Annotated in this window: 43 protein-coding genes (1 of these 43 running past the window's edge); 28 read left to right on the top strand and 15 right to left on the bottom strand. The window is 70.3% G+C overall.

All coding sequences use genetic code 11. The annotated features are described in order from the left end of the window. The first annotated feature begins 84 nt into the window (after window positions 1-84). Window positions 85-2,877, top strand: a complete 2,793-nt coding sequence (locus I5731_RS12435; RefSeq protein ID WP_197311693.1) for a bifunctional diguanylate cyclase/phosphodiesterase — start codon at window positions 85-87, stop codon at window positions 2,875-2,877. A gap of 9 nt (window positions 2,878-2,886) precedes the next feature. Here I5731_RS12435 and I5731_RS12430 read toward each other — a convergent pair whose 3' ends face one another. Continuing rightward, window positions 2,887-3,738, bottom strand: coding sequence for a prohibitin family protein (locus tag I5731_RS12430; protein ID WP_328838728.1), 852 nt, complete (start codon window positions 3,736-3,738; stop codon window positions 2,887-2,889). A 276-nt stretch (window positions 3,739-4,014) separates the two neighbouring features. Here I5731_RS12430 and I5731_RS12425 point away from each other — a divergent pair, with 276 nt between their 5' ends. From I5731_RS12425 to I5731_RS12400, 6 genes are all read left to right on the top strand, one after another. Beyond that, on the top strand, window positions 4,015-4,326 hold the full coding sequence (locus I5731_RS12425; protein WP_197311691.1) for a ribbon-helix-helix domain-containing protein: 312 nt from the start codon (window positions 4,015-4,017) through the stop codon (window positions 4,324-4,326). Window positions 4,327-4,447: 121 nt separating this feature from the next. Continuing rightward, window positions 4,448-4,843 carry a VOC family protein gene (locus I5731_RS12420; protein WP_197311690.1) on the top strand — a complete coding sequence of 132 codons (396 nt, stop codon included), beginning with the start codon at window positions 4,448-4,450 and terminating at the stop codon, window positions 4,841-4,843. Window positions 4,844-4,960: 117 nt separating this feature from the next. Next, the gene (locus I5731_RS12415) at window positions 4,961-5,536 is read left to right on the top strand and encodes a twin-arginine translocation signal domain-containing protein (RefSeq protein ID WP_235981730.1); all 576 of its coding nucleotides are present in this window, start codon (window positions 4,961-4,963) and stop codon (window positions 5,534-5,536) included. An 87-nt stretch (window positions 5,537-5,623) separates the two neighbouring features. Further along, a complete protein-coding gene (locus tag I5731_RS12410) occupies window positions 5,624-7,192 on the top strand; it encodes a GMC family oxidoreductase (protein ID WP_197311689.1) in 1,569 nt (522 codons plus the stop codon). 325 nt (window positions 7,193-7,517) lie between these two features. Further along, window positions 7,518-10,274, top strand: a complete 2,757-nt coding sequence (gene mutS, locus I5731_RS12405; RefSeq protein WP_235981729.1) for a DNA mismatch repair protein MutS — start codon at window positions 7,518-7,520, stop codon at window positions 10,272-10,274. Window positions 10,275-10,369: 95 nt separating this feature from the next. Continuing rightward, window positions 10,370-11,017, top strand: coding sequence for a hypothetical protein (locus tag I5731_RS12400; RefSeq protein ID WP_197311688.1), 648 nt, complete (start codon window positions 10,370-10,372; stop codon window positions 11,015-11,017). An 18-nt stretch (window positions 11,018-11,035) separates the two neighbouring features. Here I5731_RS12400 and I5731_RS12395 read toward each other — a convergent pair whose 3' ends face one another. Then, entirely contained in the window at window positions 11,036-11,434 is a 399-nt protein-coding gene (locus I5731_RS12395; protein WP_197311687.1) for an ester cyclase, read from the bottom strand. 150 nt (window positions 11,435-11,584) lie between these two features. On the opposite strand from I5731_RS12395, the gene I5731_RS12390 reads away from it, so the two are divergent. The 7 genes from I5731_RS12390 to I5731_RS12360 all read left to right on the top strand — a co-directional run bounded on the left by I5731_RS12390 (window position 11,585) and on the right by I5731_RS12360 (window position 20,414). Next, window positions 11,585-14,383, top strand: a complete 2,799-nt coding sequence (locus tag I5731_RS12390) for a [protein-PII] uridylyltransferase (protein WP_197311686.1) — start codon at window positions 11,585-11,587, stop codon at window positions 14,381-14,383. A gap of 220 nt (window positions 14,384-14,603) precedes the next feature. Beyond that, window positions 14,604-16,169 (top strand): murein biosynthesis integral membrane protein MurJ, encoded by a 1,566-nt coding sequence (gene murJ / locus I5731_RS12385; protein ID WP_197311685.1) that lies wholly within the window; start codon window positions 14,604-14,606, stop codon window positions 16,167-16,169. 82 nt (window positions 16,170-16,251) lie between these two features. Then, window positions 16,252-17,301, top strand: a complete 1,050-nt coding sequence (gene trpS / locus I5731_RS12380) for a tryptophan--tRNA ligase (protein WP_197311684.1) — start codon at window positions 16,252-16,254, stop codon at window positions 17,299-17,301. 88 nt (window positions 17,302-17,389) lie between these two features. Next, window positions 17,390-17,884 carry a universal stress protein gene (locus tag I5731_RS12375; protein ID WP_197311683.1) on the top strand — a complete coding sequence of 165 codons (495 nt, stop codon included), beginning with the start codon at window positions 17,390-17,392 and terminating at the stop codon, window positions 17,882-17,884. A gap of 137 nt (window positions 17,885-18,021) precedes the next feature. Then, the gene (locus I5731_RS12370; RefSeq protein WP_197311682.1) at window positions 18,022-18,576 is read left to right on the top strand and encodes a NifU family protein; all 555 of its coding nucleotides are present in this window, start codon (window positions 18,022-18,024) and stop codon (window positions 18,574-18,576) included. A gap of 338 nt (window positions 18,577-18,914) precedes the next feature. Next, window positions 18,915-19,526, top strand: a complete 612-nt coding sequence (locus tag I5731_RS12365; protein ID WP_197311681.1) for a malonic semialdehyde reductase — start codon at window positions 18,915-18,917, stop codon at window positions 19,524-19,526. A 222-nt stretch (window positions 19,527-19,748) separates the two neighbouring features. After that, on the top strand, window positions 19,749-20,414 hold the full coding sequence (locus tag I5731_RS12360; RefSeq protein WP_197311680.1) for a response regulator: 666 nt from the start codon (window positions 19,749-19,751) through the stop codon (window positions 20,412-20,414). Between the two features lie 205 nt (window positions 20,415-20,619). On the opposite strand, the gene I5731_RS12355 is transcribed toward I5731_RS12360, so the two are convergent. Both I5731_RS12355 and I5731_RS12350 read right to left on the bottom strand, forming a co-directional pair. Beyond that, window positions 20,620-21,885 carry a NahK/ErcS family hybrid sensor histidine kinase/response regulator gene (locus I5731_RS12355; protein WP_197311731.1) on the bottom strand — a complete coding sequence of 422 codons (1,266 nt, stop codon included), beginning with the start codon at window positions 21,883-21,885 and terminating at the stop codon, window positions 20,620-20,622. Between the two features lie 131 nt (window positions 21,886-22,016). After that, entirely contained in the window at window positions 22,017-23,258 is a 1,242-nt protein-coding gene (locus tag I5731_RS12350) for an FIST N-terminal domain-containing protein (RefSeq protein WP_328838723.1), read from the bottom strand. A 290-nt stretch (window positions 23,259-23,548) separates the two neighbouring features. Here I5731_RS12350 and I5731_RS12345 point away from each other — a divergent pair, with 290 nt between their 5' ends. The 4 genes from I5731_RS12345 to I5731_RS12330 all read left to right on the top strand — a co-directional run bounded on the left by I5731_RS12345 (window position 23,549) and on the right by I5731_RS12330 (window position 28,231). Continuing rightward, complete coding sequence (locus I5731_RS12345; RefSeq protein ID WP_197311679.1) at window positions 23,549-24,280, top strand: SRPBCC family protein; 732 nt, start codon at window positions 23,549-23,551, stop codon at window positions 24,278-24,280. 136 nt (window positions 24,281-24,416) lie between these two features. Beyond that, window positions 24,417-24,905 (top strand): (2Fe-2S)-binding protein, encoded by a 489-nt coding sequence (locus I5731_RS12340; protein ID WP_197311678.1) that lies wholly within the window; start codon window positions 24,417-24,419, stop codon window positions 24,903-24,905. A 94-nt stretch (window positions 24,906-24,999) separates the two neighbouring features. Then, the gene (locus tag I5731_RS12335) at window positions 25,000-27,351 is read left to right on the top strand and encodes a xanthine dehydrogenase family protein molybdopterin-binding subunit (RefSeq protein ID WP_197311677.1); all 2,352 of its coding nucleotides are present in this window, start codon (window positions 25,000-25,002) and stop codon (window positions 27,349-27,351) included. An 82-nt stretch (window positions 27,352-27,433) separates the two neighbouring features. Beyond that, the gene (locus tag I5731_RS12330) at window positions 27,434-28,231 is read left to right on the top strand and encodes an FAD binding domain-containing protein (protein WP_197311676.1); all 798 of its coding nucleotides are present in this window, start codon (window positions 27,434-27,436) and stop codon (window positions 28,229-28,231) included. A 28-nt stretch (window positions 28,232-28,259) separates the two neighbouring features. Here the strand turns inward: I5731_RS12330 and I5731_RS12325 are convergent, their stop codons facing one another. From I5731_RS12325 to I5731_RS12300, 6 genes are all read right to left on the bottom strand, one after another. Further along, entirely contained in the window at window positions 28,260-29,804 is a 1,545-nt protein-coding gene (locus I5731_RS12325) for a GGDEF domain-containing protein (RefSeq protein ID WP_197311675.1), read from the bottom strand. A 135-nt stretch (window positions 29,805-29,939) separates the two neighbouring features. Next, a complete protein-coding gene (locus tag I5731_RS12320; RefSeq protein WP_197311674.1) occupies window positions 29,940-30,689 on the bottom strand; it encodes an SDR family NAD(P)-dependent oxidoreductase in 750 nt (249 codons plus the stop codon). 100 nt (window positions 30,690-30,789) lie between these two features. Further along, complete coding sequence (locus tag I5731_RS12315; protein WP_197311673.1) at window positions 30,790-31,707, bottom strand: response regulator transcription factor; 918 nt, start codon at window positions 31,705-31,707, stop codon at window positions 30,790-30,792. Then, the gene (locus I5731_RS12310) at window positions 31,700-35,083 is read right to left on the bottom strand and encodes a hybrid sensor histidine kinase/response regulator (protein ID WP_197311672.1); all 3,384 of its coding nucleotides are present in this window, start codon (window positions 35,081-35,083) and stop codon (window positions 31,700-31,702) included. Before I5731_RS12310 ends, I5731_RS12315 begins: the two co-directional genes overlap by 8 nt. A gap of 91 nt (window positions 35,084-35,174) precedes the next feature. Then, a complete protein-coding gene (locus I5731_RS12305) occupies window positions 35,175-35,882 on the bottom strand; it encodes an HAD family hydrolase (RefSeq protein ID WP_197311671.1) in 708 nt (235 codons plus the stop codon). A gap of 109 nt (window positions 35,883-35,991) precedes the next feature. Further along, window positions 35,992-38,328 (bottom strand): bifunctional diguanylate cyclase/phosphodiesterase, encoded by a 2,337-nt coding sequence (locus I5731_RS12300; protein WP_197311670.1) that lies wholly within the window; start codon window positions 38,326-38,328, stop codon window positions 35,992-35,994. A gap of 344 nt (window positions 38,329-38,672) precedes the next feature. Between I5731_RS12300 and urtA the strand changes: the two genes are divergently transcribed. The 5 genes from urtA (at window position 38,673) to urtE (ending at window position 44,679) form a co-directional block, all read left to right on the top strand. After that, window positions 38,673-39,980 (top strand): urea ABC transporter substrate-binding protein, encoded by a 1,308-nt coding sequence (gene urtA / locus I5731_RS12295; protein ID WP_197311669.1) that lies wholly within the window; start codon window positions 38,673-38,675, stop codon window positions 39,978-39,980. A 233-nt stretch (window positions 39,981-40,213) separates the two neighbouring features. Continuing rightward, window positions 40,214-41,854, top strand: coding sequence for an urea ABC transporter permease subunit UrtB (urtB, locus tag I5731_RS12290; RefSeq protein ID WP_197311668.1), 1,641 nt, complete (start codon window positions 40,214-40,216; stop codon window positions 41,852-41,854). Further along, window positions 41,851-42,999, top strand: coding sequence for an urea ABC transporter permease subunit UrtC (gene urtC / locus I5731_RS12285; protein WP_197311667.1), 1,149 nt, complete (start codon window positions 41,851-41,853; stop codon window positions 42,997-42,999). The genes urtB and urtC overlap by 4 nt, the downstream gene beginning before the upstream one ends. 5 nt (window positions 43,000-43,004) lie before the next feature. Continuing rightward, on the top strand, window positions 43,005-43,763 hold the full coding sequence (gene urtD / locus I5731_RS12280) for an urea ABC transporter ATP-binding protein UrtD (protein ID WP_197311666.1): 759 nt from the start codon (window positions 43,005-43,007) through the stop codon (window positions 43,761-43,763). Window positions 43,764-43,983: 220 nt separating this feature from the next. Further along, complete coding sequence (urtE, locus tag I5731_RS12275; RefSeq protein WP_197311665.1) at window positions 43,984-44,679, top strand: urea ABC transporter ATP-binding subunit UrtE; 696 nt, start codon at window positions 43,984-43,986, stop codon at window positions 44,677-44,679. Between the two features lie 319 nt (window positions 44,680-44,998). Here the strand turns inward: urtE and I5731_RS12270 are convergent, their stop codons facing one another. Together I5731_RS12270 and hrpB are read right to left on the bottom strand one after the other, a co-directional pair. Further along, window positions 44,999-46,684, bottom strand: coding sequence for a methyl-accepting chemotaxis protein (locus I5731_RS12270; RefSeq protein ID WP_197311664.1), 1,686 nt, complete (start codon window positions 46,682-46,684; stop codon window positions 44,999-45,001). 208 nt (window positions 46,685-46,892) lie between these two features. Then, a complete protein-coding gene (gene hrpB, locus I5731_RS12265) occupies window positions 46,893-49,373 on the bottom strand; it encodes an ATP-dependent helicase HrpB (protein ID WP_197311663.1) in 2,481 nt (826 codons plus the stop codon). Window positions 49,374-49,686: 313 nt separating this feature from the next. Here hrpB and chrA point away from each other — a divergent pair, with 313 nt between their 5' ends. The 5 genes from chrA to deoA all read left to right on the top strand — a co-directional run bounded on the left by chrA (window position 49,687) and on the right by deoA (window position 54,662). After that, window positions 49,687-51,126 carry a chromate efflux transporter gene (chrA, locus tag I5731_RS12260; protein WP_197311662.1) on the top strand — a complete coding sequence of 480 codons (1,440 nt, stop codon included), beginning with the start codon at window positions 49,687-49,689 and terminating at the stop codon, window positions 51,124-51,126. A 152-nt stretch (window positions 51,127-51,278) separates the two neighbouring features. Then, on the top strand, window positions 51,279-51,686 hold the full coding sequence (cdd, locus tag I5731_RS12255) for a cytidine deaminase (protein WP_328838716.1): 408 nt from the start codon (window positions 51,279-51,281) through the stop codon (window positions 51,684-51,686). Continuing rightward, window positions 51,683-52,504 carry a purine-nucleoside phosphorylase gene (locus I5731_RS12250; protein ID WP_197311660.1) on the top strand — a complete coding sequence of 274 codons (822 nt, stop codon included), beginning with the start codon at window positions 51,683-51,685 and terminating at the stop codon, window positions 52,502-52,504. The genes cdd and I5731_RS12250 overlap by 4 nt, the downstream gene beginning before the upstream one ends. A 13-nt stretch (window positions 52,505-52,517) precedes the next feature. Continuing rightward, the gene (deoC, locus tag I5731_RS12245) at window positions 52,518-53,288 is read left to right on the top strand and encodes a deoxyribose-phosphate aldolase (protein ID WP_407941841.1); all 771 of its coding nucleotides are present in this window, start codon (window positions 52,518-52,520) and stop codon (window positions 53,286-53,288) included. A 60-nt stretch (window positions 53,289-53,348) separates the two neighbouring features. Next, window positions 53,349-54,662: a thymidine phosphorylase gene (gene deoA / locus I5731_RS12240; protein ID WP_197311658.1), complete on the top strand. Its 1,314-nt coding sequence runs from the start codon at window positions 53,349-53,351 to the stop codon at window positions 54,660-54,662. Window positions 54,663-54,900: 238 nt separating this feature from the next. Here the strand turns inward: deoA and I5731_RS12235 are convergent, their stop codons facing one another. The 3 genes in view from I5731_RS12235 to I5731_RS12225 are tightly spaced (at most 11 nt apart) and all read right to left on the bottom strand, a layout consistent with a single transcriptional unit that may run on beyond the window. Further along, window positions 54,901-55,872 carry an ABC transporter permease gene (locus I5731_RS12235; protein ID WP_197311657.1) on the bottom strand — a complete coding sequence of 324 codons (972 nt, stop codon included), beginning with the start codon at window positions 55,870-55,872 and terminating at the stop codon, window positions 54,901-54,903. Window positions 55,873-55,883: 11 nt separating this feature from the next. After that, the gene (locus tag I5731_RS12230; RefSeq protein WP_197311656.1) at window positions 55,884-56,996 is read right to left on the bottom strand and encodes an ABC transporter permease; all 1,113 of its coding nucleotides are present in this window, start codon (window positions 56,994-56,996) and stop codon (window positions 55,884-55,886) included. After that, on the bottom strand, window positions 56,993-57,671 hold the 3' end of the coding sequence (locus I5731_RS12225; protein WP_235981727.1) for an ABC transporter ATP-binding protein. It continues 863 nt past the right edge of the window; only the last 679 of its 1,542 coding nucleotides appear in the window; its start codon lies beyond the right edge, outside the window; it ends in the stop codon at window positions 56,993-56,995. Before I5731_RS12225 ends, I5731_RS12230 begins: the two co-directional genes overlap by 4 nt.

The following is a 57,671-nucleotide window of genomic DNA, read 5'->3' as shown; positions in this document are numbered from 1 at the left end:
TGTCCGGACAACAAGGCTCTGACGTAACCAAATATCAATGCGGCCGATGTTTTTTATGCGCCATTGCCTGCGCACGGAACCGTCATGCTGCGAATTTACAATTGCATCGTTGCCGAGCATGACCTGGGTCTGCTGGTCCTGGCGACCGTCATCTGCCTCTTCACCATCTTCGCCGCCGCCGACATCGCGGCCCGCGGCACCACGATGGCACCGGCGGCGCGATTGCGCTGGGCGCTCGGCGCGGGCGTCACCGCCGGCCTCGGCATCTGGTCGACGCACTTCGTCGCGATGCTCGCCTATGACCCCGGCACCACGTTCGTCTTCGACCCCGGTCTGACGGCACTGTCGCTGGCGATCGCGATCGGGATCCCCGCCGCCGGCTTTGCCGTGGCGCTGGCGCTGCCCGGCCGCCACGCGGCGCCGGCCGGCGGCGCCATCGTCGGCGGCGGCATCGCGGTGATGCACTTCGTCGGCATGGTCGCGGTCGACCTTCCGGGCCGCATCGAGTGGGATCCGGTCTACGCCGTCGCCGCCATCGCGATCGGCGCGGTCGCCGCTTCGGCCGCCCTCGACATCATCGTCATCGGTACCGGCCGCTACCGCGCGGGTCTCGGCGCGCTCGTCCTCTCCGGCGGTATCGTCGGGCTGCACTTCACCGCGATGGGCGCGGTGACGATCCGCCCCGACCCCAGCATCGTCCCGAGCGGCCTGCAGTTGTCGCCGGTCGGCATGGCGGGGGCGATTTCGGCAGCGGTGCTGCTGGTGGTCGGCGGCTGCCTGCTGATCGCCACCATCCTGCGCAAGGCCGAGCGTCTCGCCGCCGAGAGCGAGCGCCGCTTCGGCCTGCTGGTCGAAGGCGTCACCGATTACGCGATCTACATGCTCGACCCCTGCGGCAACGTCGCGAACTGGAATGTCGGCGCGGCGCGAGTGAAGGGATACGGCGCCGAGGAGATCGTCGGCCGGAATTTCTCCGTCTTCTACACCCCCGAGGATGTCGTCCGCGGCGCCCCCCAGCGCGCCCTCGCCGTCGCCCGCGCCGAGGGCAAGTTCGAGGCGCGCGCCGAGCGGGTCCGCAAGGACGGCACGCGCTTCTGGGCCCATGTCGTGATCGACGCGGTGCGCGATCCGCGCAGCGGGGGCCACGCCGGCTTCGTCTCGATCACCCGCGACATCACCCCGGAAAAGCTCGCTGCCGACCAGATGGAGGCGATGCAGCGCAACCTCGACCGGGCGCTCGCCAACATGGGCCACGGCCTCGCGATGTTCGGGGCCGACGAGAAGCTGGTGCTCGCCAACCCGCGCTTCGCCGAGATCTTCGGCCTCGCGCCCGGGGTGGTGCAGCCCGGACTGTCGCTGCGCGACCTCGTTCACGCCGTCGCTCTCGCCCGCGTGCCGCCGGACCCGCCCGCAAAGGCCGACCACATCTACGCCGCGCACCGCAAGGCGATCGCCGGCGGGGGGCGCAGCGTCATCATCGAGGAACTCGACGACGGCCGCACCCTGTCGGTCGGCAACAACCCGATGCCGGACGGGTCCTGGGTGACCACCTTCGAGGACATCTCCGACCGGCGGCGGTCGGAGCAGAAGATCGCCCACATGGCCCGCCACGACGGGCTCACCGGCCTGCCGAACCGCGCCTCCTTCAACGAGCGACTCGACGACGAACTGGAACTGGCCAGCCGCGACGGCTGCCGGGTCGCGGTGGTCGGCATCGACCTCGACCGCTTCAAGGACATCAACGATTCCCGCGGCCACGCGGTCGGCGACGAGGTTCTGCGCATCGTCTCCGCCCGCCTCTCGGCGGTGCTCGGCGCCGGCGAGTTCGCCGCGCGCTTCGGCGGCGACGAATTCGCCGTGATGAAGACGATCGGCCAGGGCGAGGACCTCGGCGACTTCGTCGCCCGGCTCGAGCGGGCGCTGTCGCAGCCGATCGTGCTCGACGGCTTCGACATCACCCCCGGCGCCAGCCTCGGCGTCGCGCTGTTTCCGACCGACGCCGCCAGCCGCGACAGCCTCATCAACAACGCCGACCTCGCGATGTACCGGGCGAAGGCCGCCCCGGCTGAGCGCGTCTGCTTCTACGAGGCGCGGATGGACGAGGTGTCGCGCCAGCGCCGCGCGCTCGCGACCGACCTCTGGCACGCGGTGGAGAACGGCGAACTTTCGCTCGCCTACCAGGTGCAGAAGTCGGTCGTCGACGGGCGGGTCACCGGCTACGAGGTGCTGCTGCGCTGGGACCATCCGCGCCGCGGCCGGATCTCGCCGGCCGAGTTCATCCCGATTGCCGAGGAATGCGGCGCGATCGTGCCGATCGGCGCCTGGGTGCTGCGCGAGGCCTGCGCCGAGGCGGCGAGATGGGACGGCGGCGAGCGCATCGCGGTCAATCTCTCGCCCCTGCAGCTCGGCCATGTCGACCTCGTGCGCGAGGTGCACGAGACGCTGCTCGTCACCGGCCTCGCGCCCGCCCGGCTCGAGCTCGAGATCACCGAGACCGCGATCATTGCCGACAAGGAGCGCGCGCTCCACATCCTGCGGCAGATCAAGGCGCTCGGCATCACCATCGCCATCGACGACTTCGGCACCGGCTATTCGTCGCTCGACACGCTGCGCTCGTTCCCCTTCGACAAGATCAAGCTCGACCGCAGCTTCATGAACGACATCGATTCCAACCCGCAGTCGAAGGCGATCATCCGCGCGATCCTCGCCCTCGGCCGCAGCCTCGAGGTGCCGGTGCTCGCCGAGGGCGTCGAAACCGACGATCAGTTGCAGATGCTCACCGTCGAAGGCTGCGACGAGGTGCAGGGCTTCCTGCTCGGCCGGCCCGAGCCGATCCAGACCGGCCTCCTCGGCCTGCGCGCCGCCGCCGCCGGCTGACGGCCGCGCCTATTGCACGCCGATGAACGGCACGGTGCCGTTCGGCACCATCGTCGTCGGCAGCTGGCCGTTCCAGCGTTCCGCCTTGGTGAGATCGATCAGGCCCGGGTTGTCGCGGATCGCGGCGCCGCGGGCGGAGATCGCGGCCGCTTCCGCCTCGCCGCGCAGGCGGATCGCGTCGGCCTCGGCCTCGGCGGCCGCGCGCACGGCGTCGGCGTTGGCGGTCGCCTTGGTCACGGTGATCTGCGCCTGCACCTTCTCGCGCTCGGCGTTCTGGCGCAGCTTCTGCACCTCGACCTCGGCCAGCATGCGCTCCTCGATCGAGTGCTCGTAGGCCGGCGAGAACTTGATGTCCTCGACCTGCACGCCCTCGACCAGCACCGGCTGGTCCTCGATGCCGGCGATCAGCGCCTGGTAGACCTCGAGGTTGAGCCGGCCGCGGTCGGCGATCGCGGTCGCGGCGCTGAAGCGGCCGAACACGATCTTGAGCACCTGCGGCAGCTTGCGGTCGAGCAGGCGCGACATCATTGCCTCGGTCGAGCCGAACTTCGCATAGAGCGCGGCCGTTTCGCCGGGCGGCACCTGGTAGGTGACCGAGATGCGGATCTCGGCCGGCTGCTGATCCTGGCTGTAGCTCTCGACGCCGTCGTAGACGCGGCTGTCGGAGCGCGTCGAGATCTTCACGACGCTCTCCATCAGCGGGACCTTGAAGTTGAGCCCGTGCGAGGCGACGCGCACGGTCTCGCCGAAGCGCAGCACGACGCCTTCCTCACCCTGGTCGACCGTGTACCAGCTGCCCGACAGGATCAGCAGCACGGCCAAGATCAACGGAATCGCGGCGAAACGCCGGAGCTGGGACATCATAATTCTCTCCCGGAAAAATAGATCGCGAACGGCAATACGGTCCGGCCGGAAAACGGCCGCGGCGCGGTGCCCGGCGAAGGGCGGCGCCCGAAACAACGATTACGCGCTGTCCTCATTTCGGACAATGGCCGTCTCACGGCTGCGCTTCGTACAGTTCGGAGCTATTGTAAGCTGAGCCGCGGTCAGACAATGCGGCGATGAGGCCGCCCGGCCGCGCGTTGCGGCTGAAGGTGGCCCGGGAACAGGGCGCAATGCGCCCGGGGAGAGACGCCCATGTGCCATATCTTCGCCAGCCAGTGCCCGGCCAGCTACGCCTTCGAGACGCGCTCGATCCGGCTCAACGGCCAGAGCACCAGCATCCGCCTCGAGAAGATCTTCTGGGGCGTGCTCGAGACGGTGGCCGCCCGGCAGGGCATGTCGGTGCCGAAGTTCATCTCGACGCTGCACAGCGAGGTGCTGGCGATCCGCGGCGAGGCGCCGAACTTCACCTCGCACCTGCGCTGCGTCTGCCTCGTCTCGCTGGAGGGCAGTCTCTACGCGGGGGCCGCGGCCTGCGACACCGACGGCGCCGCCGAGGCGGCCTGAGCCAACCGTCGGATTTCGGTGTCCGTAGTATCCGGATAACACCCGCGGCGGCGATGCTTCGCTAGCCTTTCCCTCGGACCGACGGCCGGATCATCCGGCCGCGCTGCGGGAAAGAGGAGCGATGGCGAAGGCAATCCATTCGATGATCCGGGTGCTCGACGAGGCGCGCTCGGTCGAATTCTATCGGCGTGCCTTCGGGCTGGAGATCGCCGACCGCTTCGATTTCCCCGACTTCGTGCTGGTGTACCTGCGCAATGCGGACGCCGACTTCGAAGTCGAGCTGACGGTGAACAAGGGCCGCACCACGCCCTACGACCTCGGCGACGGCTACGGCCACATCGCCTTCGCGGTCGCCGATCTCGAGGCCGAGCACGCCCGCTTCACCGAGGAAGGCCTGATGCCGCGCAAGATCGTCGCCTTCGAGCGCGACGGTGCGCTGCTGGCGCGCTTCTTCTTCGTCGAGGATCCCGACGGCTACAAGATCGAGGTGCTGCAGGCGCACGGCCGCTACCGCTGACTTCCGCGGCCCGGCGCCGCCGGGCCGCCTCGACCGCGACGGACGCGACAACAAGACGAGCGACGCCCGAGCGTCGCCATCAGCCGGCGAAACAGCCGGCGCCACGGAGGAAACCCGATGACTGCCCATCACGACCATCACCACCACCACCCGCACCCCGGCGGCAAGGCACCCGCCGCGATCTCCCGCCGCCGCTTCCTGCAGCGCTCGTCCGAGATCGCCATCGGCACCGCGATCGCCGTCACCGCCGGCGGAACGCTGCTGAACAGCGCCGAAGCCTGGGCGACCGAGGTGAAGGCCCTGAAGCCGGAAACCCTGCGCACGCTGATCGCCGTCGCCCGCGACATCTATCCGCACGACCGCATTGCCGACCGCTTCTACGCGATCGCCGTGAAGAGCCACGACGACACCGCCGCGACCGACGAGGGCCACAAGGCGCTGATCGAAACCGGCATCGCCACCCTCGACACCGCAGCGGGCGCCGGCGGCTATCTCGGCATGCAGTGGGAAGCCGACCGCGTCGCCCTGCTGCGCACGATCGACGACACCGCCTTCTTCCAGGCGGTGCGCGGCGGTCTCGTCGTCGGTCTCTACAACCAGCCCGATGTCTGGACGATCTTCGGCTACGAGGGCGAATCCTATTCGAAGGGCGGCTACATCGACCGCGGCTTCGACGACATCGACTGGATCTGACCGGTCCCTTTCGCAGGCACCGTCGTGAGCCCGCCCGTCAGGCGGAATCCGACCAAGAATTAAATCGATTTAAAAAACGAGGAAACCATGGCTGCTCCCTATGATCTGAACGACGGATCGGTCGTCGTCATCATCGGTTCGGGCGCCGGCGGCGGAACGCTCGGCAACGAACTGGCGCAGAAGGGCATCGACGTCGTGATCCTGGAGGCGGGATCGCGGCATGAATACGAGGACTTCGTCAACGACGAGTGGGCGAGCTTCGGCCAGCTCGCCTGGACCGACATGCGCACCACGTCGGGCAGCTGGCGCGTCCACAAGGACTTCCCGAACTTGCCGGCCTGGATCGTCAAGGCGGTCGGCGGCTCGACCACGCACTGGGCCGGCGCCTCGCTGCGCTTCCAGGAGCACGAGTTCAAGGCGCGCACCACCTACGGCCACGTCGCCGGCGCCAACCTGCTCGACTGGCCGATCACCCTCGCCGAGCTCGCGCCCTGGTACGACAAGGCCGAGGCGAAGCTCGGCGTCACGCTGACCAACGGCCTGCCGGGCCTGCCCGGCAACAACAACTTCAAGATCCTGAAGGCCGGCGCCGACAAGCTCGGCTACAAGGAAGTCCACACCGGCCGCATGGCGATCAACTCCGTGCAGCGCGACGACCGCAACGCCTGCCAGCAGACCGGCTTCTGCTTCCAGGGCTGCAAGTGGGGCGCCAAGTGGTCGACGCTCTACACCGAGATCCCGAAGGGCGAGGCGACCGGGCGCATGGAAGTCCGCCCGAACAGCCACGTGCTGAAGATCGAGCACGACGCCTCCGGCAAGGCGTCCGGCGTCGTCTACGTCGACAAGGACGGCAAGCAGCAGCGCCAGAAGGCCCGCATCGTCGCCGTCGCCGGCAACTCGATCGAAAGCCCGCGCCTGCTGCTCAACTCGGCCTCGTCGATGTTCCCCGACGGCCTTGCCAACTCGTCCGGCCAGGTCGGGCGCAACTACATGCGCCACATGACCGCCTCGGTCTACGGCGTGTTCGACAAGCCGGTGCACATGTACCGCGGCACCACGATGGCCGGCATCGTCCAGGACGAGGCGCGCCACGACGACAGCCGCGGCTTCGTCGCCGGCTACGAACTCGAGACGCTGTCGCTCGGCATTCCCTTCATGGCCGCCTTCCTCAACCCGGGCGGCTGGGGCCGCGAGTTCACCACGGTGCTCGACAGCTACACCCACATGGCCGGCATGTGGATCGTCGGTGAGGACATGCCGCAGGAAACCAACCGTGTCTCGCTGTCGGGCGCGGTCGACCAGCACGGACTGCCCGTCGCCAACGTCCACTTCGACGACCACCCGAACGACATCGCCATGCGCAACCACGCCTGGGCGCAGGGCCGGGCGATCTACGAGGCGGTCGGCGCCACCCGCACCCTGCCGACGCCGCCCTATCCCTCCACCCACAACCTCGGCACCAACCGCATGAGCGCGCGGGCGCAGGACGGCGTCGTCAATCAGTGGGGGCAGACCCACGACATCGGCAACCTGTTCATCTCCGACGGCAGCCAGTTCACCACCGGCGGCGCCGAGAACCCGACCCTCACCATCGTCGCCCTCGCCATCCGCCAGGCCGACTACATCGCGAAGGAAATGTCGGCGAAGACGATCTGATCCCCGTCCTCTCCCTGCCGGCCGCCGCCCTCCCGCGGCGGCCGGACTTTTTTGGGGGACGGTTGCGAGGAGGCAGCGCCGCGCCCCTCATCCGGCCTTCGGCCACCTTCTCCCGCAAGGTGAGAAGGGATTTGACGTCTGTGCTCGGAGCGAAAACCTCACCCGGAATCTGGCCCCATTCCCTTCTCCCCTCGCGGGAGAAGGTGGCCGAAGGCCGGATGAGGGGCGCAGCCTCTCCCCCCACCCCGACATTTCCGCTCTCCCCCTGTGGACACCCGCCCGCGGCGCGTGAACCGGCCGGCCGAAATTGCTAGGGTCCGCCGCGATGAACGAGCACGCCCCGCCAGAACCGGAAGCCGAGCCCGTCACCGGCCATGTCACGCCGGTGATGGAGCAGTTCATCGAGATCAAGGCCGCCAACCCGGACAGCCTGCTGTTCTTCCGGATGGGCGACTTCTACGAGATGTTCTTCGAGGACGCCGAGGTCGCGAGCCGCGCGCTCGGCATCACGCTGACGAAGCGCGGCAAGCACTACGGCCGCGACATCCCGATGTGCGGTGTGCCGCTGCACACCGCCGACGACTACCTGCAGCGCCTGATCGCCCTCGGCCACCGCGTCGCCGTCTGCGAGCAGGTCGAGGACCCCGCCGAGGCGAGGAAGCGCGGCGCAAAGTCGGTGGTGCGGCGCGACGTCGTCCGCCTCGTCACCCCCGGCACCATCACCGAGGACAACCTCCTCGACGCCCGCCGCTCCAACTTCCTGTCGGCGCTGGCCCGGGCAAAAGGCGGCGAGGGCGGCGGCGACCGCTTCGCGCTCGCCTGGATCGACATGTCGACCGGCGCCTTCCGCCTCGCCGAGTTCGACGCGGCGGCGCTGGCAGCAAGCATTGCCCGCGTCGAGCCGCGCGAACTGCTGGTCCCTGACAGCCTGCTCGACGAAGCCGATTTCCGCCTGCGCTTCCGCGAGATCGGCGCCGCGACCGGAGCTGCGATCGTGCCGGTGCCGCGCGCCTTCTTTGACGGCGCTACTGCCGGCGACCGGCTGGCGAGCTTCTTCGGCGTCGCCAGCCTCGACGCCTTCGGCGGCTTCACCCGGCTCGAGACGACGGCGGCCGCCGCGGTCGTCGCCTATGTCGACAAGACCCAGCTCGGCCGCCGCCCGCCGCTCGATCCGCCGCAGCGCGAGGCGAGCGGCGCGGCGATGGCGATCGATGCGGCGACCCGCGCCAACCTCGAGCTGGTCCGGACGCTGGGTGGCGAGCGCCGGGGCAGCTTGCTCGCCACCATCGACCGCACCGTTACCGGCGCCGGCGCCCGCCTGCTCGCCGAGCGGCTGGCGAGCCCGCTGACCGACCCGGAGGCGATCCGCCGCCGCCTCGACGCGGTCGAGCTGTTCCTGCGCGATTCCAGCCTGCGCGAGGAGGTCGCCGGCCGTCTCGCCCGGGCGCCCGACATGGCGCGGGCCTTGTCGCGCCTCGCGCTCGGCCGCGGCGGCCCGCGCGATCTCGCCGCCGTCGGCGCGGGGCTCGCCGCCGCCGTCGGCGTGTTCGGCCGGCTCGTCGAGGTCGAGATGCCCGGCGACGAGGTGGCGGCCGCGATGGCCGCGCTCGGCACCGCGCCGCACGATCTCGGCGGCCGCCTCGCTGAGGCGCTCGCCGATGACCTGCCACTCCTGAAGCGCGACGGCGGCTTCGTGCGCGCCGGCTTCCGCGCCGACCTCGACGAGACGCGCGCCTTGCGCGACGAAAGCCGCCAGGTGATCGCCTCGCTGCAGGCGACCTACGCCGGGCTCGCCGAGGTGAAGGGCCTCAAGATCCGCCACAACAACGTCCTCGGCTACTACGTCGAGGTCGGCCCGCAGCATGCGCCGGCGATGCTGTCGGCGCCGCTCAACGCCACCTTCATCCACCGCCAGACCATGGCCGGCGCGGTGCGCTTCTCCACTGTCGAGCTCGGCGCGCTGGAGGGGAAGATCGCCAGCGCCGGCGAACGGGCGACGGCGATCGAGCTCGCCGTCTTCGACGATCTCACCGCCGCGGTGATCGCCGCCGGCGCCGGCATCAAGCGCGCCGCCGAGGCGCTCGCCGCGCTCGATGTCGCGAGCGGCCTTGCGGCGCTCGCCGATGCCCGGCGCTGGACGCGGCCGAAGGTCGACGACAGCGGCGCCTTCCGCATCACCGCCGGCCGGCACCCGGTGGTGGAAGAAATGCTGGCGGAAGACGGCCAGTCCTTCGTCGCCAACGACGCCGACCTCGGCGCGGCGCCGGGGGCCGCGGCCGCGTCGACGACGGGGGAGGGCGGGCGGATCTGGCTCGTCACCGGCCCCAACATGGCCGGCAAGTCGACCTTCCTGCGCCAGAACGCGCTGATCGCGGTGCTGGCGCAGATGGGCGCGTTCGTGCCGGCGGCGGCGGCCCACATCGGCGTCGTCGACCGCCTGTTCAGCCGCGTCGGCGCCGCCGACGACCTCGCGCGCGGCCGGTCCACCTTCATGGTCGAGATGATCGAGACCGCGGCGATCCTCAACCAGGCCGGCCCGCGCGCCCTCGTCATCCTCGACGAGATCGGCCGCGGCACCGCCACCTTCGACGGCCTGTCGATCGCCTGGGCGACGGTGGAGCACCTCCACGCCGTCAACCGCTCACGCGCCCTGTTCGCGACGCACTACCACGAGCTCACCGCCCTGTCGGAGCGGCTGGAGCGCGTCGTCAACGCCACCGTCAAGGTCAAGGAATGGAAGGGCGACGTCGTCTTCCTGCACGAGATCGTGCCCGGCGCCGCCGACCGCTCCTACGGCATCCAGGTGGCAAAGCTCGCCGGTCTGCCGGCCGCGGTGGTCGAGCGGGCGAAGGCCGTGCTGACGGAGCTCGAGAAATCCGGCGGCCACGCCCCGGCCTCGCTGATCGACGACCTGCCGCTGTTCACCGCCGCCCGCCGCCGCGCCGCGGCGCCGGCCCCCGACGCCCCACCCCCGCCGGTGCTCGCCCTGCTCGACGGCCTCCGCCCCGACGACATGAGCCCGCGCGAGGCGCTGGAGGCGCTCTACCGGCTGAAGGCCGAACGGGCGCGGGACGAGGGCTGAGGGGCTTTTCGGATCGCGGGCCGGATCGTGAATTGCCGGCGAATCGGCGGGGCGGCATCATGGCCGTTCACCATGCCGAAGCCGGGAGGGCACCCATGTCCCACAACGCCGATCACGACGCCGCCGCCGAATCCGGCCTCTCCCGCCGAACCCTGCTCGCCGGCCTCGGCGCCGCCGCCCTTGCCGCGCCGGCCGTCGCGGCGACAGCTGCGCCTGCCGCCGGCGCCATGGCGAGTGGAGGTCCCGATGTGCCTCCCGCAGCACCGGTCGCCCCAGTCGCCCCGGTTGCCGACGAGGCCGTGACGGCCGATTACTTCGAGGCGCTGCGGGCGCTGCAGCGCGCCCACAACCGCCTGCTCGACACGGTCTGCGACGAGTTGCAGCGGGCGGGCTGCGACGACCTCAGCGGCGCCGAGGGCCTGCTGCTGCTGAACATCGCCGAGGTCAACGGCGACAGGCGGTTGTTGCGGACATACGCCGGAACCTGGAACAATTGTCGGGCGATGATGAGCCGTCTCGCAAAGCGGGGCTACGTGACCTGGACAGACCGGGACCGCTCGACCAGAATCGAGCTGACCGCCAGGGGACAAGAGGCTGTCGCCACCGTGCTTGCGGGCCTGACCCGGCAGACGCGCAGCGTCCATTACCTTTCCGGCGTCTCGCACGGAGAACTCGGCGACGCGAGGCAGACGCTCGCGCGGCTCGATCGGTTCTGGACGGATACGATCCTCTATCGCCTCTGACCGCTGCGCCGCCGCCCCTCAACCCTGGAGCTGCGCCTCGATCGCCGCCTTGTCGATCACCGACCAGACGTCGATGATCAGCCCGTCCTCGAAGCGGTAGAACACGTTCTCGGTGAAGGCGATCCGGCGCCCGCCGACGGCGAGGCCGAGGAACTTGGCCGTCGGCGTGCAGTCGAACAGCAGCCGGCTCGCGACGTGCGGCGGCTCGCAAACCAGCAGGCCGATCTCGAAGCGGAGGTCGGGAATCTCTCGGAAATCCTGCTCCAGCATCGCCCGGTAGCCGGCGAGCCCGAAGCGGCGGCCGTTGTGCCGGGCGTCGTCATGCACGAAGCGGCCGAGTGCCGGCCAGTCCTGCGCGTTCAAGCAGGCGATGTAGGCGCGGTAGCGGCCCGCGAGCTCGGTTTCGGCGTTCGGCAACGGGCGGCTCCGGTCTTGATCGCAAGGGGCGGAGAGTAGGGGGACGGGCAGGGGCCGGCAAGCCCGCCGCCCGCCCGCAACGGCCCGCGCCGCTAGTGGAATCCTAGGGACTTCCGCGTTAGGGTCGCGCCCGTTCAGCGGAAGGCGGTCATGAGCAGAGCGAGCGATTTCGACGACATCATCGACGAGGCCCGGCTGCGTGACGAGATCGAACTCGCCTACCGCGAAACGTCGACGCTGGCCGACGCCCGCACCCGCGTCGTCGCGCTGCTGAAGCAGGCGAACGCCGACGGCCGCGACCGGGCGCGCGCGCTGCTGCAGTCCGACCGCAAGGGCCTGCTCTGCGCCCGCCGCCTGTCGCACCTCACCGACACGCTGATCCGCGTCGTCTACGAGTTTGCGATCGCCCGGGTCTACAAGGTCGACAACCCCTCCGCCGCCGAACACATGTCGATCTGCGCCGTCGGCGGCTATGGCCGTGGCACGCTGGCGCCGGGCTCCGACATCGATCTCCTGTTCGTGCTGCCCTACAAGCAGACGCCGTGGGGCGAGAGCGTCGTCGAATACATGCTCTACGTGCTGTGGGATCTCGGCTTCAAGGTCGGCCACGCCACCCGCCGCGTCGACGAGTGCATCCGCCTGTCGCGCGCCGACATGACGATCCGCACCTCGATCCTCGAAGCCCGCCGCATCTGCGGCCACGACGGCCTGTTCAAGGAACTCACCGCGCGCTTTGCCGCCGAGGTCGTCGCCGGCACCGGCACCGAGTTCATCCAGGCGAAGCTGCAGGAGCGCGACGAGCGCCACCGGCGCCAGGGCCAGTCGCGCTATCTGGTCGAGCCGAACGTCAAGGAGAGCAAGGGCGGCCTGCGCGACCTGCACACGCTGTTCTGGATCGCGCAATATTTCTACGAGGTCGGCAGCGGCGAGGAACTCGTCGCCCGCGGCGTGTTCTCGCGTGCCGAATACACCCGCTTCCGGAAATGCGAGGACTTCCTCTGGGCGGTGCGCTGCAACCTGCACTTCGTGACGCGCAAGCCCGAGGACCGGCTCACCTTCGACGTGCAGCGCGAGATCGCCCGGCTGCTCGGCTACCAGGCCCGCTCGGGCCTCACCGACGTCGAGCGCTTCATGAAGCACTATTTCCTCGTCGCGAAGGACGTCGGCGACCTCACCCGCATCTTCTGCTCGGCGCTGGAAGTGAACCACGCGAAATCCGCGCCGATGCTCGACCGCGTGCTCGGCCGGCTCGCCCGGAAAAAGCGGCGCCCGCTCGCCGGCTCGGCCAGCTTCTTCATCGAGAACGATCGCCTGATGGTCGCCGACGACCGCGTCTTCGAGCGCGACCCGGTCGAGCTGATCCGCATCTTCCACGTCGCCGACCGCGAGGACATCGCCTTCCACCCCGACGCGCTGAAGCTGATCACCCGCTCGCTGCGTCTCGTCGACGCCGCCTTGCGCGACAACGAGGAGGCGAATCGGCTGTTCCTCGAGATCCTCTGCTCGCCGCGGCGGCCCGAAGCGGTGCTGCGCGCGATGAACGAGGTCGGCCTGCTCGGCCGCTTCGTGCCGGAGTTCGGCAAGGTCGTCGCGATGATGCAGTTCAACATGTACCACCACTATACGGTGGACGAGCACACGCTGCGCTGCATCGGCATCCTCTCCGACATCGAGAACGGCCGCATCCAGGAGAGCCATCCTCTCGCGACCGAGATCTTCAAGTCCGGCATCCAGAACCGCACCGCGCTCTATTTCGCGCTGTTCCTGCACGACATCGCCAAGGGCCGGCCGGAGGATCATTCCGTCGCCGGTGCCAAGGTCGCGCGCAAGCTCAGCCCGCGCTTCGGCTTCACGCCGGCCGAGACCGACCTGATCGCCTGGCTGGTCGAGCAGCACCTCACCATGTCGATGACCGCGCAGTCGCGCGATCTCGCCGACCGCAAGACGATCCGCGATTTTGCCGGCGTGGTGCAGACGCTGGAGCGGCTGAAGCTGTTGCTGATTCTCACCATCGCCGACATCCGCGGCGTCGGCCCGGGGGTGTGGACCGGCTGGAAGGGCCAGCTGCTGCGCACGCTCTACTACGAGACCGAGCCCTATCTGCTCGGCGGCCATTCGCAGCTCGCCCGCGAGAAGCGCATCGAGAGCGCCCGGCGTGAACTCGACTTCGCGCTCGCCGACTGGCCGGCGGACGAGCGCGAGCGCTATCTCGCCCGCCACTATCCGCCCTACCTGCTACGCGTCGACATCGATTCGAAGCTCGACCACGCGGCATTGATCCGCAGTGCCGACCGCGAGGGCCGCCGCCTCGCGACGCGCTACGAGACGAAGCCGTTCGAGGGCGTCACCGAGATCACCGTGGTCGCCCCAGACCATCCCCGGCTCCTGTCGAACATCGCCGGCGCCTGCACGGTCGCCGGCGGCAACATCGTCGACGCGCAGATCTTCACCACCACCGACGGCATGGCGCTCGACACCATCGTCGTCTCGCGCGAGCTGCAGCACGACGAGGACGAACTGCGCCGGGCCGAGCGCATCACCCGGCTGATCGAGGCCGCCCTCGAAGGGCGCGAGAAGCTGCCCGAGACGATCGCCCGCAAGGTGGTCGGCAGCAAGCGGCCGTCGAAGGCCTTCGTGCTGGAAACCCAGGTGACGCTCGACAACTCGCTCTCCGACCGCTTCTCGGTGATCGAGGTCTCCGGCCTCGACCGCCCCGGCCTGCTCTACGACCTCACCCGCGCGATCTCGGACCTCAGCCTCAACATCACCTCGGCCCATGTCGCGACCTTCGGCGAGCGCGCGGTCGACGTGTTCTACGTCACCGACCTGCTCGGCCAGAAGATCCTCTCTTCAGGCCGCCAGGCCGCGATCCGCCGCCGCCTGACCCACGCCTTCAACGGCACCGAACCGGAGGCGAAGGCGCCCGCGCGCAAGGTGGCAGTGGGATGAGGACCGGCTTGACTATTGCCCTGGCAACGCACCACCCGGCCGCGAGTCCCCCCCTCCCTGTCCCTCCCCCTCGAGGGGGGAGGGGACGACAATCGATGGGCCGCGCCACACGACCCCCTCCCCCCTCGAGGGGGAGGGCCGGGGAGGGGGGGACTGTCCGCGGTCTCAGCGCCCGCCGCATTCCGACAAGCCGCCCCCGTCCCACCCCCCGCGTCCCCGCATGAACCTCTTCCGCAACTTCGCCACCGTCGGCATGGCGACGCTGACGAGCCGGCTGCTCGGCTTTGTGCGCGACGTCGTCATGGCGATGATGCTCGGCTCGGGGCCGACCGCCGACGCCTTCTTCGTCGCGTTCCGCCTGCCGAACCTGTTCCGGCGGCTGTTCGCCGAGGGCGCGTTCAACTCCGCCTTCGTGCCGCTGTTCGCCCGCGCGGTGGAGGAGGATGGCGACGACGGGGCGCGGCGCTTCGCCGAGGAGATCCTCGCCGGGCTGTTGCTGGTGCTCGGCCTGTTCACCGCAGTGGCGCTCATTGCCGCGCCCGGCTTCGTCTGGGTGCTGGCGCCGGGCTTTGCGAGCGACGCGGAAAAGTTCGCGCTCACCACCGAGCTGTCCCGCATCATGTTCCCCTATCTCGCCTGCATGTCGCTGACGGCGATGGTGGCGGGCATGCTGCAGACCTACGGCCGCTTCGCGCTCGCCGCCTTCGCGCCGTCGCTGCTCAACGTGCTCTTGATCGCCGGCATGGGGCTGATCTGGTGGCAGGGGTCGGAAGGCGGCCGCGAGGCGGCGGTGGTGCTGTCGTGGTCGGTGTTCATCGCCGGCATCGCCCAGCTCGGCGCGGTCTGGTTCGGGCTCAGGATGCTCGGTGTCATGCCGCGCCTCGTGCGCCCGCGCATGACGGTGAACGTCCGCCGCCTGCTGGCGCTCGGGCTGCCCGGCCTGCTCGCCGGCGGCATCACCCAGGTCAACATCGTCATCGGCACGGCGATCGCCTCGATGCAGGAGAGCGCCGTCTCCTACCTCGCCTATGCCGACCGGCTCTACCAGCTGCCCCTCGGCGTCGTCGGCGTCGCGATCGGCGTCGTGCTCCTGCCCGACATCTCGCGCCAGCTGCGCTCGGCGACGCCGGAAACCGCCTCGACCAGCATGAACCGCGCGCTGGAGTTCGCCACCGCGCTGACGCTGCCGGCGGCCGTGGCGCTGGCCGTGATCCCGACCGAGATCATCCACGTCCTGTTCGAGCGCGGCGCCTTCACGGCCGAGGACACCGCGGCGACCGCCGCGGCGCTCGCGGGCTTTGCGATCGGCCTGCCGGCCTTCGTGCTCATCAAGGTGCTGTCGCCGGGCTTCTTCGCCCGCGAGGACACCAAGACGCCGATGATCTATTCCGGCGTCTCGATCGCGGTGAACATCGTCGCCTCGCTGGCGCTGTTCCCGGTGTTCGCCCATGTCGGCATCGCGATCGCGACCTCGCTGTCGGGCTGGGTCAACGCGGGCCTGCTCGCCGGCGGCCTCTGGCGCCGCGGCTGGTTCCGGCTCGACGGCACCGCGCTGCGCCGGCTGCCGCTGCTCACCCTCGCCGCCGCCCTGATGGGGGCGGTGCTGTCTCTCGGGGCGTGGCGCCTCGCCGGCTGGATCGGCTCGCCCGACCTAGAGCTCTCGGTCGCGTCACTCGGCGCCCTCTGCCTCGGCGCCGGCCTCGTCTACGCCGTCGTGGTCCACGTCACCGGCGTCGTCGACGCCCGCCGCTTCCTCGGCCTGCTCAGACGCCGCCGGCGGGGGTGAACACCCTTCGCCCTTGAACGCCGCGTCCCTCTTGTCCATAACCCTGCGACCCGACAGACCGCCTTCCAGAGGCCGATATTCCATGGCGTTCCAGCCCCGCGTCTTCTCCGGCGTCCAGCCGACCGGCAACCTGCACCTCGGCAACTATCTCGGCGCCATCGTCCGCTTCGTCGAGATGCAGAAGACGCACGACTGCATCTATTGCGTCGTCGACCTGCACGCGATCACCGTCTGGCAGGATCCGGCGGCGCTGCGCACCCAGATCCGCGAAGTCACCGCCGCCTTCCTCGCCGCCGGCATCGATCCCGAGGCGCACATCGTCTTCAACCAGAGCCAGGTCTCGGCCCATGCCGAGCTCGCCTGGATCTTCAACTGCGTCGCCCGCCTCGGCTGGCTCAACCGCATGACGCAGTTCAAGGAGAAGGCCGGCAAGGACCGCGAGAACGCCTCGGTCGGCCTCTACGCCTATCCGAACCTGATGTCGGCCGACATCCTCGCCTACCGCGCGACGCACGTGCCCGTCGGCGAGGACCAGAAGCAGCACCTGGAACTCGCCCGCGACACCGCCGCGAAGTTCAACCACGACTTTGCCGATTCGATCGCGGCGCTCGGCCTCGGCGTCGGCGACGACGGCTTCTTCCCGCAGCCCGAGCCGCTGATCCAGGGCCCGGCGACCCGCGTGATGAGCCTGCGCGACGGGTCGAAGAAGATGTCGAAGTCGGACCCGTCCGACAATTCGCGCATCAACCTCACCGACGACGCCGACGCGATCGCCCAGAAGATCCGCCGGGCGAAGACCGACCCGGAGCCGCTGCCCTCCGAGCTCGACGGCCTGAAGGGCCGCCCGGAGGCCGACAACCTCGTCGGCATCTACGCCGCGCTGATCGGCAAGCCGAAGGCCGACGTGCTGGCGGAGTTCGGCGGCGCGCAGTTCTCGGTGTTCAAGCCGGCGCTCGCCGACCTTGCCGTCGACCGGCTGGCGCCGGTGGCGGGCAAGATGCGCGAACTCCTCGCCGACCCGGCGCATATCGACGCGGTGCTCGGCCGCGGCGCGGAGCGGGCGCGGGCGATTGCGGCGCCGATCCTCGCCGACGTCAAGGACATCGTCGGCCTGCTGCGCAGCGCCGGCTGAGGCCGGTGCCGCTTTCTCGTATGATGACCGCGCCCCTGCGGCGGTGCGCTGCTTGTCGGCGGGCCGCGCCGGTGGCAGCATGCGCGCCATGGTGAAGAGACGCACGGCCCGCGAAGAGGGCCACCGCCGCAAGTTCCTGGCCGTGATCGACGGCACGCCCGAATGCGGACGTGCCGTGGTCTACGGCGCCTCGCGCGCCGCCCGCACCGGCGGCGGCCTGGTGCTGCTCTACGTGATCCCGCCCGGCGACTTCCAGCACTGGCTCGGCGTCGAGGAGATCATGCGCGCCGAGGCGATCGAGGGGGCCGAAGCCTCGCTCGCGACCTTCGCCGAACTCGCCCGCAACCGCGTCGGGGTCGATCCCGAATGCGTGGTGCGCGAGGGCGCGGTGAAGGACGAGATCGTCGCGCTGATCGATGCCGACCCCGACATCGCCATCCTGGTGCTCGCCGCCGCGACCTCGTCGGAAGGCCCCGGGCCGCTGATTTCCTCGCTCGCCAGCAAGTCGGGCACCGGCTTCCCTATTCCCGTCACCATCATCCCGGGCCATATGAGCGACGAGGACATCATCGCCGTGGCGTGAGGCGGGCGGGCCGCCGCCCGCCGTGCCGGGGGCGATGTCGGCAGCCATGCGTCCGCCGGTCTTGCATGGCGGGCCGGAACGGCTATCTTTGTTTACAACAATTCCAAGGAGGGGCGGCCCCGGCCGCCGTCTGAGCCATGTTCATCCAGACCGAGGCGACCCCCAATCCCGCCACCCTGAAGTTCCTGCCCGGCAAGGTGGTGTGGGCCGAAGGCCCGCTCGAATTCACCACCAGCGACGACGCCGGCCGCTCGCCGCTCGCCAGCGCCATCTTCGAGGTGCCCGGCGTCACCGGCGTGTTCTTCGGCTACGACTTCGTCACCGTCACCAAGGACGATACCGACTGGTCGCGGCTGAAGCCGGCGATCCTCGGCGCGATCATGGAGCACTACACCTCCGGGGCGCCGATCATGCTGTCCGACGAAGCCGAGGTGGCCGGCGAGGAGGAGTTCGAGGCCGCCGACGCCGACACGGTGGCGACCATCAAGGAACTGCTCGAGACGCGCGTGCGTCCGGCGGTGGCCCAGGACGGCGGCGACATCACCTTCCGCTCGTTCAAGGACGGCATCGTCTATCTGCACATGCGCGGCGCCTGCGCCGGCTGCCCGTCGTCGACGGCCACCCTGCGTCACGGCATCCAGAACCTGCTCAAGCATTTCCTGCCCGACGTGCAGGAAGTCCGCGCGATCTGAGCTTCGCCGAAAACCTCGGCCACGGATCCGGCGGCAGCGCCTCGCGGCGCGCCGCCGGATTTTTGTCGTCCGGGCGGCGCGTTCGATCGGGTGGATCGGCAGGTCGCGGATTGTCCGCAGGGCCTTGGCCGGCGAAATTGTTTCCCCGCGACGCCCAAAACCCTGCCGGATTGTTTCATCCTAGGGCTATAAAAGTCACAAGTTCGTGATTGTCGACGGATGAGTTGACAATATGTCGCCGGGAACGGCTCTCGTTCCGTGCAGCGACCTGGCTTATGTGCAGTGCAGCACCCTGGCGGCGAAAGTCCGTGCCGGGGTTTCCTGAAGGAGCACTGCCCATGGACGCCCGTGTACCCGCCACCCGCCCCGCGCTCGACGCCCCGGCCCTCGACGTGCTGTTCCGCGAGGCACGCACGTTCAACGACTGGCTCGACAAGCCGGTTCCGGCCCAACTCCTGCGCGACCTCGCCAACCTCGCCGAATTCGGCCCGACCGCGGCCAACGCGCTGCCGGCCCGCTTCGTCTTCGTGACGTCGCAGGCGGCGAAGGAGAAGCTCCGCCCGCTGCTCTCGCCCGGCAACGTCGACAAGACGATGTCGGCGCCGGTCACCGTGATCGCCGCGCACGACATTGAGTTCTATGAGCAGCTGCCGAAGACCTTCCCGCATGCCGACGCGCGCAGCTGGTTCGCCGGCAATGACGCCGCGATCGAGGGCACCGCGAAGCAGAGCGGCGCGCTGCAGTTCGCCTATCTCATCCTCGCCGCCCGCGCGCTCGGCCTCGACGCCGGCCCGATGGCGGGCTTCGACGCCGCCGGCGTCGACAAGGCCTTCCTCGATGGCACCACCTGGCGCTCGCAGCTGCTGATCAACCTCGGCTATGGCGATGCCGCCAAGCTGTTCCCCCGCAGCCCGCGCCTTTCCTTCGACGAGTTCGCGCGCATCGTCTGACGCGGCGACACCGTCCTTGCCGATCAGGCCCTTCTCCCGCCGCCGGAGGAGGGCCTTTTCGTTTTTGGGCGCCCCGGCATCGCATTGTCCGCCGGCTGCTTGCCCCCCCGGGGCGCTTCCTCCCAAAGTGCGCTTGCGCGGCGGGCGCCGGGTTCCTAGCGTGAGGCTGAGGCGTGATGTCCGGTGGGGTCGATCGCCGGACCGCCCGAGGAGCCGCCCGCGATGACCCGCTTCCTGATCGTCGACGATCACCCGCTGTTTCGCGAGGCGCTGCAGAGCGTGATCCAGCGCGACTTCCCCGAGGCCGACATCGAGGAGGCGGGGTCGATCGACCGCGCGCACCAGATGCTGAGCAGCGGCCTTGCCGTCGACCTCGCGCTGCTCGACCTCTCGATGCCCGACACGCAAGGCTTCGACGGCCTGCTCCGCCTGCGCACCGCCTTTCCGCGCCTGCCGCTCGTCGTCGTCTCGGCGCTCGAGGACGGCCGCATCGTGCGCGAGGCGCTCTCCTACGGCATCGCCGGCTTCATCCCGAAATCCGTCCGCCGCGAGGAGCTCGGCCGGGCGATCGGCGAGGTGATGTCCGGCTCGGTCTACGTCCCCGAAGGCGTCGACGCCTCGCCCGAACCTGCCGGCTCCGGCCGCTCCGACCTCGTCCAGAAACTGAAAAGCCTCACCCCGCAGCAGATCCGCGTCCTGCAGATGCTGCGCCAGGGCCTGCTCAACAAGCAGATCGCCTACGAGCTCAACGTCGGCGAGACGACGGTGAAGGCGCACGTCTCCGAGATCCTGCGCAAGCTCGGCGTCTACAGCCGCACCCAGGCGGTGATCGAGGCCGGGCGGATCGATTTTTCCGATGTGCTCGGGCAGGACGGGATGCGGCACTGACGGGCTTGCCGTGGGGCTTCCCCCCCTCCCTGTCCCTCCCCCGCTTCGCAGGAGAGGGGACGCAGGAGGTGAGGGCGCCCGGAAAAACCGGCGCTACGGTTCGGCGAAACGTCTGAATTGCGAAAGGCCTCTCGCCCATCGTCCCCTCTCCTGCGAAGCGGGGGAGGGACAGGGAGGGGGGAGGCCGCACGCCGCAGCCTCACCATCACGCCAAAATATGCGCCAGCAGTGCCCGTAACTCCGCCGGCTTCACCGGCTTGTTCAAAATCTCCGCCCCGATCGCCCGCGCTGCCGCCGCCACGGCCGGGCCGTGGTCGGCAGTGACGACCACCACCGGCACGTCGCGGCCGAGCCGGGCGCGCAGGGCGGCGACGGCGCCGAGGCCGGTCTGGCCGTCGTCGAGGTGGTAGTCGGCGAGCACCACGTCCGGCGCCCCGTCGCGCTCGATCGCGGCGAGCGCGCCGGCCGCATCCGCCGCGGTGGCGACGCGGCACGACCAGCGCGTCAGCAGCGCCGAGGACGCGGCGAGCACCGCCGGGTCGTTGTCGATCACCAGCACCCGCGCATCGCTGACACCGAACGAGCGCGGCGCGCCGCGCTCGACCTTCGGCGCGAGTTCGGACGCCGGCGCCCGCGGCAGGCCGACCCGGAACACCGTGCCGCGCCCCTCGACCGACCGCATCGTCAGCGTGTGGTCGAGCGCGAGGCAGATGCGCTTGACGATCGAGAGGCCGAGCCCGAGGCCGGCCGCATCGGCGTTGCCGACGCCGCGGCCGCGGCGGAACTCCTCGAACACCACCTCCTGCTCGGCTTCGGGAATGCCGATGCCGGTGTCGGCGACGGCGATCTCCGCCCGGTCGCCGCCGCCGCGCACGCCCACCACGATCCCCCCCGACCGGGTGTAGCGCACGGCGTTGGAAATGAGGTTCTGCAGCACGCGGCGCAGCAGCACCGGGTCGGTGCGCACCACGGCGCTGGTCGGCCGGATCCGGAACGACAGGCCCTTCTGCGCCGAGATCCGCTCGAAGTCGGAGCCGAGCGAGGCGAGGATATCGCCGAGCGCCACCACCTTCACCTCGGGCAGCATCACGCCGGCGTCGAGCTTCGAGATGTCGAGCAGCGTCTTCAGCAGTTCCTCGATGGTGGAGAGCGCCCGGTCGACCTGGTCGGTGACGACCTCGCCCTCGTGGCTCGTCTGCATCTCTTTTAGCGCCGAGACGGAGAGCCGCGCGGCATTCAGCGGTTGCAGGAGGTCGTGGCTGGCGGCGGCGAGGAAGCGGGTCTTGTAGGCGTTGGCCTGCTCGGCCTGCTCTTTTGCGAGCCGCAGTTCCTCGTTCGAGTGCTCGAGGCGGCGGAGCACCGTGGTGAGCTCCTCGGTGCGCGCCCGCACCTGCAATTCCAGGTTGATCGCGGTCTGGAACAGCGAATAGGCGTTGCCGTGCACGTCGGTCTGCCGCTCGACCCGGTCCATCAGCGAGGCGTTGATCTTCTCCAGCCGGTGGATGCGGCGGATCAGCGCGGCCTCGGTGTCTTCGAGTTCAGTGACGGCGCCGAGGCCGGTCGCCGGCCGCTCGCGCGCCTCGGAAATCGGCCCGCGCTCGCTCACGACTGCCGCCGCCCGAGTGCGACCCCCGTGAAGGTCTGGTTGAGGTGCATGGTGCGGAACTGTTCGCCGTAGGTATTGAAGCCGAAGACGTGATGCCGGCGATAGAGGTCGGCGACCTGATGCAGCACCTGCCGGTTCTGCGCGTCGAGCCGGCGCAGGATGCAGTCGAAGCCGAGGATGAAGTCGGTGCCGCCGAGTTCGGCGTCGAGCCCGTCGAGGGTGCGCTCGGTCGAGGCGACGAGGTCGACGGGTTTTGCCACCGTCAGCACGACGCCGTCGTCGATGGCGCAGAAGAAGGTCAGCGAACCGTCCGGGTTGGTGTTGCGCAGCGAACGGCAGAAATGCTCGCCGCCGACGCGCACGATCATCGGATGCGAGGCAAAGCCGAGCGGCGTCAGCGTCGCCGGATCGAGGCCGACGAGGTCGGCATATTCCCAGGCCGCCACTTCGGCGTTGAGCTCGTGCACGATGCGCCGCTCCGGGTCCGAGCCCGTCACCACCAGCTTGCGCGAGGTCGGCTCGAAATTGTCGGAGCGGAACACCGTGAACGGGTGGTCGGTGCGCACCAGCATCAGGATCGCGGCGTCGCGGTGCACGCTGCCGCCGTGCAGCAGCGTCGTGCCCGAGAAGGTGAGTTCGTCGCCGGCGGAGCCGCCGACGAGCGGGATGTCGCCAAGCGCCCAGTCGACGGCGGACACCAGCGCTTCCTCGCGGTTGCACAGCCCGTCGATCAGGCTGACAGCGAAGGTCTGGCCGGGCTTTGCATCGGGGCAGCGCCGGGCGAGCTCGCCCTTCAGCCGCGCGACGGCCTCGGAACCGCGGTCGACGCCGAGCCGGCTCACCTCGGGGATCAGCCCGGAGACCACGTCGAAGCCGTCCTTCGGGAAGGCGATCGCCACCGCGCCGCGGTCGGCGATGCCGAGATCGGAGATCTCGCCGGCCGTCGAGCAGCCGGCCACCGGCACACCGGGCAGCCGCTCGCCGAGACCCGCGGCGAGCGCGGCGGCATCGTAGCCGGCGGAGAAGAACACGAGCAGGAAGCCGATCGCCTCGGTGCCGAGGTCGCGGGCGATCTTGTCGAGCGCCTCGTCGAGTTCGGCCTCGGCGATGCTGACCGTGCGGATGCCGCAGTCGAAACGGCCGGCCGATTCCGTCGCCGCCACGCGCGGGCGGTCGAAGGCGGCGCCGTCGGCGGCGGGCGGCACGGCCGGCCGGTCCGGAACATCACGCTGCCGCACGTCGCATCTCCCAACCCCCGCCGCCGGTCTGTTGCCGGAGGCTTTGTTTTGGAGTCATTCTGGACTTTAGTCCGAGGTGCCGCAAGGTACGACGACTGGCGCCGTGGCCGCAGGCCCGGCCGTCGGCACGGGCGATATCGGCACCGGCGAGACCGAAAGTACAATACCGGCCGCGACGGCCCCGCCGCTAACCTTTCGGCGCCGACGCTTGAAGATCGGCTGCCGAGGCCCCAGAACGGCAAGATCCGCGCACCAAGCGGTCCCGGCCCCGGAGAAGGAGACGCCCACCCATGGATATGACCGGAGAATACAGGATTCCGGCACCGCGCCACGCCGTGTGGGCGGCGCTGAACGATCCCGAAACCCTGAAGGCCTGCATTCCCGGCTGCGAGAGCCTCGACAAGGACGGCGACGAGCTGAAGGCGGTGGTGGTCGCGAAGATCGGACCCGTCAAGGCGAAGTTCGCCGGCAAGGTGCACTTCGAGAACGTCGACGCGCCGAACGGCTACACCATCGTCGGCGAGGGCACCGGCGGCGTCGCCGGCTTCGCCAAGGGCGGCGCGGACGTCGCCCTCGTCGACGACGGCGCCGGCACGCTGCTCACCTACACCGCCAAGGCGCAGGTCGGCGGCAAGCTCGCCCAGCTCGGCTCGCGCCTGATCGACAGCTCGGCCCGCAAGATGGCGGACGATTTCTTCGGCGCCTTCTCCGCCAAGGTCGGCGCCGCCGCCGCCGAAGCTCAGCCTGCCGTGCCGCCTCCGGCCCCGGTTGCCGCAACCGTGGTGTCGGACCTGCCGTCCGCCCCGGCTCCGGCCCCCGTGGCCGTGCCGGTGACGCCGACGAACACGGCGCAGGGTGAAGGCGTCGTCGAACATGCGTTGCACGCCGCGGCCGACGCCGAGAAGATGGCCGAGGAGGCCGTCGAGGTCGCCGCGATCCGCTCGGGCCCGTCGGGTGCGATGACCTGGGGCCTGATCGCGCTCGCGGTCGTCATCGTCGTGCTGCTCGTGCTGTCGCGCTGAGGCGGTACGCCAACGCAATCGGACGCGCCGCCGCCGCAAGGCGGCAGCGCGCCGACTGGAACCGGAAACCAAGAATACGAGAGCGCCCGGACGGCCCGCGAAGCCCCCGGCGCCAGCAATCGGAGGGAGGTCGCGTATGACTGCGGTTACCTTGAACGTGAACGGCAAGCGCTATTCTGCGGATGTCGAGGACCGGACGCTGCTGGTGCAGTTCATCCGGGAGACGGCCGGGCTGACCGGCACTCACGTCGGCTGCGACACGTCGCAGTGCGGCGCCTGCGTCGTCCTGCTCGACGACGTCGCCGTGAAGTCCTGCACCATGCTCGCCGCGCAGGCGAACGGCGGCAGCGTCACGACGATCGAGGGCCTCGCCCGCGGCGACCAGCTGCACCCGGTGCAGGCGGCGTTCCGCGAGCACCACGGCCTGCAGTGCGGCTTCTGCACCCCCGGCATGATCATGTCGGCCGTCGACATGATCCGCCGCCACCCCGAGGGACTCGACGAGGCGACCATCCGCCACGAGCTCGAGGGCAACATCTGCCGCTGCACGGGCTATCACAACATCGTCAAGGCCATTCAGTCCGCCGCCGACGAAATGAGCGCGCTGCCGGCTGCGGCCGAATAAGACGCGCCCGCCCGCGCCCCGAGGGGGGAACCGCCGGGCGAGGTCGACGGAAACGACGAAAAACTGACTCTGACGTGATCTCTGGGAGGAGAGCATGGGCATCGAAGGTATCGGCGCGCGGGTCGTGCGCAAGGAAGACAGACGCTTCATCACCGGCAAGGGGCGCTACACCGACGACATCGTCCTGAAGGACACCACCTACGCCGCCTTCGTGCGCTCGCCGCACGCCCACGCGCGGATCCTGTCGATCGACACCACGGCGGCAAAGGCCGCCCCCGGCGTCATCGACGTGCTCACCGGCGCCGATCTCGCCGGCGACCGCATCGGCGGCCTGATCTGCGGCTGGATGATCCATTCGAAGGACGGCTCGCCGATGAAGGCCGGCGCCCACCCGGCGATCGCGCACGAGATCGTGCGCCACGTCGGCGACCAGGTCGCCGTCGTCATCGCCGAGACCAAGGCGCAGGCCCGCGACGCCGCCGAACTCGTCGAGATCGACTACGAGGTGCTCACCGCCGTCGTCGATCCGGCGAAGGCGCAGGACGCCGACGCGCCGCAGATCCACCCCGAGGCCGCCGGCAACCTGATCTACGACTGGCACATCGGCGACGCCGCCGCGACCGACGCCGCCCTTGCGGCTGCGGCCCGCACGATCAAGCTCGACATCGTCAACAACCGCCTGGTGCCGAACCCGATCGAGCCGCGCGTCGCGATCGGCTCCTACGACGAGGCGGAAGAGCACTTCACGCTCTACAACACCTCGCAGAACCCGCACGTCGCCCGCCTCGTGCTGTCGGCCTTCGTCGGCATCGCGCCCGAGCACAAGCTGCGCGTCGTCGCCCCGGACGTCGGCGGCGGCTTCGGCTCGAAGATCTTCATCTACCCGGAAGAGACCGTCTGCCTCTGGGCGTCGAAGAAGATCGGCGGCCGGCCGGTGAAGTGGACGTCGGACCGCACCGAGGCCTTCCTCACCGACTGCCACGGCCGCGACCACGTCACCCGCGCCGAGATGGCCTTCGATGCCGACAACCGCATCACCGGCTTCAAGGTGCACACCATCGCCAACCTCGGCGCCTACATGTCGACGTTCTCGTCGTCGGTGCCGACCTATCTCTACGCGACGCTGCTGTCGGGCCAGTACGCGATCCCGGCGATCTATGCCGAGGTCGAGGCGGTCTACACCAACACCGTCCCCGTCGACGCCTATCGCGGCGCCGGCCGGCCGGAGGCGACCTATCTGATCGAGCGGATGATGGAGACGGCGGCGCGCGAACTCGGCGTCGACCCGGCGGACCTGCGCCGCAAGAACTTCGTCAAGTCGTTCCCGCACCAGACGCCGGTCATCATGTGCTACGACGCCGGCGACTACGAGGCGACGCTCGACAAGGCGCTCGCCGCGATCGACTACGCCGGCCTGCCGGCGCGCAAGGCGGCCTCGCTCGCCAAGGGCAAGCGGCGCGGCCTCGGCTTCTCCTGCTACATCGAAGCCTGCGGCATCGCGCCGAGCCAGGCGGTCGGCTCGCTCGGCGCCGGCGTCGGTCTGTGGGAAAGCGCGGAAGTGCGCGTCAACCCGGTCGGCACCATCGAGGTGCTCACCGGCTCGCACAGCCACGGCCAGGGCCACGAGACCACCTTCGCCCAGCTCGTCAACGACCGGCTCGGCATCGGCGTCAACAACGTGCAGATCGTGCACGGCGACACCGACAAGGTGCAGTTCGGCATGGGCACCTACGGCTCGCGCTCCGGCGCGGTCGGCATGTCGGCGATCGTCAAGGCGCTCGACAAGGTCGAGGCCAAGGCGAAGAAGATCGCCGCGCATCTGATGGAAGCCTCCGAGGCCGACATCGTGATCGAGGGCGGCGAAGTGAAGGTCGCCGGCACCGACAAGACGATGGCCTTCGCCCATGTGGCGCTCGCCGCCTACACCGGCCACAACCTGCCGGCCGGCATGGAGCCGGGCCTGAAGGAGAGCGCCTTCTACGACCCGACCAACTTCACCTTCCCGTCCGGCACCTACATCTGCGAGGTCGAGGTCGATCCCGACACCGGCGTCGTCGAGATCGAGCGCTTCGTCGCGGTCGACGACTTCGGCAACGTCATCAACCCGATGATCGTCGAGGGCCAGGTGCACGGCGGCCTCGCCCAGGGCATCGGCCAGGCGCTGCTCGAAGGCGTCACCTACGACATGGAGAGCGGCCAGCTGCTCACCGGCTCGTTCATGGACTACACCATGCCGCGCGCCGACGACCTGCCCTCGTTCGAGGTCTCGACCACCGTCACCGTCTGCCCGGGCAACCCGCTCGGCATGAAGGGCTGCGGCGAGGCCGGCGCGATCGGCTCGCCGCCGGCGGTGATCAACGCGATCACCGACGCGATCGGCGTGCGCGACATCGCCATGCCGGCGACGCCGTCCAAGGTCTGGGCCGCGCTGCACGGCGCCGCCTGATCCACCCGCGGCAGGGGAGGGCGCCCGGCGCCCTCTCTCGCTCCGCCCGCATTCCTGTCCTGTCCGACGAAGGACGATCCAGATGTACGAGACCAGCTACCACCGCCCCACCTCGCTGTCCGAAGCCGAGGCGCTGATGGGCGCCGACGTCGACGCGAAGTTCCTCGCCGGCGGCCAGACCCTGCTGCCGACCATGAAGCAGCGCCTCGCCGCCCCGTCCGCGCTGATCGACCTGCGCCACCTGCCCGAGCTCAAGGGCATCTCCGTCGAGGGTGACACCCTGGTGATCGGCGCCGCGACGCCGCACGCCGCGGTGCAGACCTCGGCCGAGGTGAAGCGCACGATCCCGGCGATCGCCAAGCTCGCCGGCCTGACCGGCGATCCGCATGTGCGCCACCTCGGCACCATCGGCGGCTCGGTCGCCAACAACGACCCCGCGGCCGACTATCCCTCGGCCGTGCTCGGCCTCGGCGCGACGATCCACACCAACCGCCGGACGATCGCCGCCGAGGACTATTTCCAGGGCATGTTCACGACGGCGCTCGAGGACGGCGAGATCATCGTCAAGATCGCCTTCCCGATCCCGCTCGCCGCGAACTACGAGAAGTTCCGTCATCCGGCCTCGCGCTATGCGATGGCGGGCGCCTTCGTCGCGAAGACCACGGGCGGCGTGCGCGTCGCGGTGACCGGCGCGGCGCAGGGCGGCGTGTTCCGCGCGACGGCCTTCGAGGACGCGCTCGGCGCCGACTTCCGGCCCGAGGCGCTCGACGGCCTGTCGGTGGACGCGGACGACATGCTGTCCGACATCCACGGCGACAGCGCCTACCGGGCGAATCTCGTCAAGGTGATGGTGAAGCGCAGCGTCGCCGGCCTGCTCTGACCGGCCCGATGCCTGGCTCCGGCGCGGCTCAGGCCGCGCCGGAGCGGGGCGGGTCGTAGCCGGTGGCGCCGCCGAAGGCGATGCGGTCGCGGCCGGCGTCCTTGGCCCGGTAGAGCGCGTGGTCGGCGAGGTCGACCACCTGCGGATATTCGTCCGGCTCCATGCGCCCCGGATAGGCAAGCGCGGTGCCGATGCTCACCGTCACCACCGGCCCGGCCGCGCCGGCGTGCGTGATCGCGAGCGCCCGGATCGCCCGGCGCAGGTTCTCCGCCCGGTTGATCAGGTCGTCCGCCGACACGGCGGTCATCACCACCGCGAACTCCTCACCGCCGATGCGGGCGGCAAGATCGGCCGGCTCGCGGGCCGCGGCACCGATCACCTTGGCGAGCGCCTTCAGGCAGGCATCGCCGGCCGGATGGCCGAACAGGTCGTTGTAGGCCTTGAAGTGGTCGACATCGATGAGGGCGAGGCCGACCGACCCGACCCCGCGCCGCCGCCACAGGTTGGCGAGATGGCCGTCGAAGCGGCGGCGGTTGGCAAGGCCCGTCAGCGGGTCGAGCACGGCCTGGTTTTCGAGGCGCTCGACCATGCTGTTGAATGACGCCGCCAGCAGCCGCATCTCGTCGGTGCCGCGCGATTCGTCGGCTCTGACCCCGAACTTGCCCTCGGCGATCTCCCCGGCGACGCCCGCGAGCGCCCGGATCGGCCGCACGAAACCGAACTCGCCGCCGGCGAAGGCGACCAGCAGCACGGCGAGCAGCGTCAGGCCGAGATCGCGGTAGGCCGCCGTCGTCGCCGCCTCGACATCGGCGAGCACCGACCGCTTCGGCACCGAGATCACCACGGAATAGGCGCTCTGTCCGACGGTGGCGCGGGCGACGATCAGGTCGGGACCGAACTTCGGCAGGTTGCTCTGGCCGGCGATCTGCGGCTTGATCGGCTCGCCGAAACGGGTCTGGCGCGCGGCGACCTTGTTGCTGCCGTCGACGAGAAACGCCTCGCCCGAGACCGAGCGGGCGAGGTCGCCCGCCATGCCGTCCAGCCACTTGATGTCGATGGCGGCGGAATAGACCCGGGCAGGGCGCGCCGGATCGAGCACCGGCAGCGCGGCGATGATGGCGGGACGGTGCGACAGCCGGCTCATCAGCACGTCGCTGATCCCGAAGCGGCCCGTCGTCATCGCCGCCTTGAAATAGGGCCGGTCGCTGACCGAGACGCCGACGCCGTCGCGCCCCGAGGCACAGATGATGATGCCGGCGCCGTCCGTCACCCGCAGGCTGTCGATCCATGGCCGTGAGCGCTGGATCGGCGCGAGCATTTCGCTGCACGGGCCGGCGGAGGCGGTGCGCAGGGCGGGAATATGCCGGATCACGTCGAGGAGCGCGTAGGCCTCGGACAAGACCTGCGCATAGCGGGCGGCGCCGCGCACGGCCGCCGCATCGATCTCGGCGCGCGCTTCCGCCAGCCGTTCCTGGCGGATTTCGCCGATCTCGACGGTGCGCAGGACGAACAGCGGCAGCAGGGCGACGAGCGCCCATGCAAACAGCCGTGTCCGGAAGCTCGTCAAGCGCACGCGCAACATCCCCCAAGCGACAGCCTGTAGGATAGCCGGCAGAGGTAAACGAACCGGCTAGTTCGCCGTGCGCGATGGGCCGGGAAGCGGGTGATTCCGGTGCGCGCGGGGCGTGCGGCCCCACGAACTGCGCCGTCAGACGTGCTGGCCGCCGTTGACCTTGATCTCGGCGCCGGTGACGTAGCTCGACTTCTCCGAGCAGAGATAGAAGATCAGGTCGGCGACTTCGGCCGGCTGGCCGAGCCGGCGCAGCGGCAGGCCGGCGACGATGTCCTCGGTGCCCGGCGACAGGATCGAGGTGTCGATCTCGCCCGGCGCGATCGCGTTGACGCGGATGCCCATTGGCCCGAAATCGGCCGCCATCTCGCGCGTCAGCGAGGCGAGCGCCGCCTTCGAGGTGGCGTAGGCCGTGCCCGCGAAGGGGTGCACGCGCTCGCCGGCGATCGAGGTGACGTTGACGATCGAGCCCTTGGCGGCCTTCAGCTCGCTGAGCAGCCCGCGCGCCAGCATGATCGGCGCGAAGAAGTTGACCTGGAACACCGTGCGCCAGACATGCATCGGCGTCGCCAGCGAGTCGAGCCGCGAGCCGCCGTCGCCCTTCGGGCTGATGCCGGCGTTGTTGACGAGGGCGTCGAGCTGCGAGCCGTCCGCCTCCAGCCGCCGCCGCATCTCGCCGACGGCGAGGCCGAGGTTGTCGGGATCGGAGAGGTCGACCTGGATGTGATCCTCCGGGCCCATCGGCCAGGGGCACTTGTCGGAGAACGGGTGCCGCGAGCAGGTGATCACCCGCCAGCCCGCCGCCGAGAACCGCTTGACCGTGGCGTGGCCGATGCCGCGGCTCGCGCCCGTCAGCACCAGGGTCCGCCGCCGTGCTTCGCTCGCCATGCTGTCCACCTTCCGTCGCGTCCGTGCGCTTGGCATAGTCGATTTCGCCGCCGCTGGAAATCGCATTGCAGCAAGCGGCCGTGCCGCGACGGCGTCCCGCTTAGCGCCGGCTCAGCACCTCGGCGGCCAGCACCGCGGCCGAGGCGCGGTTCTCGACGCCGAGCTTGGCGTAGATCTGCTCGAGATGCTTGTTCACCGTGCGCGGGCTGAGGCCGAGGATCTCGCCGATGTCGCGGTTCGACTTGCCGCGCGCGATCCACAGCAGCACTTCGGCCTCGCGTACCGTCAGCGTGAAATGCCGCCGGAGCTGCCCCTCCTGTCCGCCGCTTTCCTCCGCCGTCAGCCGGAACAGTAACTCGTCGCGCCCGCCGCGGCCGATGAAGGCGATCAGCAACTGCATGCCGTCGGGCGCCGAGAGCTGCACGGTCGCCGCGGCCGCGGGCTCCGATCCGGCGCGCAGCAGCCGGAAGAACGGATCGGGCAGCAGCAGCCGCCCGTCGTCGGACGGCAGCACCGCCGACAGCATCCGGATCGCCTGCGGCGTGCACCACACCACCTCGCCGGCCCGGTTGGAGGCGAGCAGGTAGCGCCCGGCGGTATCGAGCGCCGCCCGCGCGCTCTGCGCCGAGCGGGCGTTGGCGAGGTGGACGCGGATGCGCGCGAACAGCTCGTCGATCACGATCGGCTTCGTCACATAGTCGACGCCGCCCGCCTCCAGCCCGTGCACGATGTGCTCGGTCTCGGTCAGCCCGGTCATGAAGATCACCGGCACATGCGACAGCGCGCTCGAGCGTTTCAGCCGGCGGCAGGTCTCGAAGCCGTCCATGCCCGGCATCACGGCGTCCATCAGGATGACGTCCGGCGTGATCCGCTCGACCAGCGCCAGCGCCTGCGCCCCGTCGATCGCGACGAGCACGGTGGCGCCGGACTGCTCCAGCGCGTCGGTGAGGAAGCTCAGGGTGTCGGGCGAATCGTCGACCACGAGGACGATGTCGCGGGGGCGCGTCGGCTCAGCCATGCGGGCGCTCCTCCAGCACGTCGAGATAGCGTCGGAAGTCGAAGTTGCGCACGAGGCCGCGCAGTTCCGCGGCGAACGGCCGGTGCGCCGGATCCGCCTCGATCTCGGCGAGCTTCGCCTCGATGCCGCGGACATAGCCGATCCGGCCGAGATGCAGCAGTTCCTCGATCACCGCCGCGCCGGGGCGGGCGGCGGCGGGCACCGGCTCCGGCAGGGCCGGGGGCAGCGCCCGCGGCGGCGGCTCCTCGATCCATTCGAGGTCGAGCAGCCGCTTGATGCAGTCGAGCAGGTTCACGAGGTCGAACGGCTTTGGAATGCTGTCGTCGTGCACGTCGTCCTCGGCGGGGGGCGGCTGCCGCTCGCCGAGGTTGGCCGACATCATCACGATGGCGGCGCTGGCGTGGCCGGCCGCGCGCAGCGCGCGCGCCAGCGCCCAGCCGTCCATGCCGGGCATCTGGATGTCGAGCACGAAGAGGTCGGGCCGGGCGTTCTCGGCGAGCGCCAGGCACTCCGCGCCGTCGCGCGCGGTCAGCACCACGAAGCCGAGCGGCCCGAGGATCTCGCACATCAGGTCGCGGTGCGACTGGTCGTCGTCGACCACCATCACGGTGCAGCGCGGGCCCTTGTAGCCGTAGACGCGCTTCGCCGGCTGGCCGGCCTCCTTCGGCCGCGCCACGGCGGCGAGCATCAGCCGCACCTTGAACGTCGAGCCCTTGCCCGGCTCGCTCGTCACCGTCACCTCGCCGCCCATCAGGTCGACCAGCAGCTTGGTGATGGTGAGGCCGAGTCCGATGCCGGGGGCGGCCTGCCCGTCCGGCATCACGCCGCGCTCGAACGGCTCGAAGATCCGGGTGAGGTCTTCGGGCCGGATGCCGAGACCGGTGTCGGCGACGGTGACCGTCGCGATCTGGCTGCGATAGGCGACGGTGAGCGCGACCTTGCCCTTGGCGGTGAACTTGATCGCGTTGGTGATCAGGTTGATCAGCACCTGCCGCAGCCGCTTCTCGTCGGTCGCGACCACCTCGGGCAGGTTGGCCGGCCGCTCGAACGCGAAGTCGAGCCCCTTCGCCTGCGCCTGCAGCTTGAACATGTCGACGAGCTGGTCGAGGAAATCGCCGATCCGCACCTCGTTGCGGCTGAGCTGCAGCCGGCCGGCCTCGATGCGCGAGACGTCGAGCAGGCCGTCGATCAGCCCGGAAAGATGCTCGGCCGAGCGCCGGATCACCCTGACGCCGCCTTGCCGCCCGGCGGGGATCGCCTGATCGCGCTCGAGGATCTGCGCGTAGCCGAGCACGGCGTTGAGCGGGGTGCGCAGTTCGTGGCTGAGGCCGACGACGTAGCGGCTCTTCGCCCGGTTCGCCGCCTCCGCCGCCTCCTTCGCCTGCTGCAGCGCCGCGTCGGTACGCCGGTGCGCCTCGATCTCGCGCAGCAGCAGCGTGTTCTGCCGCGCCGATTCCTCCTGCGCGACGCGCCGGCTCTCCTGCGCCAGCACGAAGAACCAGGCCGCGATGCCCGCGACGATCAGCAGCGTGAAGAACGCACCCCAGAGCGCCGGCCCGATGATGTCGCCGTCGACGGTGCCGCCCCTCGTCGCCTGGAAGTAGATGAAGGCGAGGATCGCGCTGATCGCCGAGGTCAGCACCAGCATGACGCCCATGTAGCTCGCGAGCCGCGACTTCTGCCGCGGCACGGCCCAGTCCGGGAACACCGCGGCGATCACGCTGTCGACCTGCGCCTCGAGCCGCGCCTTCGGCTTGCAGAGGTCGTTGCAGCGGGCATCGAGCGAGCAGCACAGCGAGCAGATCGGCGCCGAATAGGCCGGGCAGAACGCCATGTCCTCCGGCTCGAAGGCGTGTTCGCAGACCCGGCACTCGATGTGCGTCGCGAGCTTCCAGTTCGCCCGGGGTTTGCGCGCGAGATAGAACCGGCCGCGCGTGCCCCAGGCGATCGCCGGTGCCGCGATCAGCGACACGACCAGCGCCACGAACGGCGCCAGCGCCTCGGCGATGTCGCCGGCGAGCCCCGCATAGGCGGCGAGCGCGGCGAGCGTCGACAGGATCATCGAGCCGACGCCGACCGGGTTGATGTCGTAGAGGTGCGCGCGCTTGAACTCGATGCCGGGCGGGCTGAGCCCGAGCGGCTTGTTGATCGCGAGATCCGCCGTCAGCGTGCCGAGCCAGGCGACCGCGACGATCGCGAACAGGCCGAGCGTCGCCTCCAGCGTCTTGTAGATGCCGAGCTCCATCAGGAGCAGCGCGATCGCGACGTTGAAGACCAGCCAGACGACGCGGCCCGGATGGCTGTGGGTGAGGCGGGAGAAGAAGTTCGACCACGCGAGCGAGCCCGCATAGGCGTTCATCACGTTGATCTTCAGCTGCGAGACGACGACGAGGATCACGGTGACGGCGAGCACCACGGTGGTCGACGGGAACACGTAGTCGAAGGCGACCTTGTACATGTAGGCCGGCTCGGCGGCGTGCTCGAGCCCGACGCCGTGTTCGAGCGCCAGCACCGCGAGGAACGAGCCGAAGATCAGCTTCGGCGCGCCGAGGATGATCCAGCCCGGCCCCGCCCAGAGCAGCGCCCGCCGCCACGCCGCCTCCGGCTTTCCCTCCCGCGCCGGCAGGAAGCGCAGGATGTCGACCTGCTCGCCGATCTGCGGCAGCAGCGCGAGGATCACCGAGGCGGCGGCGCCGAAGCGCAGGATGTCGAAGGCGGTGGAATCGACGCCCGGCTCCACCGCCTGCACCCCGCCGAAGCCGAGCCAGGCCTCGACCGAGGCCCAGTCCTGCCAGAGGATGAAGGCGACGGGCAGAAGGTTGAGGAAGATCCACAGCGGCTGCGTCGCGATCTGGAAGCGGCTGATCAGCGTGATGCCGTGGGTGACGAGCGGGATCACCATCAGCGACGAGATGATGTAGCCGAGCCAGAGCGGGATGCCGAGGCAGAGCTCCAGCGCCGACGACATGATCGAGGCTTCGATGGCGAACAGGATGAAGGTGAAGGTGGCGTAGATCAGCGACGTCACCGTCGAGCCGATGTAGCCGAAGCCGCCGCCGCGGGTGAGCAGGTCGATGTCGACGCCGTAGCGCGCGGCGTAGCGGCTGATCGGCAGGCCGGTGACGAACAGGATCGCGCTGACGACGACGATCGCCCACATCGCGTTGGTGAAGCCGTAGGAGAGGGTGATCGCGCCGCCGATGGCCTCCAGTGCGAGGAACGAGATCGCGCCGATCGCCGTCTGCGCCACCCGCGGCGCCGACCAGCGCCGGGCGCTCTTCGCGGTGAAGCGGAGGGCGTAGTCTTCCAGCGTCTGGTTCGCGACCCAGCGGTTGTATTCGCGCCGCACGGGGAGGATACGCTGACGTCCCGACATGGTGCTCCGTTTCGCGCCGCGACCGTCCCGTTCCGCCCGCGGCAAGGCTTCCGGCCGATCCTCTCTTGCAAGAATCCGGCCGCGGCCCGTCCTAACTGATCGTCTCGACGAGGTCGATCACCTCGGCGAGCGCGGCAATCTTGCGGTAGCGCGGCTCGTTTACCGGCTCGTCGTGGTGCTCCAGCGCCCAGGTGAGGTCGTGCGGCACGTGCACGCCCCAGCCGCCGGCCCGGAGCACCGGCACCACGTCGGATTTCAGCGAGTTGCCGATCATCATCGCCCGCGCCGGCCCGTCGCCGTGCCGGGTGAACACCCGCTCGTAGGTCGCCGCCGTCTTGTCGGACACGATCTCGACCGCGTCGAACAGTTCGCCGAGGCCGGAGGCGGCGAGCTTGCGCTCCTGGTCGAACAGGTCGCCCTTGGTGACGAGCACGATCCGGTAGCGCCCGGCGAGCGTCTCGAGTGTCTCGCGGGCCCCCGGCAGCGTCTCGACCGGATGCTCCAGCATCTCGCGCCCCGCGGCGAGGATCTCGGCGATCACCGCGGACGGTGCCCGCCCCTCCGTCACCTCGATCGCCGTCTCGATCATCGACAGCGTGAAGCCCTTCACGCCGAAGCCGTAGAGCCGGAGGTTGCGCTTCTCCGCCTCCAGCAGCCGCTGCGACAGGTGCTCGGGCGCGGCATGGTCGGCGAGCAGCGCGGTGAAGCGCCGCTCCGTCAACTGGAAGAACTGCTCGTTCTGCCAGAGCGTGTCGTCGGCGTCGAAGCCGATCGTGGAGAGGAGGGGGGCAGGAGGCATCGGAGGCCATCGCACTCGGGCATCGGGGCGCCGGGGCGTGAGCCGCCGACGCTTGCCGATAGCACGTCGGCGCCCGCGCCGCATCCGTCCCCGCAGGCGTCGCCGGCCGTCAGGCGCTGCCCTTGAGCCGACCGTCCTTCGCCGCCTCGCCGACCACGACCGGCCTGCCGAACAGGTAGCCCTGCAGATGGGTGCAGCCCTCCTCGACGACGATGCGCCGCTGCTCCGCCGTCTCGACGCCCTCGGCCACCACCGCGATGCCGAGGCTGCGGCCGAGGCCGGCGATGGCGCGCACGATCGCCCGGGCGCTGCGGTCGCGGTCCATCGCCGCGATGAAGCTGCGGTCGATCTTGATCTTGTCGAACGGGAAGCTCTGCAGGTTGCTGAGCGAGGAATAGCCGGTGCCGAAATCGTCCATCACGATCCGCACGTCGATCGAGCGCAGCCGCTTCAGCACCGTCAGCGCCGACGCCCGGTCCTTCATGAGGCAGCTCTCGGTGATCTCGAGCTCCAGCCGCTCGGGCGGCAGGCCGGTCTCGGCGAGAATCGCCCCGACGACGCTCGCAAAGCTCGTCGAGCGGAACTGCACCGGCGACACGTTGACGGCGATCGAGACGTCGTCCGGCCAGTGCACCGCGGTGGCGCAGGCCTCGCGCAGCACCCATTCGCCGAGGGCGAAGATCGAGCCGCTCTCCTCGGCGATCGGGATGAAGACGTCCGGCGGCACCATCCCGTGCACGGGATGGACCCAGCGCAGCAGCGCCTCGTAGCCGACGCAGCCGTTGTCGCTCGCGCGGCAGAGCGGCTGGCAGGCGAGCCGCAGTTCGCGGCGTTGCACCGCATGGTGCAGATCGGCCTCCAGCGCGCGGCGGTGGCGGATCTCCGAATCGATGTCGCTGGAATAGAACACCGCGTTGCCCCGGCCGGTCGACTTCGACCGGTAGAGCGCGACGTCGGCGGCATGGAACAGCGCGGCGCCGCCCGGTGCGTCTTCCGGATAGAACGCGACGCCGATGCTGACGCCGACGGCCTTCGGGTCGGTTTCGACGTTCATCTCGGCCGCGAACACCTCCAGGATGCGCGCGACCAGCAGGCGCGCGCCATAGGGCTGCGGCTGTTCGGCCTGCAGGATCACGAACTCGTCGCCGCCGATCCGCGCCACCGTGTCGTGCGGCTGGATGGCCCGCCGCAAAATATCCGCCACCTGCTTCAGCACCGCGTCGCCCTCGGCATGGCCGAAGATGTCGTTGACCGCCTTGAAGCGGTCGAGGTCGAGCACCAGCAGGGCGAGCGAGCCCTTCGTCGTCGCGGCGCGGGCGACGGCGGCGTCGAGGCGCTCGGACAGCAGCGTCCGGTTCGGCAGGTCGGTCAGGGCATCGTGGCGGGCCATGTGCTCGATCTGGCGCTGCGCCGCACGCTTTTCGGTGAGGTCGCGCACGGCGAGCACCTGGCTTGGGCGGCCGCGATATTCGATGGTGTGCACGCCGACCTCGAACGTCCGGTCGCGCGCATGGCGCGGCGCGGCCTCGATGACGCTCTCGGGCCGCATCAGGATGCCTTGCCCGTCGGCGACGGCCAGCAGCGCGTCGGGGTCCTCGCCGACGATCGCTCCTTCCTTGCCGCCGAGCAGGCTGACGAAGCGCCCGTTCGCCTCGACGATGCGCCCGTCGCGCACGATGGCGATGCCGTCGAGGGTGGCGTCCGCAAAGCCCTTAAGGTCGGTGAGGTAGCGGTCGATCACCACCGCGCCCGTCGTCGTCAGCGTCAGCACCGAGGCGGCCGCGGCGATCGCGCCGACGAGCCAGGCCGAACTCGCCGCATCCGCCGCCGGGCCGACGAACAGCGGGTCGGGCACCAGCAGCGTCGCCGACATCGCGGTGAAATGCAGCGTGCAGACGGCGAGGACGCCGAACAGCGCCGGACCGATCACCTGCAGCCGGCCGTGCGGAGCATTGGCGAAGTGCAGCCCGGCGGCGAGCAGCAGCCAGGCGCCGACGGCCCCGACCGCGATCGGCGGAACATCGTAGCTGACCCGCGCCGTGGCATCGATCGCGCCCATGCCGATGAAGTGCATCGCGGCGATCGCCGCCGTCATCGCCGCGGCCGCGGCGAGCACGCCGAAGCGGCCGGCGGCGTCGCGCAGCCACAGGCTGAAGCCGAGGCCGGCGATGATCGCCACGGCGGAGAGCACGGTGAGCGCGACGTCGAACGAGAGCGGCACACTGCCGCGATAGGCGAGCATGGCGACGAAATGCGTCGCCCAGACGCCGAGGCCGCCGACCACGGCGGCGAGCGCCAGCCAGGCGGGCCGGCGCGAGGCCTCGCACTCCCGGCTGCGGGCGATCAGCAGGGCGAAGGCGGTCATCCCGGCGAGCGAGATCGCGGCGGCGATCGCCACCACGACCCGGTCGTGCTGGACGGCGATGCACTCGAGGACTTTGAACACTGGCCCGTCTCCGCCGCGATCGCACCGACGTGCGCGACCTGTCCGAAGGGCCAGCCTCAGCCCGCCGTCTTTAACCAAACGTTGATTTTTCTATGCGTTTTATCCATTCGGCGGCATTTCCACAGGAAGTGTCACCAACGAATTTTTGGTCGGCAGTGCCCGAGTTCGCGCCGCGGCGACCGGGCCGGCGCCCCTGGCGTCCCGCCGAAAAGCGCCGAAATCCGCGGCATTCCGCGCGTTACGTCAATCGACGTATATGCTGCAGCGCACGATCCGGCCGACATTTCCCCCGAGCGGTAGCGCCAGCGTCACCGCGCCAAATCATGACGGGGAGCACTATTTCGATGTCGTCGAACGGCACCATCCGCAAGTTCACCACCGGCGCCCTCGCGGGCATGCTGGCGGCCACCGCCCTGATGACCGCGGGTTCCGCGCTCGCCCAGGAAGAGACCATCAAGGTCGGCATCCTGCACTCGCTGTCGGGCACGATGGCCATCTCCGAGACGACCCTCAAGGACGTCATGCTGATGCTCATCGAGCAGCAGAACGAGAAGGGCGGCCTGCTCGGCAAGAAGCTCGAGGCCGTCGTCGTCGACCCGGCGTCCGACTGGCCGCTGTTCGCCGAAAAGGCGCGCGAGCTGATCAGCCAGAACGGCGTCGCCGCCGTGTTCGGCTGCTGGACCTCGGTGTCGCGCAAGTCCGTGCTGCCGGTGTTCGAGGAACTGAACTCGGTCCTCTTCTACCCGGTCCAGTACGAGGGCGAGGAAAGCCAGCGCAACGTCTTCTACACCGGCGCCGCCCCGAACCAGCAGGCGATCCCGGCCGTCGACTACCTCGAGGCCGAAGAAGGCGTCGAGCGTTGGGTCCTCGCCGGCACCGACTATGTCTACCCGCGCACCACCAACAAGATCCTCGAGGCCTACCTGCTCGCCAAGGGCGTCGCGCCCGAGGACATCATGATCAACTACACGCCGTTCGGTCATTCCGACTGGCAGACGATCGTGTCGGACATCAAGGCGTTCGGCTCGGCCGGCAAGAAGACCGCCGTGGTCTCCACCATCAACGGCGACGCCAACGTTCCCTTCTACAAGGAACTCGGCAACCAGGGCATCAAGGCCGAGGACATCCCGGTCGTCGCCTTCTCGGTCGGTGAAGAAGAGCTCGCCGGCATCGACACCACCCCGCTCGTCGGCCACCTCGCGGCCTGGAACTACTTCCAGTCGGTCGAGGATCCGATCAACGACGAGTTCATCGCCGCCTGGAAGGCCTACAAGGGCAAGGACACCGCCGTCACCAACGATCCCATGGAAGCCCACTACATCGGCTTCAACATGTGGGTGAAGGCCGTCGAGGCCGCCGGCACCACCGACAGCGACGCCGTGATCGACGCCCTCGTCGGCGTGGCGGTTCCGAACCTCTCGGGCGGCTACTCCTCGATGGGCCCGAACCACCACATCACCAAGCCGGTGCTGATCGGCGAGATCCAGGACGACGGCCAGTTCGAGATCGTCTCGCAAACGCCGGGCCTCGTGCTCGGCGACGAGTGGTCCGACTACCTCGAGGGGTCGAAGGACCTGATCTCCGACTGGCGCAAGCCGCTCGCCTGCGGCAACTTCAACGTCGTCACCGGCAAGTGCGGCGGCGCGAGCTGATCCGTCCCGAAGCGCCCGCCCCGCAGCGGGCGCTTCCCTGACCTCGCGGCGTGGCCGATGTCCGGCCGCGCCGCCCCATTCCAGACAACCCGTCTCGAACGACGGTCCCCCCTCGCCGCAAGGCCGGGCGGGACCGATCGGGTCCGGCTGCGCGGCACGCAACGTGCTTCGGCGCAAGCGTTCGGCCCGATCCAGAATCGCGACGAACCGTGCAGTGACCGGAGCAGGGCCCCATGTCGAAAACCCGCGACCTTCTGGCTGCCCTCGTGATCCGGCTGACCTTCGTGGTCGCCCTTTTCGCCGCCGTGCTGATGCCGGCCGCCGCCCAGTCCACCGACGCCGAGCTGAAGCTGCTGGTCGACGCGCTCGCCGCGCGCGGCTTCTCGGAAACCGAGGACGCGATCAAGGCGCTCGCCTTCACCGGCGACGACCGCGTCGCCGCCGTGCTGGGGGCGCTCGGCGAGGGCAACCTCTTCGTCGGCAAGACCAGCAAGCAGGTGGTGATCGGCCGCGCCGCCGGCCGCGACCTCGTGCTGACCGACCCGGTCACCCGCGCCGAGATCGGCACCGAGCCGTCGGCCGCCTATACCAAGATCCGCGTCAACAACCGCCTGCGCCGAACCATCCAGGCCGCAATCGGCACGTTGACCCTGCTCAGCGACAACCCCGTCACGCGCCGCGCCGCCGCCGAGGCGGTGATGAAGACCCGCGATCCGGAGACGATTCCCGCGCTCGACGCCGCGATCGCCGAGGAGACCGACGCCGGCATCCTGCAGGTGATGCAGGAGGCACGCGCCGCCGCAGTGCTTAATTCCGATGCAGCCGAGGCCGACAAGGTGGCGGCGATCGCCACCATCGCCGGCCGCGGCGACCGCGAGTCGCTGTCGATCCTGACCCAGTACATCGCCGCCCCCGGCGAGGTCGGCGTCGCCGCCCAGGCTGCGGTCGACGACGTCAACACGACGATCGCGCTCTGGAACGCCGGCCAGAACATCTGGTTCGGCGTCTCGCTCGGCTCGGTGCTGCTGCTCGCCGCGATCGGGCTCGCCATCACCTTCGGCGTGATGGGCGTCATCAACATGGCGCACGGCGAGATGGTGATGATCGGCGCCTACACCACCTTCGTCGTGCAGCAGCAGATCCGGATGTATGCCCCGGGCCTGTTCGACTTTTCGCTGCTGATCGCCCTGCCGCTCGCCTTCCTCGTCGCCGGCGCCATCGGCGTCGCCATCGAGCGCGGTGTCATCCGCTTCCTCTACGGCCGGCCGCTGGAAACGCTGCTCGCCACCTGGGGCATCTCGCTGATCCTGCAGCAGGCCGTCCGCTCGCGATTCGGCGCGCAGAACCAGCAGGTCGGCAACCCGTCGTGGATGTCGGGCTCGTTCGACGTCGGGCTGATCTCGATCACCTACTCCCGACTTTGGATCGTCGTGTTCGCCATCTTCGTCTTCTTCGCGCTGATGGCCCTCCTGAAGCGTACGCCCTTCGGCCTGCAGACCCGCGCCGTCACCGCCAACCGCCAGATGGCGAGCGCCATGGGCATCCGCACGCCGTGGATCGACGCCATGACCTTCGGCCTCGGCTCGGGTGTCGCCGGCATTGCGGGCGTCGCGCTCAGCCAGATCGAGAACGTCAGCCCGAACCTCGGCCAGGGCTACATCATCGACAGCTTCATGGTCGTGGTGTTCGGCGGCGTCGGCAACCTCTGGGGCACGCTGGTCGGCGCGCTGACGCTCGGCATCGCCAACAAGTTCCTCGAGCCCTACGCCGGCGCCGTGCTCGGCAAGATCTTCGTGCTCGTCTTCATCATCCTCTTCATCCAGAAGCGGCCGCGCGGGCTCTTCGCTCTCAAGGGCAGGTCGATCGAAGCATGATCACGCACTTCATCCTCAACGGCCTCGACCGCCGCGCCGGCATCGTCGTCGCCCTGCTCGTCGCCATCGCGATTCTGGTGCCGGTGCTCAACCTCGTGGTGCCGCCGTCGAGCCCGTTCCACGTGCCGGGCTATACCCTGGCGCTGTTCGGCAAGTACCTCTGCTACGCGCTGCTCGCGCTGTCGCTCGATCTCGTCTGGGGCTACTGCGGCATTCTCTCGCTCGGCCACGGCGCCTTCTTCGCCCTCGGCGGCTACGCGATGGGCATGTACCTTATGCGCCAGATCGGCCCGCGCGGCGTCTACGGCGACCCGGTGCTGCCCGACTTCATGGTGTTCCTGAACTACCAAGAACTGCCGTGGTTCTGGCACGGCTTCGACATGTTCTGGTTCGCCGCGATCATGGTCGTCGTGGTGCCCGGCCTGCTCGCCTTCGTGTTCGGCTGGTTCGCCTTCCGCTCGCGCGTCACCGGCGTCTACCTCTCGATCATCACCCAGGCGATGACCTTCGCCCTGCTGCTCGCCTTCTTCCGCAACGACATGGGACTCGGCGGCAACAACGGCCTGACCGATTTCAAGGACATCCTCGGCTTCAACGTCCAGTCGGCCGAAACCCGCTCCGGCCTGTTCGCCGCCACCGCGCTCTCCCTCGCGCTCTCGTTCTGGATCTGCAGCTCCGTGGTGCGCTCCAAGGCCGGCAAGGTGCTGATCGCGGTGCGCGACGCGGAAAGCCGCACCCGTTTCATCGGCTACCGGGTCGAGCACTACAAGCTGTTCGTCTGGACGCTGTCGGCGATGATGGCCGGCGTCGCCGGCGCCCTCTACGTGCCGCAGGTCGGCATCATCAACCCGTCGGAATTCGATCCCGCCAACTCGATCGAGGCGGTGATCTGGGTCGCCGTCGGCGGCCGCGGCACGCTGATCGGCCCTATCATCGGCGCGGTGCTGGTCAACTTCGGCAAGACCTGGTTCACGGCGGCGCTGCCCGAGGTCTGGCTGTTCGCCCTCGGCGCGCTGTTCGTCCTCGTCACGCTGTTCCTGCCGAAGGGCATCGTCGGCACCGTCCAGCTCGCCGCCGCCTCCTGGCGCGAGCGCCGGGCCGCCGCGCCGGCCGCCGTCGCCCTCGATCCCAAGCCCGCGGAGTAAGCCCGATGACCGACGCCGCCATCGCCGAGGGCTCGCTGCTCTATCTCGACAACGTCCACCGCTCCTTCGACGGCTTCAAGGCGATCAACGGCCTGTCGCTGGTGCTCGCCCCCGGCGAGATGCGCGCGATCATCGGCCCGAACGGCGCCGGCAAGACCACGATGATGGACATCATCACCGGCAAGACGCGCCCCGACAGCGGCGACGTGCTGTTCGAGGGCCGCGTCGACCTCACGCGGCACGACGAGGCCGAGATCGCCATCATGGGCATCGGCCGCAAGTTCCAGAAGCCGACGGTGTTCGAGAGCCATACGGTCGCCGACAACCTCGAGCTCGCGCTGCGCGCCAAGCGCGGCCCGTTCTCGACCCTGGTGCACAAGACCACCAGGGCCGAATACCAGCGCATCGACGAGATCCTCGCCACGATCCGCCTCACCGAGCGCCGCAGCTGGCTCGCCGCCAACCTCAGCCACGGCCAGAAGCAGTGGCTGGAGATCGGCATGCTGCTGGCACAGGAGCCGAAACTCCTGCTCGTCGACGAGCCGGTCGCCGGCATGACCGACGACGAGACCGCCGAGACCGCGATCCTGCTTCGCAAGATCGCCGAGACCCAGTCGGTCGTCGTCGTCGAGCACGACATGACCTTCGTCCGCGACCTCGGCGTCAAGGTGACGGTGCTGCACGAAGGCTCCGTGCTGGCGGAGGGCTCGCTCGACGTCGTCAGCAGCAACCCGAAGGTGATCGAGGTCTATCTCGGGCGGTGAGGGGAGGGCGGCGAGCGCCGCGGCTCGCGGCCTCACCCCTCTCCCCGACCCTCCCCCACAAGGGGGGAGGGGGCGCCGGATTCGGCGGTCGTGAACATTCTGAAGCTCGGTCCCTGCCGCCCTGCACGGACCTTGCGGAGCCCCCTCTCCCCTTGTGGGAGAGGGTTGGGGTGAGGGGTGGGCCGCTCGGCACGGGCTGACGGAAGGAAAGAGGCGGAAGATGCTCAGCGTCGAGAACATCAATCTCCACTACGGCGCCGCCCAGGCGCTGAAGCAGGTGTCGGTGACGGCCGAGGTCGGCAAGGTCACCTGCGTGCTCGGCCGCAACGGCGTCGGCAAGACCTCGCTGCTGCGCTCGATCGTCGGGCTGAAGCCGATCAGTGCCGGCCGGATCATGTGGGAAGGCGAGGACATCTCGAAGCTCGCGCCGCACGACCGCGCCCGCAAGGGCATCGCGATCGTGCCGCAGGGCCGCGAGATCTTCCCGCTGCTCACCGTGAAGGAAAACCTCGAGACCGGCTACGCCCCGATCGCGCGCCGAGACCGTCACGTCCCCGACACGGTCTACGACCTCTTCCCCGTGCTGAAATCCATGCTGCGGCGCCGCGGCGGCGATCTTTCCGGCGGCCAGCAGCAGCAGCTCGCCATCGGCCGCGCCCTCGTCACCCGCCCGCGCCTGCTCGTCCTCGACGAGCCGACCGAGGGCATCCAGCCCTCCATCATCAAGGACATCGGCCGCGCCATCGAGTTCCTGCGCGGCCAGGGCACCATGGCGATCGTGCTCGTCGAGCAGTATTTCGAGTTCGCCCGCGATCTCGCCGACCATTTCGCGGTGATGGACCGCGGCGAGGTGGTGCTCTCGGGCACCAAGGCCTCGATGAACGAGCAGGAAGTGCGGCGCTGGATGACGGTGTGAGGGGGCGGACCCAGGTCGCCCATCTCGCAGGCTGGCCAACGGATCGGCAGGATCGTGCCGCGTGGCCTCCCCCCTCCCTGTCCCTCCCCCGCTTCGCAGGAGAGGGGACGAAGGAGGTTAGGGCACCATCTTCAGCAACGCTTCGATTCGGCGAAACGACCGTTGTTCGAAAGGCTTATCGCCCATCGTCCCCTCTCCTGCGAAGCGGGGGAGGGACAGGGAGGGGGGAGGCCGCACGGCAGAGCCCAGCCCCACCACCATAAAGAAGCGGCGCCGGATCGCTCCGGCGCCGCTTCGATCCGTCAACCCAATCCCGTCCTCAGGCGGCCCGCACCCGGCGGATGAAGCCGTCGACCTGGGTGCGCAGGGCTTCGGCCTGGCGGGCGAGGTCGCTCGCGGCCGAGGTGATCTGGCCGGCGACGCGGCCGGTGTCGTCCGCCGCCTTGCTGACGCCGACGATGTTGGTGGAGACTTCCGTCGTGCCGCGCGCCGCTTCGTCGACGTTGCGGGCGATCTCGCCGGTCGCGGCGTTCTGCTCTTCCACCGCCGAGGCGATCGAGGAGGAGATCTCGTTGATCTCCTTGATGGTGCCGCCGATCATCGCGATCGCGCCGGCGACGTCGGATGTGCCGGCCTGCACGGCGCCGATCTGCGCCGAGATTTCGCCGGTCGCCTTGGCGGTCTGCGCGGCGAGGTTCTTCACCTCGGTCGCGACCACCGCGAAGCCCTTGCCGGCCTCGCCGGCGCGCGCCGCCTCGATAGTGGCGTTGAGCGCGAGCAGGTTGGTCTGCGCCGCGATCTCGCTGATGAGGTTCACCACCTCGCCGATGCGCTGCGCATTGGCGACGAGGCCGGCCGCGGCGGTGCTGGTCGCCTGGGCCTGGTCGGAGGCGCGGCCCGAGACGGTCGCGGCGTTGGTGACCTGCTGGCCGATCTCGCCGATCGAGCTCGACAGTTCCTCAGCCGCGGCGGCCACGGTGCGCACGTTGACCGAGGCCTGTTCCGAGGCGGCGGCGACGGCGTTCGACTGCCGGTTCGTCTCCTCGGCGGCAGCGCTCATGGCGGCGGAGTTCTGCTGCAGTTGCGACGCGGCGGCCGACACCGTGCGCACGATGCCCATCACTTCCGCCTCGAAGTCGTCGGCCATGCGGTTCATCGCGGCCTTCTGCTCGGCCGCGGCGCGGGCCTTGGCAGCTTCCTGTTCCGTCTCCAGCGCCTTCACGGCGATCGCGTTCTGCTTGAACACCTCGACCGAACGCGCCATCAGGCCGACTTCGTCCTTGCGGTCGCGGCCGGTGATGTCGACGGCGAGGTCGCCGGCGGCGAGCCGCTCCATGATCTTGGCGGTGTTCTGCAGCGGCCGCGAGATCGCGAACACGGCAACGCCGATGCCGAGGCCGAGGGCGCCGATCAGGGCGCTGCCGACCACGATGTAGTTGAGGTTCGCCGCGTCGTGCGCCATGACCGTTGCGGCGTCGGACGCCTCGTGGGCGCTGTCGATGAGGCCTTCCATCTTCTGCCGCATCTCGTCACGCAGCGAGGTCAGGGCCGGGTCGAAGTTCTCTTGCAGCCGCTTGCGCGCCTCGTCGCGATTGCCGTCGATCGCGAAGGCGACGCTGGCTTCGGCGGTCGCGATCACCTGGTCGAATCGCCCGAGATAGGAGTCTCGCGTCGCGGCGAGCTCGGGGTCCGCGGCGACGGCGGTGTCGAGCCGCTCGACGAACTCGCCCCGAACGTCGGCGAAGCGCTTCAGGATCTCCCGGATCTGGTCGGGTTCGTTGCGCGAAAACGAGCGGTAGGCGACGTCGCCGAGGCGGTAGACGCGCTGGTTGGCGCGCGCGATCTCGAGCGCAGCGGTATACTCTCCGTTCATCACGGCGGTATTGGCAGTATCGACTTCGATCATCTTGTCGCCGCCATAGACCGCGGAAAAGACCGACACGGCTCCCATCAGCAGCACGACCGCTGCGATCTTGTAGGCGATCTTGATATCCTGAAAGCGCATGGTCCTGTTCCAGTTTCCGGTCGATGGAAGACGAGTTGTTATGATGACCAGAAATTGAGCGATCAGAGCTAACAATTGGCTAATTTCGTCCGGGGCACAGGTCCGTAGGTGTTTGTGCGTCTATGAATTCTGCGGCAACCGCCCGTCATCCTCTTTCATTACGTAAGTCTACGGATGGCGGAAGCGCGCGCCGCGCCGTCCTTTCGAATCACGACGTCCCGCGCGGCTTGGCCCGGCTCGTCGCCGGCGCCGCCAGCGGGTCGTCCGGCCAGGGGTGCTTCGGGTAACGGCCCTTGAGATCCTTCGCGACGTCCTTCCACGAGCCGCGCCAGAAGCCGGGCAGGTCGCGCGTCGTCTGGATCGGCCGATGCGCCGGCGACAGCAGCACGAGCAGCAGCGGCAGCTTGCCGCCGGCGACGCTCGGATGCCGGTCGAGGCCGAAAAGTTCCTGCACCCGGATTTCCAGCGCCGGCCCGTTCTCGGCGCCGTAGTCGATCGGCAGCCGCGAGCCCGAAGGCGCGTCGAAGTGCGACGGCAGCAGCGCCTCCATCTCGCGCCGCCGCGCCCACGGCAGCAGCCCGTCGAGCGCGCGGCCGAGGTCGTCGGCGTCGATCGCGTCGAGCCGCGCCTTGCCGTGGATCTGCGGCGCCAGCCAATCTTCCGCGGTGGCCGCGAGCACCGATTCGGAAAGATCCGGCCAGTCGCCGCCGATCGTCGCGGCGAGGAACGTCGCCCGCGCCCGGAGCGCCCGTTGCTCCTTCGTCCACGGCAGCCGGTCGAGGCCGCGCGCCGCCGCCTCGCGGACGAGCAGCGCGGCCACCGCGCCGGGGTCGGGCTCGGCCAGCGGCTCTTCCGACAGCACCAGCGCGCCGAGCCGGCGCACCACGCGCGCCCGCACCGCCCGCGCCGCCGCGTCGAAGCGCAGCGTCTCCTCGCGCCGGATGCGGGTCCCGAACAGCGCCTCCACCTCCGCCGCCTCGATCGCTGCGCCAAGCCGGATGCGCGACGCCTGCGCCGGGCCGGTCAGGTCGGCGACGACGAGGAACGCGCTTCCCGCCAGCGGGCTGGTTTCGGGCAGCGCGCCGCCGCGGCCGTTCGCGAGGCGAAACTCGCCGCGCCGGCCGCGCGCCTGCGCCACCCGGTCGGGATAGGCGCGGGCGAGGTGGCGGCCGAGCCGCGCCTCGTCGCCGGCGCCGGCCCCGCTGCCGTCGCCGCCCGCGAGCCGCGCGAAGCGCCGCACCAGCGCCCGCGCATCGTCGGCGCGCGGACCCCGCTCGGCGCGGAACCGCCGCAGCCGGTCGGCGAGGTCGGTGCCGTCGCCGCCGAGCCCGTGTTCGGAGACGAGCACCGCGATCTCGGCGGCGAGCCGGCCGTCGCCCTCCGGCCCGGCGGCGACCACCATGTGCGCAAGGCGCGGGTGCAGCGGCAGCCGGGCGAGCCGCCGCCCCGCCGCTGTCACCCGCCCGTCCGCATCGAGCGCGCCGAGGTCGGCAAGCAGCGCCCGCGCCTCCGTGAAGGCCGCCGCCGGCGGCGGGTCGAGGAAGGCGAGCCCCCCCGCATCGGCCGATCCCCAGACGGCGAGGTCGAGCGCGAAGCCGGCGAGGTCGGCCTCGAGGATTTCCGGCCGGTCGAAGGCGGCGAGCGCCCCGGTCTGCGCTTCCGCCCACAGCCGCCAGCAGACGCCGGGCTCGGTGCGCCCGGCACGGCCGCGGCGCTGGTCGGCGCCGGCCCGCGAGACCCGTGTCGTTTCGAGTCTGGTCAGCCCCGTCGCCGGCTCGTATTTCGGCCCGCGCGCATAGCCGGCATCGACGACGATGCGCACGCCCTCGATGGTGAGCGAGGTCTCGGCGATCGAGGTCGCCAGCACCACCTTGCGCCGTCCGGGCGCCGCCGGCCGGATCGCCCGGTCCTGTTCGGCGGCGGTGAGCGCGCCATAGAGCGGCGCGATCTCGGTGTCCGCCGGCAGCCGGCTGCCGAGCCGCTCGGCGGTGCGGCGGATCTCCGCCTGTCCCGGCAGGAAGGCGAGCACCGAGCCCGGATCCTCGCCGAGGGCCCGGAGGATCACCGCCGCCACCTGGTCTTCCAGCTTGAGCGCCGGATCGCGCGCGACGTGCCGGGTCTCGACCGGGAACGCGCGGCCTTCGGAGCTGATCACCGGCGCGTCGCCGAGCAGCCGCGCCACCCGCGCGCCGTCGATCGTCGCCGACATCACCAGGATGCGCAGCTCCGGCCTGAGCGCCGCGGCCGCCTCCAGCGCCAGCGCAAGGCCGAAGTCGCCGTCGAGGCTGCGCTCGTGAAACTCGTCGAAGATCACCGCGGCGACGCCGGCAAGCTCCGGATCGTCGAGGATGCGCCGGGTGAACAGGCCCTCGGTCACCACCTCGATCCGCGTCGCCTCCGACACCTCGGCGTCGAGCCGCACCCGGTAGCCGACCCGCTCGCCGACCCTCTCCCCCAGCGTCTCCGCCATCCGCCGCGCCGCGGCGCGCGCCGCGATGCGGCGTGGCTCGACCAGCAGGATCGTCCCGTCGCCGCGCCATGGCGCCGCCAGCAACGCCAGCGGCACCCGCGTCGTCTTGCCGGCGCCGGGCGCCGCCACCAGCACGGCCTTTTCCGTCCGCGCCAGCGCCGCGACGAGCTCCGGCAACACGGCATCGATCGGCAGGGAAGGGGCGGTGGGCAAGGACATCGCCGCGTTGTCGCCCCGGCCGGCGCTCCATGCAAGGGGAGGGCGCGACGCCGGCTGCGGACCGGGGCCCACCCCTCTCCCTGTCCCTCCCCCACAAGGGGGGAGGGGACGAAGAACGCGGGCGCTTGTTCTCTTGCAACCTCTCACCGGTCTGCAACGTCATGAGACGAACGTCGGCGAAATCCGGCGTCCCCTCCCCCCTTGTGGGGGAGGGACAGGGAGAGGGGTGGGCGGCGAAGACGGCGTTGCGAAAAAAATGTTCCGGTGACGTGTCTCGGCCCATTCACGCCTTCCTTGCCTCCCCGTCACCGCCATGTCACGCAAACCCGCAAAAGTCCGCCCACCCCTCGGAGCCCCCGCCCTGTCCACGCCCCACCCGATCCCCCCCGACGACCGCCTCCCCACCCTTGCCGAGGCCGCCCGCGTCTGGGCGAAGATCGGGCTGCTCAGCTTCGGCGGTCCCGCCGGCCAGATCGCGTTGATGCACCGGGAACTGGTCGAACAGCGGCGCTGGATCGGCGAGGCGCGGTTTCTGCACGCGCTCAACTACTGCATGCTGCTGCCCGGCCCGGAGGCGCAGCAGCTCGCGACCTATATCGGCTGGCTGATGCACCGCACCGCCGGCGGCCTCGTCGCCGGCCTGCTGTTCGTGCTGCCGGGCGCTGCCGTCATGCTCGCCCTCAGCCTCGCCTACGTGCTCTGGCGCGACCTGCCGCTGGTCGATGCGCTGTTCTTCGGCGTCAAGGCGGCGGTGCTCGCCGTCGTGGTGGAGGCGGTGATCCGCATCGGCCGGCGCGCGCTCGCCAACCGCGCCATGATCGCCATCGCCGCCGCCGCCTTCGTCGGGATCTACGTCTTCGACCTGCCGTTTCCGCTGATCGTGCTCGGCGCCGGCCTCGCCGGCTGGATCGGCGCGCGGGGCGCTCCGGCGCTGTTCGGCGCGGTGGCGAAACCCGGCGACATCGCGGGCGGCGAGGATGGTCTCGTCGACCGGATCTATGCCGCAGGCGGGCTGGGCCACACCCGCCCGTCGGCCACGCGGGCACTGCGTGTCCTCGCCGTCTGGCTGCCGGTCTGGCTCGGCCCGCTCGCCGCGCTCGTCCTCCTCACCGGGCCAGCCAGTGTCTGGAGCAGCATCGCCGGCTTCTTCAGCTTCATGGCCGTCGTCACCTTCGGCGGCGCCTATGCCGTGCTCGCCTATGTCGGCCAGGCGGCGGTGGAGGGCTTCGGCTGGCTGCGGCCGGCCGAGATGCTCGACGGCCTCGGCCTGGCGGAAACGACGCCCGGCCCGTTGATCCTCGTGCTGCAGTTCGTCGGCTTCCTCGCCGCCTACCGCGCGCCGGGCGGGCTCGATCCGCTGCTCGCCGGCACGCTCGGCGCCCTGCTCACCACCTTCGTCACCTTCGCGCCGTGCTTCCTCTGGGTCTTCCTCGGCGGCCCCTATGTCGAGGCGGTGCGCGGCAACCGGCGCATCGCCGCCGCCCTGTCGGCGATCACCGCGGCGGTGGTCGGTGTCATCCTCAACCTCGCGCTCTGGTTCGCCCTGCACGTCGTGTTCCGCGAGGTGGTGACGCTGCCGCTGCTTGGTCCAGGGCGCGGGCCGGAGGTGCCGGTGCTCGCCTCGATCGACTGGCGCGCCGCGGTGCTTTCCGTCGCCGCGGTGGTGGCGATGCACCGGTTCCGGCTCGGCATGGGGGCGACGCTGACGCTGAGCGCCGTCGCCGGCCTCGCCCTGCTGCAACTGCCCGGCTGAGGCGCTCCGGCGCGGGCGAATACCCCGCGGCAGGCGCGCCCGACGCCCGCCGCCTCCCGCGAAAGTGAACTTGCGGCCGCGGCAAAACCGGCCTACCCATGCGCCCGGCACCCGGTTTCGTCAGGCTGCCTTACCAACTGACGGAGGTTCCCTTGGCCTTGTTCGATGAGCTGCACGCCGCCGCCGTCGCCGCCCGCGCGAAGGCGCACGCGCCGTACTCCAACTTCCACGTCGGTGCGGCGATCGCGGACGAGACCGGCCGCGTTCATGCCGGCTGCAACATCGAGAATGCCGCCTATCCGGAGGGCTGGTGCGCCGAAACCTCGGCCATCGCCCACATGATCATGGCCGGCGGCCGCACGATCACGGCGGTCGCCGTCGTCGCGCCGCGCATCCCCGGCGGGCGGTTCTGCACGCCGTGCGGCGGCTGCCGCCAGCGGCTCGCGGAATTTGCCGGGCCGGACACCACCGTCACCGTTTTTGCGCCCGACGGCGCGCACGCCAGCTTCACGATGGCGTCGCTGCTGCCGGAGGGCTTTTCCCTGGAGGGACGTGAATGAGTCAGCACCTCGGCGCCGTCGCCGCGAACGCCGTCCTCGAAGCCCGCAAGGGTGACTACCGCGTCGGCCTCGTGCTCGGATCGGGCCTCGGCGAGTTCGCCCGTTCGATCGAAGACGCGGTCCATATCCCCTTCGCCCGCCTGCCGGGCTTCCCGATGTCGACGGTGTCCGGCCATGCCGGCGACCTGATCGTCGGCAAGATCGCCGGCGTCGACGTCTGCGTGCTGTCGGGCCGCATCCACTACTACGAGCACGGCGATCCGGCCGCGATGCGCGCGCCGATCGAGACCTTCGCCTCGCTCGGCTGTTCGGCGGTGATCCTGACCAACTCGGCCGGAACCCTGCATCCGGAGGTCGGTCCGGGCGAACTGATGCTCATCAACGACCACATCAACTTCGCCGGCACCAATCCGCTGTTCAAGGAAGAGTCCGAGCGCCGCTTCGTCGGCATGACGAACGCCTATGACCCCGACCTGCAGGCGCTGTTCCGCACCGCGGCCGCGGAAGAGGACATCAAGCTCGCCGAGGGCACCTACATGTGGTTCTCCGGCCCGTCGTTCGAAACGCCGGCCGAGATCCGCGCCGCGCGCATCCTCGGCGCCGATGCCGTCGGCATGTCGACGGTGCCCGAGGTGATCCTCGCCCGCTTCTTCGGCCTCAAGGTCGCCGCCGTCTCGGCGATCACCAACCTCGCCGCCGGCCTCTCCGGGAACGAGCTCTCGCACGCCGAGACCAAGGCCGTTGCGCCGAAGGGCGCCGAAAAGCTCGCCCGGCTGCTGCCGAAGGTCGTCGCGGCCTACGCCGCGGCGGGGCGGTGACGGCATGACGGCTGTGGCTTCGACGGCGGCGGCCGATGCGGCGCGCCGCGCGCTCGCCCTGCTCGACCTCACCGATCTCTCCGACGGCTGCACGCCGACGGCGATCGACGCGCTCTGCGCCCGGGCGGTGACGCCGCACGGCTCTGTCGCCGCCGTCTGCCTCTATCCGCGCTTCGTGGCGCAGGCGAAGGCGGCGCTCGCCGGCACAGGGGTGCGGGTCGCGACCGTGGTGAACTTTCCCGCCGGCGGCGAGGACATCCCCGGAACGCTCGCCGAGACGCGGGCGGCGCTCGCCGACGGCGCCGACGACATCGACCTCGTGCTGCCCTGGCGGGCGTTCCTCTCCCAGCGCGCCGGCTATGCCGAGACCATGGTGATGCGCGTGCGCGAGGCGATCGGCGGCCGGGCGATCCTGAAGGTGATCCTCGAGACCGGCGAGATCGCCGATGCCGCCCGCATCCGCGATGCGGCCGACCTCGCGATTGCCGCCGGCGCCGATTTCATCAAGACCTCCACCGGCAAGGTGACGGTCAACGCGACGCTGGACGCCGCCGAGATCATGCTGCAGGCGATCCGCGCCAGCGGCCGTCCCGTCGGCTTCAAGCCGGCCGGCGGCGTCAAGACGGCCGAGGACGCCGCCGCCTACCTCGCCCTCGCGGGCCGCATCATGGGGCCGGACTGGGCGATGCCGGCCACCTTCCGCTTCGGCGCCAGCGGCCTGCTCGACGCGCTCGTCGCCCGGATCGAGGGCCGCGACGGCAGCACACCGGCTGCCGCCTACTGATGACGGCGGGCCGGTCCCGGGGCTAGAACTGGCGAAACGCCAGTTCGGGAGGGATCGGCCATGCTGCCGCAGGAGATCATCCGCAAGAAGCGCGACGGCGGCCGGCTGAGCGCCGCCGAGATCGCGGAAATCGTCGGCGGGCTCGGCGACGGCCGCGTCTCGGCCGAGCAGGTCGCCGCCTTTGCGATGGCGGTGTTCTTCCGCGGCATGGACCGGGACGAGCGCGTCGCGCTGACGCTGGCGATGCGCGATTCCGGCACGGTGCTCGGCTGGCGCGACCTGCCGGGCCCGGTGCTCGACAAGCACTCCACCGGCGGCATCGGCGATACCGTCTCGCTGCTGCTCGCCCCGGCGATCGCCGCCTGCGGCGGCTTCGTGCCGATGATCTCGGGGCGCGGCCTCGGCCACACCGGCGGCACGCTCGACAAGCTCGACAGTATCCCCGGCTACCGCAGCCAGCCGGACGCCGCGCTGCTCGGCCGCGTGGTGCGCGAGGTCGGCTGCGCCATCATCGGCCAGACCGACGACCTCGCCCCCGCCGACCGGCGCATCTACGCGATCCGCGACGTCACCGGCACGGTCGAATCGATCGACCTCATCACCGCCTCGATCCTGTCGAAAAAACTCGCCGCCGGCCTCGGCGGCCTCGTGCTCGACGTCAAATGCGGCTCCGGCGCCTTCATGGCGAGCGAGGCGGACGCCCGCGCGCTGGCGGACAGTCTCGTCGGCGTCGCCAACGGCGCCGGCCTGCCGACGACGGCGCTGATCACCGACATGAACGCGCCGCTGTGCTCGGCGGCGGGCAACGCGCTGGAAGTGCGGGCGGCGATCGATTTCCTCACCGGCCGGCGCATCGACCGGCGGCTCTGGGCCGTCACCGTCGCGCTCGGCGCCGAGATGCTGGTGCTCGGCGGCCTCGCCGCCGACCGGGAGTCCGCCGCCACGGCGATCGAGGAGAGCTTCGCCGACGGCCGCGCCGCCGAGGTCTTCGCCCGCATGGTGGCGGCCCTCGGCGGTCCGGCCGATCTCGTCGAGCGCCCGTCGCACTACCTCGATGCCGCCCCGGTCCGCCGCCCGGTCCTGCCGCTCCGCCCCGGCCGGGTGGCGGCGATCGCCACCCGCGACATCGGCGTCGCCGTCGTTGCCCTCGGCGGCGGCCGCCGCACCCCCGCCGACCGCATCGACCCCGCCGTCGGCTTCACCGGGCTCGCGGGGCTCGGGGCGAGGGTCGGCAAGGAGGCGCCGCTCGGCGTGGTGCATGCGCGCAGCCTGGTGGACGCGGACATGGCGGCCGCGGCGCTGCAGGCGGCCTACCGGTTGGACGAGGCGGGAGCAGACGGCGGGCCGGAGATCATCGGCCGGGTGGACGGGTAGGGGGATTTTCGATTGAGAGGCCGTCGCCCCCTCATCCGCCCTTCGGGCACCTTCTCCCGCGAGGGGAGAAGGGGTTAGGAGAGCTCGGCGCAAAGGGACCACCACGGTCTGAATCGCCGGGTTAGGAGGCCGCAGCAGAAGTAAGGCCTCGCCAGAATTCCCTTCTCCCCTCGCGGGAGAAGGTGGCCGAAGGCCGGATGAGGGGGCGCGGACCCTCAAAAACCTCCGCCCCTCCGCCTCACCGCTCCTTCGTGTACGGCACCCCGCCCGCCTTCGGCGGCACGGCGGTGCCGATGAAGCCGGCGAGCAGGATCACGGTCAGCACGTAGGGCAGCGCCTGGAAGATCTGCACCGGCACGGTGCCGATGAACGGCACCGGGGTGCCCTGCAGGCGGATCGCGACGGCGTCGAGGAAGCCGAACAGCAGGCAGGCGAACATCACCGGCACCGGCTTCCATTTCGCGAAGATCAGCGCGGCGAGCGCGATGTAGCCCTTGCCGGCCGACATGTCCTTCACGAAGTTCGCCGACTGCGCGATGGCGAGATAGGTGCCCGCGAGCCCGGTCAGCACGCCGCAGATGATCACGGCGCGGTAGCGCAGCCAGGTCACCGAGATGCCCGCCGTATCCACCGCCGCCGGGTTCTCGCCGACGGCGCGCAGGCGCAGGCCGAAGCGGGTGCGATAGAGCACGTAGAAGGACAGCGGCACGGCGAGGAAGGCGATCCAGGTGAGGAGGTTCTGGCCCGACAGCAGGCTACGGTAGACCGGGCCGAGGATCGGCACGGCGGCGATCTCCTCGGTGAACGGCAGCACGATCGGGCTGAACCGCGCATCTCCGGAAACCTGCGGCGTCCGCCCGCCTTGCTGGAACCACGCCTGGCCGAGCAGCGCCGTCAGCCCGGCGGCGACGAAGTTGATCGCGACGCCGGAGACGATCTGGTTGCCGCGGTGGGTGATCGAGGCAAAGCCGTGCACCAGCGACAGCGCGACGGCCACCACCACCGCCATGCCGAGCCCGGCCCAGGCCGAGCCGGTGACGGCCGCCGTCGCCCCCGCGGCGAAGGCGCCCGCCAGCATCTTGCCCTCGAGGCCGATGTCGAACACGCCGGCGCGCTCGGAATAGAGGCCGGCCAGCGCCGCGAGCAGCAGCGGCACGGTGAGGCGCATGGTCGAGGCGAGGATCAGGACGAGGGTGTCGAAGGCTTCCATCGCTCCCTCCTCTAGCCGGCGCGCGCCGGGATGGCGCGGGCGAACAGCGCGACCAGCGCCGGGCGGAACATGTGCTCGAGCGCGCCGGCGAACAGGATCACCAGCCCCTGGATCACGATGATCATGTCGCGCGAGATGGTCGGGATCCAGAAGGCGAGCTCGGCGCCGCCCTGGTAGAGCACGCCGAACAGGATCGCCGCGAACACGATGCCGAGCGGGTGCGAGCGCCCCATCAGCGCCACCGCGATGCCGACGAAGCCGGCGCCGCCGACGAACTCCACCTGCAGCCGCTGCGCGTCGCCCATCACCGGGTTGAGCGCCATCATCCCGGCGAGCCCGCCGGAGATCAGCATGGTGACGACGACGAGGCGGACATAGGGGATGCCGGCGTAGATCGCGGCGCTCGGGCTGATGCCGGTGGCGCGGATCTCGTAGCCGAAGCGCGTGCGCCAGATCAGCACCCAGACACCGAAGGCGGCGACCAGCGCGATCAGGAACGAGACGTTGAACGGCGCCGCGCCGATCTTCAGCCCGAACAGCTCCAGCAGCCAGCCGAGCTTCGGCAGTTGCCCGCCCGCGGCGAAGGTGCGGGTTTCGGGCGCCATCGCGCCCGGCACCTTCAGCACGTTGACGAGCAGGTAGACCATCAGCGCCGCGGCGATGAAGTTGAACATGATCGTCGTGATGACGATGTGGCTGCCGCGCGTCGCTTGCAGCCAGGCCGGGATCAGCGCCCAGGCCGCGCCGAAGCTCGCCGCCGCGAGGATGGCGATCGGGGCGGTCAGCCACCACGGCAGCACTTGATCGAAGGCCAGCGCCACCAGCGCCGCCCCGAGCCCGCCGATATAGGCCTGCCCCTCGCCGCCGATGTTGAACAGGCCGCAGTGGAAGGCGACCGAGACGGCGAGGCCGGTGAAGATGAAGTTGGTGGCGTAGAACAGCGTATAGCCGATGCCTTCGCCGCGCCCGAGCGCGCCGTCGAGCATCGTCGTCAGCGCTTCCCAGGGGCTCTCGCCGATGAACAGCACGACGAGCGCCGAGATGCCGAAGGCGACGCCGAGGTTGAGCACCGGCATCAGGACGTAGTCGGCCCAGCCGGGCAACTGGCCGAACGGTCTGCTCATGCGGACGCCCCCTGTCCGCCGGAAACCCCGGCCATCATCATGCCGAGCGTCTGCTCGCCGCAGTCGGGCCGTTCCTCGCCGACGACGCGGCCGGCGAACATCACGAGGATGCGGTCGGCGAGCGCCCGGATCTCGTCGAGTTCGACCGACACCAGAAGGATCGCCTTGCCGGCGTCGCGCATCTCGACGATGCGGCGGTGGATGAACTCGATCGCGCCGATGTCGACGCCGCGGGTCGGTTGGCCGATGATCAGCACGTCGGGGTCGCGCTCGATCTCGCGGGCGAGCACGATCTTCTGCTGGTTGCCGCCGGAAAAATTGGCCGTGCGCAGCCGGCAGTTCGGCGGGCGGATGTCGTATTTCTCGATCTTCGCCTTCGCGTCGCGGCGCATGGCGTCGAGACTGAGGAACGGCCCGCGGCAATATTCCGGCGCGCCGTGATAGCCGAGGATGGCGTTCTCGTTTTCCTCGAACGGCAGCACGAGGCCCATGTGGTGGCGGTCCTCGGGCACATGCGCGAGGCCGCGCCGGCGCAGCGCCGCCGGATCGAGCCCGCCGACCGACTTGCCGCCGAGCGTGATCGTGCCCGACGCCGGCCGCCGGATGCCGGCGATCGCCTCGAGCAGTTCCGACTGGCCGTTGCCCGCCACGCCGGCGATGCCGACGATCTCGCCG

Origin of the sequence: Methylobrevis albus (assembly GCF_015904235.1) — a bacterium.
In the GTDB taxonomy this organism is placed as follows: domain Bacteria; phylum Pseudomonadota; class Alphaproteobacteria; order Rhizobiales; family Pleomorphomonadaceae; genus Methylobrevis_A; species Methylobrevis_A albus.
The sequence above is the reverse complement of the archived record's forward strand: the minus strand, read 5'-3'. Positions and strand labels throughout refer to the sequence as shown.

Bases quoted from the DNA above. Each gene is read 5' to 3' on its own strand.
- I5731_RS12435 (WP_197311693.1), top strand. From the start codon at position 85: ATGCTGCGAATTTACAATTGCATCGTTGCCGAGCATGACCTGGGTCTG.
- I5731_RS12430 (WP_328838728.1), bottom strand. From the start codon at position 3,738: ATGTCCCAGCTCCGGCGTTTCGCCGCGATTCCGTTGATCTTGGCCGTG.
- I5731_RS12425 (WP_197311691.1), top strand. From the start codon at position 4,015: ATGTGCCATATCTTCGCCAGCCAGTGCCCGGCCAGCTACGCCTTCGAG.
- I5731_RS12420 (WP_197311690.1), top strand. From the start codon at position 4,448: ATGGCGAAGGCAATCCATTCGATGATCCGGGTGCTCGACGAGGCGCGC.
- I5731_RS12415 (WP_235981730.1), top strand. From the start codon at position 4,961: ATGACTGCCCATCACGACCATCACCACCACCACCCGCACCCCGGCGGC.
- I5731_RS12410 (WP_197311689.1), top strand. From the start codon at position 5,624: ATGGCTGCTCCCTATGATCTGAACGACGGATCGGTCGTCGTCATCATC.
- mutS (WP_235981729.1), top strand. From the start codon at position 7,518: ATGAACGAGCACGCCCCGCCAGAACCGGAAGCCGAGCCCGTCACCGGC.
- I5731_RS12400 (WP_197311688.1), top strand. From the start codon at position 10,370: ATGTCCCACAACGCCGATCACGACGCCGCCGCCGAATCCGGCCTCTCC.
- I5731_RS12390 (WP_197311686.1), top strand. From the start codon at position 11,585: ATGAGCAGAGCGAGCGATTTCGACGACATCATCGACGAGGCCCGGCTG.
- murJ (WP_197311685.1), top strand. From the start codon at position 14,604: ATGAACCTCTTCCGCAACTTCGCCACCGTCGGCATGGCGACGCTGACG.
- trpS (WP_197311684.1), top strand. From the start codon at position 16,252: ATGGCGTTCCAGCCCCGCGTCTTCTCCGGCGTCCAGCCGACCGGCAAC.
- I5731_RS12375 (WP_197311683.1), top strand. From the start codon at position 17,390: ATGGTGAAGAGACGCACGGCCCGCGAAGAGGGCCACCGCCGCAAGTTC.
- I5731_RS12370 (WP_197311682.1), top strand. From the start codon at position 18,022: ATGTTCATCCAGACCGAGGCGACCCCCAATCCCGCCACCCTGAAGTTC.
- I5731_RS12365 (WP_197311681.1), top strand. From the start codon at position 18,915: ATGGACGCCCGTGTACCCGCCACCCGCCCCGCGCTCGACGCCCCGGCC.
- I5731_RS12360 (WP_197311680.1), top strand. From the start codon at position 19,749: ATGACCCGCTTCCTGATCGTCGACGATCACCCGCTGTTTCGCGAGGCG.
- I5731_RS12355 (WP_197311731.1), bottom strand. From the start codon at position 21,885: ATGGACCGGGTCGAGCGGCAGACCGACGTGCACGGCAACGCCTATTCG.
- I5731_RS12345 (WP_197311679.1), top strand. From the start codon at position 23,549: ATGGATATGACCGGAGAATACAGGATTCCGGCACCGCGCCACGCCGTG.
- I5731_RS12340 (WP_197311678.1), top strand. From the start codon at position 24,417: ATGACTGCGGTTACCTTGAACGTGAACGGCAAGCGCTATTCTGCGGAT.
- I5731_RS12335 (WP_197311677.1), top strand. From the start codon at position 25,000: ATGGGCATCGAAGGTATCGGCGCGCGGGTCGTGCGCAAGGAAGACAGA.
- I5731_RS12330 (WP_197311676.1), top strand. From the start codon at position 27,434: ATGTACGAGACCAGCTACCACCGCCCCACCTCGCTGTCCGAAGCCGAG.
- I5731_RS12320 (WP_197311674.1), bottom strand. From the start codon at position 30,689: ATGGCGAGCGAAGCACGGCGGCGGACCCTGGTGCTGACGGGCGCGAGC.
- I5731_RS12315 (WP_197311673.1), bottom strand. From the start codon at position 31,707: ATGGCTGAGCCGACGCGCCCCCGCGACATCGTCCTCGTGGTCGACGAT.
- I5731_RS12310 (WP_197311672.1), bottom strand. From the start codon at position 35,083: ATGTCGGGACGTCAGCGTATCCTCCCCGTGCGGCGCGAATACAACCGC.
- I5731_RS12305 (WP_197311671.1), bottom strand. From the start codon at position 35,882: ATGCCTCCTGCCCCCCTCCTCTCCACGATCGGCTTCGACGCCGACGAC.
- urtA (WP_197311669.1), top strand. From the start codon at position 38,673: ATGTCGTCGAACGGCACCATCCGCAAGTTCACCACCGGCGCCCTCGCG.
- urtB (WP_197311668.1), top strand. From the start codon at position 40,214: ATGTCGAAAACCCGCGACCTTCTGGCTGCCCTCGTGATCCGGCTGACC.
- urtC (WP_197311667.1), top strand. From the start codon at position 41,851: ATGATCACGCACTTCATCCTCAACGGCCTCGACCGCCGCGCCGGCATC.
- urtD (WP_197311666.1), top strand. From the start codon at position 43,005: ATGACCGACGCCGCCATCGCCGAGGGCTCGCTGCTCTATCTCGACAAC.
- urtE (WP_197311665.1), top strand. From the start codon at position 43,984: ATGCTCAGCGTCGAGAACATCAATCTCCACTACGGCGCCGCCCAGGCG.
- I5731_RS12270 (WP_197311664.1), bottom strand. From the start codon at position 46,684: ATGCGCTTTCAGGATATCAAGATCGCCTACAAGATCGCAGCGGTCGTG.
- hrpB (WP_197311663.1), bottom strand. From the start codon at position 49,373: ATGTCCTTGCCCACCGCCCCTTCCCTGCCGATCGATGCCGTGTTGCCG.
- chrA (WP_197311662.1), top strand. From the start codon at position 49,687: ATGTCACGCAAACCCGCAAAAGTCCGCCCACCCCTCGGAGCCCCCGCC.
- I5731_RS12250 (WP_197311660.1), top strand. From the start codon at position 51,683: ATGAGTCAGCACCTCGGCGCCGTCGCCGCGAACGCCGTCCTCGAAGCC.
- deoA (WP_197311658.1), top strand. From the start codon at position 53,349: ATGCTGCCGCAGGAGATCATCCGCAAGAAGCGCGACGGCGGCCGGCTG.
- I5731_RS12235 (WP_197311657.1), bottom strand. From the start codon at position 55,872: ATGGAAGCCTTCGACACCCTCGTCCTGATCCTCGCCTCGACCATGCGC.
- I5731_RS12230 (WP_197311656.1), bottom strand. From the start codon at position 56,996: ATGAGCAGACCGTTCGGCCAGTTGCCCGGCTGGGCCGACTACGTCCTG.